Source organism: Isoptericola jiangsuensis (assembly GCF_048320105.1).
GTDB lineage: Bacteria > Actinomycetota > Actinomycetes > Actinomycetales > Cellulomonadaceae > Isoptericola > Isoptericola jiangsuensis_A.
In genome coordinates this window covers 1,475,585-1,533,255 of the sequence record NZ_CP182942.1, presented here as the reverse complement: position 1 = coordinate 1,533,255, position 57,671 = coordinate 1,475,585, and the positions used below count along the sequence as shown (strand labels likewise).

43 protein-coding genes, 1 pseudogene and 1 riboswitch (2 of these 45 running past the window's edge) are annotated in these 57,671 nt (G+C 71.8%); of the genes and pseudogenes, 34 read left to right on the top strand and 10 right to left on the bottom strand.

What is annotated here, in order from left to right; translation table 11 throughout:
• The 6 genes from pulA to ACNHYB_RS07150 all read left to right on the top strand — a co-directional run.
• Nucleotides 1-4,694, top strand: the 3' portion of a protein-coding gene (pulA, locus tag ACNHYB_RS07175) for a pullulanase-type alpha-1,6-glucosidase (protein WP_418277742.1). 1,156 nt of this gene lie to the left of the window's left edge; only the last 4,694 of its 5,850 coding nucleotides appear in the window; the start codon falls outside the window, past its left edge; the stop codon is at nucleotides 4,692-4,694.
• A 254-nt stretch (nucleotides 4,695-4,948) separates the two neighbouring features.
• Nucleotides 4,949-6,112 (top strand): multiple monosaccharide ABC transporter substrate-binding protein, encoded by a 1,164-nt coding sequence (chvE, locus tag ACNHYB_RS07170; protein WP_418277741.1) that lies wholly within the window; start codon nucleotides 4,949-4,951, stop codon nucleotides 6,110-6,112.
• Between the two features lie 124 nt (nucleotides 6,113-6,236).
• Nucleotides 6,237-7,799, top strand: a complete 1,563-nt coding sequence (gene mmsA / locus ACNHYB_RS07165) for a multiple monosaccharide ABC transporter ATP-binding protein (RefSeq protein ID WP_418277740.1) — start codon at nucleotides 6,237-6,239, stop codon at nucleotides 7,797-7,799.
• A complete protein-coding gene (mmsB, locus tag ACNHYB_RS07160) occupies nucleotides 7,796-8,974 on the top strand; it encodes a multiple monosaccharide ABC transporter permease (RefSeq protein ID WP_418277739.1) in 1,179 nt (392 codons plus the stop codon). Before mmsA ends, mmsB begins: the two co-directional genes overlap by 4 nt.
• An 85-nt stretch (nucleotides 8,975-9,059) precedes the next feature.
• Nucleotides 9,060-10,244: an ROK family transcriptional regulator gene (locus tag ACNHYB_RS07155; protein WP_418278010.1), complete on the top strand. Its 1,185-nt coding sequence runs from the start codon at nucleotides 9,060-9,062 to the stop codon at nucleotides 10,242-10,244.
• The gene (locus tag ACNHYB_RS07150; protein WP_418277738.1) at nucleotides 10,241-10,996 is read left to right on the top strand and encodes an ATP-binding cassette domain-containing protein; all 756 of its coding nucleotides are present in this window, start codon (nucleotides 10,241-10,243) and stop codon (nucleotides 10,994-10,996) included. Before ACNHYB_RS07155 ends, ACNHYB_RS07150 begins: the two co-directional genes overlap by 4 nt.
• A 49-nt stretch (nucleotides 10,997-11,045) precedes the next feature.
• On the opposite strand, the gene purU is transcribed toward ACNHYB_RS07150, so the two are convergent.
• A complete protein-coding gene (purU, locus tag ACNHYB_RS07145) occupies nucleotides 11,046-11,945 on the bottom strand; it encodes a formyltetrahydrofolate deformylase (protein ID WP_418277737.1) in 900 nt (299 codons plus the stop codon).
• 29 nt (nucleotides 11,946-11,974) lie between these two features.
• Between purU and ACNHYB_RS07140 the strand changes: the two genes are divergently transcribed.
• From ACNHYB_RS07140 to ACNHYB_RS07085, 12 genes are all read left to right on the top strand, one after another.
• A complete protein-coding gene (locus ACNHYB_RS07140) occupies nucleotides 11,975-12,547 on the top strand; it encodes a GNAT family N-acetyltransferase (RefSeq protein WP_418277736.1) in 573 nt (190 codons plus the stop codon).
• 41 nt (nucleotides 12,548-12,588) lie between these two features.
• Entirely contained in the window at nucleotides 12,589-13,632 is a 1,044-nt protein-coding gene (locus ACNHYB_RS07135) for a LacI family DNA-binding transcriptional regulator (protein ID WP_418277735.1), read from the top strand.
• A gap of 81 nt (nucleotides 13,633-13,713) precedes the next feature.
• Nucleotides 13,714-15,333, top strand: a complete 1,620-nt coding sequence (locus ACNHYB_RS07130) for an FGGY-family carbohydrate kinase (protein ID WP_418277734.1) — start codon at nucleotides 13,714-13,716, stop codon at nucleotides 15,331-15,333.
• A gap of 25 nt (nucleotides 15,334-15,358) precedes the next feature.
• Nucleotides 15,359-16,060, top strand: a complete 702-nt coding sequence (locus ACNHYB_RS07125; RefSeq protein ID WP_418277733.1) for an L-ribulose-5-phosphate 4-epimerase — start codon at nucleotides 15,359-15,361, stop codon at nucleotides 16,058-16,060.
• Nucleotides 16,061-16,100: 40 nt separating this feature from the next.
• Nucleotides 16,101-17,612 (top strand): L-arabinose isomerase, encoded by a 1,512-nt coding sequence (araA, locus tag ACNHYB_RS07120; protein WP_418277732.1) that lies wholly within the window; start codon nucleotides 16,101-16,103, stop codon nucleotides 17,610-17,612.
• 99 nt (nucleotides 17,613-17,711) lie between these two features.
• Nucleotides 17,712-18,731, top strand: a complete 1,020-nt coding sequence (locus tag ACNHYB_RS07115) for a LacI family DNA-binding transcriptional regulator (RefSeq protein WP_418277731.1) — start codon at nucleotides 17,712-17,714, stop codon at nucleotides 18,729-18,731.
• A complete protein-coding gene (locus ACNHYB_RS07110; RefSeq protein ID WP_418277730.1) occupies nucleotides 18,731-20,293 on the top strand; it encodes a sugar ABC transporter ATP-binding protein in 1,563 nt (520 codons plus the stop codon). Before ACNHYB_RS07115 ends, ACNHYB_RS07110 begins: the two co-directional genes overlap by 1 nt.
• Nucleotides 20,294-20,489: 196 nt before the next feature.
• Nucleotides 20,490-21,512, top strand: coding sequence for an ABC transporter substrate-binding protein (locus tag ACNHYB_RS07105; RefSeq protein WP_418277729.1), 1,023 nt, complete (start codon nucleotides 20,490-20,492; stop codon nucleotides 21,510-21,512).
• A 98-nt stretch (nucleotides 21,513-21,610) separates the two neighbouring features.
• Nucleotides 21,611-23,149, top strand: a complete 1,539-nt coding sequence (locus tag ACNHYB_RS07100) for a sugar ABC transporter ATP-binding protein (RefSeq protein ID WP_418277728.1) — start codon at nucleotides 21,611-21,613, stop codon at nucleotides 23,147-23,149.
• Nucleotides 23,149-24,213, top strand: a complete 1,065-nt coding sequence (locus ACNHYB_RS07095; RefSeq protein ID WP_418277726.1) for an ABC transporter permease — start codon at nucleotides 23,149-23,151, stop codon at nucleotides 24,211-24,213. The genes ACNHYB_RS07100 and ACNHYB_RS07095 overlap by 1 nt, the downstream gene beginning before the upstream one ends.
• 71 nt (nucleotides 24,214-24,284) lie before the next feature.
• Nucleotides 24,285-25,259, top strand: a complete 975-nt coding sequence (gene yjfF, locus ACNHYB_RS07090) for a galactofuranose ABC transporter, permease protein YjfF (RefSeq protein ID WP_418278009.1) — start codon at nucleotides 24,285-24,287, stop codon at nucleotides 25,257-25,259.
• 134 nt (nucleotides 25,260-25,393) lie between these two features.
• Nucleotides 25,394-30,790 (top strand): alpha-L-arabinofuranosidase C-terminal domain-containing protein, encoded by a 5,397-nt coding sequence (locus ACNHYB_RS07085; protein WP_418277725.1) that lies wholly within the window; start codon nucleotides 25,394-25,396, stop codon nucleotides 30,788-30,790.
• A 74-nt stretch (nucleotides 30,791-30,864) separates the two neighbouring features.
• On the opposite strand, the gene ACNHYB_RS07080 is transcribed toward ACNHYB_RS07085, so the two are convergent.
• Together ACNHYB_RS07080 and ACNHYB_RS07075 are read right to left on the bottom strand one after the other, a co-directional pair.
• Nucleotides 30,865-31,119, bottom strand: a complete 255-nt coding sequence (locus tag ACNHYB_RS07080; RefSeq protein WP_418277724.1) for a hypothetical protein — start codon at nucleotides 31,117-31,119, stop codon at nucleotides 30,865-30,867.
• The gene (locus tag ACNHYB_RS07075; protein ID WP_418277723.1) at nucleotides 31,116-32,243 is read right to left on the bottom strand and encodes a carboxylesterase family protein; all 1,128 of its coding nucleotides are present in this window, start codon (nucleotides 32,241-32,243) and stop codon (nucleotides 31,116-31,118) included. The genes ACNHYB_RS07080 and ACNHYB_RS07075 overlap by 4 nt, the downstream gene beginning before the upstream one ends.
• Nucleotides 32,244-32,478: 235 nt before the next feature.
• Here ACNHYB_RS07075 and ACNHYB_RS07070 point away from each other — a divergent pair, with 235 nt between their 5' ends.
• Nucleotides 32,479-33,915 (top strand): hypothetical protein, encoded by a 1,437-nt coding sequence (locus ACNHYB_RS07070; protein ID WP_418277722.1) that lies wholly within the window; start codon nucleotides 32,479-32,481, stop codon nucleotides 33,913-33,915.
• Nucleotides 33,916-33,997: 82 nt separating this feature from the next.
• On the opposite strand, the gene ACNHYB_RS07065 is transcribed toward ACNHYB_RS07070, so the two are convergent.
• Nucleotides 33,998-35,527, bottom strand: a complete 1,530-nt coding sequence (locus ACNHYB_RS07065; RefSeq protein ID WP_418277721.1) for an alpha-N-arabinofuranosidase — start codon at nucleotides 35,525-35,527, stop codon at nucleotides 33,998-34,000.
• Nucleotides 35,528-35,667: 140 nt separating this feature from the next.
• Between ACNHYB_RS07065 and ACNHYB_RS07060 the strand changes: the two genes are divergently transcribed.
• Together ACNHYB_RS07060 and ACNHYB_RS07055 are read left to right on the top strand one after the other, a co-directional pair.
• A complete protein-coding gene (locus ACNHYB_RS07060; protein WP_418277720.1) occupies nucleotides 35,668-36,762 on the top strand; it encodes a LacI family DNA-binding transcriptional regulator in 1,095 nt (364 codons plus the stop codon).
• Between the two features lie 370 nt (nucleotides 36,763-37,132).
• Entirely contained in the window at nucleotides 37,133-39,322 is a 2,190-nt protein-coding gene (locus ACNHYB_RS07055; RefSeq protein WP_418277719.1) for a carbohydrate-binding module family 20 domain-containing protein, read from the top strand.
• Nucleotides 39,323-39,364: 42 nt separating this feature from the next.
• Here the strand turns inward: ACNHYB_RS07055 and ACNHYB_RS07050 are convergent, their stop codons facing one another.
• From ACNHYB_RS07050 to ACNHYB_RS07030, 5 genes are all read right to left on the bottom strand, one after another.
• Nucleotides 39,365-40,039, bottom strand: a complete 675-nt coding sequence (locus tag ACNHYB_RS07050) for a DUF624 domain-containing protein (protein ID WP_418277718.1) — start codon at nucleotides 40,037-40,039, stop codon at nucleotides 39,365-39,367.
• Nucleotides 40,036-41,610, bottom strand: a complete 1,575-nt coding sequence (locus ACNHYB_RS07045; RefSeq protein WP_418277717.1) for an arabinan endo-1,5-alpha-L-arabinosidase — start codon at nucleotides 41,608-41,610, stop codon at nucleotides 40,036-40,038. Before ACNHYB_RS07045 ends, ACNHYB_RS07050 begins: the two co-directional genes overlap by 4 nt.
• A 1-nt stretch (nucleotide 41,611) precedes the next feature.
• Entirely contained in the window at nucleotides 41,612-42,481 is an 870-nt protein-coding gene (locus tag ACNHYB_RS07040; RefSeq protein WP_418277716.1) for a carbohydrate ABC transporter permease, read from the bottom strand.
• Nucleotides 42,482-42,496: 15 nt separating this feature from the next.
• Nucleotides 42,497-43,471, bottom strand: coding sequence for a carbohydrate ABC transporter permease (locus ACNHYB_RS07035; protein WP_418277715.1), 975 nt, complete (start codon nucleotides 43,469-43,471; stop codon nucleotides 42,497-42,499).
• A gap of 84 nt (nucleotides 43,472-43,555) precedes the next feature.
• The gene (locus ACNHYB_RS07030) at nucleotides 43,556-44,902 is read right to left on the bottom strand and encodes an ABC transporter substrate-binding protein (RefSeq protein WP_418277714.1); all 1,347 of its coding nucleotides are present in this window, start codon (nucleotides 44,900-44,902) and stop codon (nucleotides 43,556-43,558) included.
• Between the two features lie 316 nt (nucleotides 44,903-45,218).
• Between ACNHYB_RS07030 and ACNHYB_RS07025 the strand changes: the two genes are divergently transcribed.
• The 12 genes and pseudogenes from ACNHYB_RS07025 to ACNHYB_RS06970 form a co-directional block, all read left to right on the top strand.
• On the top strand, nucleotides 45,219-46,556 hold the full coding sequence (locus ACNHYB_RS07025; protein ID WP_418277713.1) for a glycoside hydrolase family 27 protein: 1,338 nt from the start codon (nucleotides 45,219-45,221) through the stop codon (nucleotides 46,554-46,556).
• Nucleotides 46,553-47,719: an arabinan endo-1,5-alpha-L-arabinosidase gene (locus tag ACNHYB_RS07020; protein WP_418277711.1), complete on the top strand. Its 1,167-nt coding sequence runs from the start codon at nucleotides 46,553-46,555 to the stop codon at nucleotides 47,717-47,719. Before ACNHYB_RS07025 ends, ACNHYB_RS07020 begins: the two co-directional genes overlap by 4 nt.
• Before the next feature lie 29 nt (nucleotides 47,720-47,748).
• On the top strand, nucleotides 47,749-48,318 hold the full coding sequence (locus tag ACNHYB_RS07015) for a GNAT family N-acetyltransferase (RefSeq protein WP_418277710.1): 570 nt from the start codon (nucleotides 47,749-47,751) through the stop codon (nucleotides 48,316-48,318).
• Between the two features lie 39 nt (nucleotides 48,319-48,357).
• Nucleotides 48,358-48,443: riboswitch (ZMP/ZTP riboswitch) on the top strand.
• A gap of 80 nt (nucleotides 48,444-48,523) precedes the next feature.
• Nucleotides 48,524-49,807, top strand: coding sequence for a serine hydroxymethyltransferase (glyA, locus tag ACNHYB_RS07010; protein ID WP_418277709.1), 1,284 nt, complete (start codon nucleotides 48,524-48,526; stop codon nucleotides 49,805-49,807).
• 137 nt (nucleotides 49,808-49,944) lie between these two features.
• Nucleotides 49,945-50,829, top strand: a complete 885-nt coding sequence (locus tag ACNHYB_RS07005) for a bifunctional methylenetetrahydrofolate dehydrogenase/methenyltetrahydrofolate cyclohydrolase (protein ID WP_418277708.1) — start codon at nucleotides 49,945-49,947, stop codon at nucleotides 50,827-50,829.
• A gap of 74 nt (nucleotides 50,830-50,903) precedes the next feature.
• Nucleotides 50,904-51,767, top strand: coding sequence for a PPK2 family polyphosphate kinase (locus ACNHYB_RS07000; RefSeq protein WP_418277706.1), 864 nt, complete (start codon nucleotides 50,904-50,906; stop codon nucleotides 51,765-51,767).
• Nucleotides 51,768-51,850: 83 nt separating this feature from the next.
• The gene (locus ACNHYB_RS06995) at nucleotides 51,851-52,333 is read left to right on the top strand and encodes a VOC family protein (RefSeq protein WP_418277705.1); all 483 of its coding nucleotides are present in this window, start codon (nucleotides 51,851-51,853) and stop codon (nucleotides 52,331-52,333) included.
• A gap of 128 nt (nucleotides 52,334-52,461) precedes the next feature.
• Nucleotides 52,462-53,277 (top strand): exodeoxyribonuclease III, encoded by an 816-nt coding sequence (locus tag ACNHYB_RS06990; RefSeq protein WP_418277704.1) that lies wholly within the window; start codon nucleotides 52,462-52,464, stop codon nucleotides 53,275-53,277.
• 157 nt (nucleotides 53,278-53,434) lie between these two features.
• Nucleotides 53,435-54,664 carry a Na/Pi symporter gene (locus ACNHYB_RS06985; RefSeq protein ID WP_418277703.1) on the top strand — a complete coding sequence of 410 codons (1,230 nt, stop codon included), beginning with the start codon at nucleotides 53,435-53,437 and terminating at the stop codon, nucleotides 54,662-54,664.
• Nucleotides 54,661-54,978, top strand: coding sequence for a hypothetical protein (locus ACNHYB_RS06980; protein ID WP_418277702.1), 318 nt, complete (start codon nucleotides 54,661-54,663; stop codon nucleotides 54,976-54,978). The genes ACNHYB_RS06985 and ACNHYB_RS06980 overlap by 4 nt, the downstream gene beginning before the upstream one ends.
• Nucleotides 54,979-55,047: 69 nt before the next feature.
• Nucleotides 55,048-56,112 (top strand): secretion protein HlyD, encoded by a 1,065-nt coding sequence (locus ACNHYB_RS06975; protein ID WP_418277701.1) that lies wholly within the window; start codon nucleotides 55,048-55,050, stop codon nucleotides 56,110-56,112.
• A pseudogene (locus ACNHYB_RS06970) lies at nucleotides 56,109-56,789 on the top strand (ABC transporter ATP-binding protein); the annotation flags it as partial. The gene ACNHYB_RS06975 and the pseudogene ACNHYB_RS06970, both read left to right, overlap by 4 nt.
• On the opposite strand, the gene ACNHYB_RS06965 reads toward ACNHYB_RS06970, so the two are convergent.
• Complete coding sequence (locus ACNHYB_RS06965; protein ID WP_418278008.1) at nucleotides 56,719-57,045, bottom strand: hypothetical protein; 327 nt, start codon at nucleotides 57,043-57,045, stop codon at nucleotides 56,719-56,721. The pseudogene ACNHYB_RS06970 and the gene ACNHYB_RS06965 sit on opposite strands and share 71 nt — an antisense overlap.
• On the opposite strand from ACNHYB_RS06965, the gene ACNHYB_RS06960 reads away from it, so the two are divergent.
• On the top strand, nucleotides 56,927-57,671 hold the 5' portion of the coding sequence (locus ACNHYB_RS06960; protein ID WP_418277700.1) for an ABC transporter permease. It continues 455 nt past the right edge of the window; only the first 745 of its 1,200 coding nucleotides appear in the window; the start codon lies at nucleotides 56,927-56,929; its stop codon lies beyond the right edge, outside the window. The genes ACNHYB_RS06965 and ACNHYB_RS06960 overlap by 119 nt on opposite strands.

Sequence of the window (57,671 nt, the reverse complement as noted above, 5' to 3'; positions counted from 1 at the left end):
ACGGCCTGGACGACCTCATGACCGAGGACCCGCGGGTCGTCGACGGGTTCGTCGACGTCTACTCCGACTGGATCGACCTGGGCATCGACGGGTTCCGCATCGACACGGTCAAGCACGTCAACCCGGAGTTCTGGGAGACCTGGACGGCCGAGGTCATGGACCACGCCCACGCCCAGGGCAAGGACGACTTCTTCATGTTCGGCGAGGTGTACGACGCGGACGCCGCCAAGACCTCCCCGTACGTGCGCGACACGGACATGAGCTCGGTGCTGGACTTCTCCTTCCAGGCCGCCGCGGCGAGCTTCGCGAGCGGCAACAGCGCCCGCGGCCTGGCCACGCTGTACGCGAGCGACGACCGCTACACCACCCCGACGACGTCCGCGGCGGCCCTGCCGACGTTCCTCGGCAACCACGACATGGGCCGCATCGGCTACATGCTGGCCGGCACCGACGACCCGCTGGCCCGCGACGAGCTGGCCCACGAGCTGATGTACCTCACCCGCGGCCAGCCGGTCGTCTACTACGGCGACGAGCAGGGTTTCGCGGGCACCGGCGGCGACAAGGACGCCCGCCAGACGCTGTTCGCCACCCAGGTGGACTCCTACGCCGACCAGCCGCTGGTGACAGGCGAGCCGGCCGGCAGCGTCGACCGGTACGACACGGACGCGCCGCTCTACGACCACGTCGCGGCCCTCGCCGCGCTGCGCGAGGAGCACCCCGCGCTGGCCACCGGCGCGCAGATCGAGCGGTTCGTCGGTGAGGACTCCCACGGCGGGCGCGGCTACTACGCGTTCAGCCGGGTGGACCGCGCCGAGAAGATCGAGCACCTGGTCGCGGTGAACAACGCCGCGCAGGCGGCCGAGGCCACCTTCACCACCCTCACGCCCGGCGCCACCTACGAGGTGCTGCATGGGGACGCCGAGCCGGTGACGGCCGACGCCGACGGCACCGTCACCCTCGCCGTCCCGGCGACCTCCGCCGTCGTGCTGCGCGCCGACCGCACGGTGGGCGCGGACTCCGCCGGCACGATCACGCTCGACGTACCCGCCCCCGGCGCGGCCGTCGACGCCACCACGCCCGTGCGCGCCGACGTCGACGACGACGCCTGGGCCGAGACGTCCTTCGCCTGGCGCGAGGTCGGCGCCACCGAGTGGCACGCGCTCGGCACCGCGGAGGACACCACACCGCGCGTCTTCCACGACGCCGGCGACCTGCCCGAGGGCACCCTCGTGGAGTACCGCGCCGTCACGGTGGACGCCGACGGCGACGCCGCGGCCGCCTCGACGTTCGCCTCGGTGGGCGTGGACGTGTCCGGCGTCGTCGGGGACACCGGGCCCGAGACCGGGATCGACCTGGTCACCGTGCCCGGCAGCCACAACAGCGAGATGGGCTGCGCCGGCGACTGGACCCCCGACTGCGACGCCGCGAGCCTCACCGAGCGCCCCGACGGCGTCTTCGAGGGCACGTTCGACCTGCCCGCCGGGGAGTACGAGTACAAGGTCGCCGTCAACGGGTCGTGGGCGCTGAACTACGGCGTCGGCGGTGCCCCGGACGGTGCCAACGCGACGTACACCCACGAGGGCGGGGAGGTGACGTTCTACTGGGACCCGGTGAGCAAGGACTTCTCCTCCACCGCGCAGGGCCCCGTCGTCACCCTGGCAGGATCGTTCCAGGACCAGGTCGGCTGCCCTGCGTCGTGGGCCCCCGACTGCCTGGCCAGCTGGGCCAAGGACCCCGACGGCGACGGCACCTACACCTGGTCCACCGACGCCCTCGCGGAGGGCGCCTACGAGGTCAAGGTGGCCCACGGCATGAGCTGGGCCGAGAACTACGGCGTCGGCGGAGCCCCCGACGGCGCGAACTACTCCTTCTCCACGAGCGAGGGTGAGACGGTGACCTTCTCCTACGACCTCGCCACCCACGAGCTGACCATCGGCACCGAGCACCCCTCCCTCGCCGGCGCCGGCCAGCAGGCGGCCCACTGGGTGCGCGAAGGGCTGCTCCTCGCCCCGGACGACCTCGGCGCCGGCGACTGGACCCTCTGGACCGCGCCCGCCGGCGGGCTCGAGATCTCCGCGGACGCCGACGGCGTCCGGTCCGTCACCGGACCGGACGGCGGCGACCTGCCCGCGGACGCCGCGTCCTGGTCGCTGGAACCGGGCGGTGACGTCCCCGACGACGTCGCGGCCGACTTCCCGGCGCTCGCGGACCGCACGACGCTGGTGCCGACGTCGGACGGCGAGCCGCTGGAGCGCGCCGCCGTCGAGGAGCTGCTCACCGGGCAGCTGCTGGTCACCCGTGCCGACGGCGCGGTGCTGACGGCGGCGACCGGAGTGCAGCTGCCGGGCGTCCTCGACGACCTGTACGGCAAGGACGCTGCGAAACGTACGCTCGGTGTCACGGTGGGGACCGGCCGGGCCAAGGGCACGTCGTTCGCACTGTGGGCGCCCACGGCGAAGGACGTCGACCTGCTGGTCTGGCCCGCGAAGACGTCGCTGGACGACGAACCTCGCCGGGTCGACGCCGTCCGCGCCGCCGACGGCACCTGGACGGTCGACGGGGCGAAGGCCGCGAAGAAGATCGACCTGGACGGTGCCCGCTACCGCTACGAGGTGACCGTCTACGTGCCGTCGACCGGTGAGGTCGAGACGAACGTCGTCACGGACCCGTACTCGGTGGGCCTGACGACCGACTCGACCCATTCGGTCGTCGTCGACCTCGACGACCGCCGCTGGCAGCCGCTGCTGTGGCGTCTGGCTCCCCAGCCGCGGGTGCGGCCCGTGGACCAGACCATCTACGAGCTGCACGTCCGGGACTTCTCGGTGGCGGACGAGACCGTCCCGTCGAGGTTGCGGGGCACCTACGGGGCGTTCGGCGCGTTCTGGTCGGACGGCATGAAGCACCTGCGCTCGCTGCAGCGCGCCGGCATGACGACGGTGCACCTGCTGCCGACGTTCGACATCGCCACGATCCCCGAGGACCCCGCCGACCAGGCCACCACCGGTGACCTGACCGGGTTCGCGCCGGACTCCACCGAGCAGCAGGCCGCGGTGGCCGAGGTCCAGGCCGACGACGCCTTCAACTGGGGCTACGACCCGCTGCACTTCTCGACCCCGGAGGGCTCGTACGCCGTGCACCGGGACGGTGCGCCCCGCACGGCGGAGTTCCGCTCGATGGTGGGCTGGTTGCACGCGTCCGGCCTGCAGGTGGTGCTCGACGAGGTGTTCAACCACACCGCGGCGAGCGGCCAGGACGCCAGGAGCGTGCTCGACCGCGTGGTGCCGGGCTACTACCACCGCCTGAACCCGACCACGGGCGCGGTGGAGACGAGCACGTGCTGCCAGAACGTCGCGACCGAGCACGCGATGGCCGAGAAGCTCATGGTGGACTCGGTCGTCACGTGGGCGCGCGACTACAAGGTCGACGGCTTCCGGTTCGACCTCATGGGTCACCACTCGCGGGACACGATGCTCGCGGTGCGCGAGGCCCTGGACGCCCTGACGCCCCGCACGGACGGTGTCGACGGGTCGGCCGTCTACCTCTACGGGGAGGGCTGGAACTTCGGCGAGGTCGCCGACGACGCCCTGTTCACGCAGGCCACGCAGGGTCAGCTCGGCGGGACGGGGATCGGCACGTTCTCGGACCGGCTGCGCGACGCCGTGCACGGCGGGTCGCCGGTGGACGGTTCGTCGACGTTCACCCAGGGGTTCGGCACCGGGTTGTTCACGGACCCGAACGGGCGCGAGGCCTCGGCGGGGGACGCCGGGTCGGTGAACGACGGCGGTGCGGACGAGGCCGCTGACCTCGGCCACCAGACCGACCTGGTGCGGCTCGGGCTGGCCGGCAACCTGCGCGACTTCGCGTTCACGACGTCCGACGGCGAGCTCACCCGCGGCGAGGACCTCGACTACCGCGGGTCGCCCGCGGGGTACGCGGACTCCCCGGAGGAGGTCGTCACCTACGTGGACGCGCACGACAACGAGACCCTGTTCGACCTGCTGACGCTGAAGCTGCCGCAGGCGACGTCCATGGACGACCGGGTGCGGATGAACACTGTCTCGCTGGCCACGACGGCGCTCGCCCAGACGCCGTCGTTCTGGCACGCGGGCACCGACCTGCTGCGTTCGAAGTCGCTGGACCGCAACTCCTACGACTCCGGCGACTGGTTCAACGGGATCGACTGGTCGGGTCAGGACAACGGGTTCGGCCGTGGTCTGCCGATGGCGGCGGACAACTCCGAGAAGTGGCCGCACCTGGCGCCGCTTCTCGCCGACCCCGCCCTCAAGCCGTCGCCCGACGACGTCGCGACGGCCTCCGACCGGGCGGCCGAGCTGCTGGAGCTGCGTTCGTCGACCCGGCTGTTCCGGCTCGGCTCCGCGCAGGCGATCAACGCCAAGGTGTCGTTCCCGGGGTCGGGTCCGGACGCGATCCCGGGCGTGATCGTCATGGCGGTCGACGACCGTGTCGGCAAGGACGCGGACCGCCGGCTCGACGGCCTGGTCACCGTGTTCAACGCGTCGCCCGAGGCGGTCACCGTCGAGGTGCCGGGCTGGGCGGGTCGTGACCTGCGGCTGTCCGAGGTCCAGGCCCGAGGCGGTGACGCCGTCGTGCGGCAGACGCGGTGGCAGGTGCGTTCCGGCACGGTGACAGTCCCCGCGCGCACCGTCGCGGTGCTGGAGGAGTCGCAGCGCTGACCTCGAGGAAGACGGGCATGAACCCCCGGTTGAGTTCGTTCCGCGAACACAACCGGGGGTTTCTTGCGCTCCTGAGGCAACTTTCCGGCGAACGTATCGTGACCAGATCGTGACCGCGAGCCTTTGACTTCGAGACTCGAACGCAGCACAGTGGATCCCGGCCACCTTGGTGGTTCGGTCCAGGCCCGCGAGCGGGCGCCGGTGGGTGAAGGTCGCCGCCCGGAGGACCCTCGACGATGAGAAGGAGCGCGAGGATGCGACTCAGCAAGAAGACGGGCATGGTCGCCGCTGGAGCGGCGGCACTGGCGCTCACCCTGACCGCCTGTGGCGGCGAGGGCGCGGGCTCCGGCGGCAGCGACGGCGCCGCCGGCGACGGCGACGAGAACGTGCAGGTCGGTGTCGCGATGCCGACGCAGACCTACGAGCGCTGGATCCAGGACGGCAACAACGTCAAGGCCGGGCTCGAGGACCTCGGGTACACCGTGGACCTGCAGTTCGCCAACGACGACATCCCGACCCAGACCCAGCAGATCGACTCGATGATCACCGAGGGCGTCGACGTCCTCATCATCGCGTCCATCGACGGCACGGCCCTCACGAGCCAGCTCGAGGCCGCGGCCGCCGCGAACATCCCGGTCATCGCCTACGACCGCCTCATCCGCGACAGCGAGAACGTCGACTTCTACACGACGTTCGACAACTTCGCGGTCGGCGTCGCCCAGGCCAACGCGCTGCTGCGCGGCCTCGGCTACCTCGACGAGAACGGCGAGGCCACCGGCGAGGAGGGCCCGTACAACATCGAGCTCTTCGCCGGCTCCCCGGACGACAACAACGCCAGCTTCTTCTTCGACGGCGCCATGTCGATCCTCCAGCCGCTGCTCGACGACGGCACCCTCGTCGTCCCGTCCGGCCAGACGGACTTCGACACCGTCTCCACGCAGCGCTGGGAGCTCGAGACCGCCCAGAGCCGCATGGAGGACCTCCTGACGTCCACCTACACCGGTGGCGACGAGGAGCTCAACGGCGTGCTGGCACCGGCCGACGTGCTCTCGCGCGGCATCCTCAACGCCCTCACGGGTGCCGGCATGGGCCCGACCCTCGAGGACGGCCTGCCCGTCGTCACCGGTCAGGACGCCGAGATCGCGAACATCAAGCTGATCAACGACGGCGTCCAGTCGTCCACGATCTTCAAGGACACCCGCCTCCTCGCCGAGCAGGCCGTCACCGCCACGGAGTCCTTCGTCGACGGCGAGGAGCCCGAGGCCAACGACACCGAGACGTACGACAACGGCGTCAAGGTCGTGCCGTCCTACCTCCTCGAGGTCGAGACCGTCTTCGCCGAGGACATCCAGCCCGTGCTGATCGACTCGGAGTACTACACCACCGAAGAGGTCGAGTCGGGCCAGGCCGCCGACTGATCGGACCTACCAGGGGCGGGTCGGCCCGTCGTCAGCGATCCTGCGACGACGGGCCGGCCCTCCCGTGGCCGACGGGCCCTCAGGGGCGTCGGCGCATCCCATCGAAGGAGGGACGAGGGCGCAGATGAGCACCATTCTGGAGATGCGCTCCATCACCAAGGAGTTCCCCGGCGTCAAGGCGCTGTCGGACGTCACCCTCACCGTCGCCCAGGGCGAGATCCACGCGATCTGCGGTGAGAACGGCGCCGGAAAGTCCACGCTGATGAAGGTCCTGTCGGGTGTGTACCCGCACGGCACCTACGACGGCGAGATCGTGTTCGACGGGGCCGCGGCCGAGTTCGGGTCGATCAACGACTCCGAGGACCGCGGCATCGTCATCATCCACCAGGAGCTGGCCCTCGTGCCGTACCTGTCGGTGGCCGAGAACATCTTCCTCGGCAACGAGAGCCGTGGACGCTTCGGCCTGATCGACTGGAACGACGCCAACCGCCGGGCCGCGGAGCTGCTGGAGCGCGTGGGGCTGCACGAGAACCCCACCACGCCCATCGGCCAGCTCGGCGTCGGCAAGCAGCAGCTCATCGAGATCGCCAAGGCGCTCTCGAAGGAGGTCAAGCTGCTCATCCTCGACGAGCCGACCGCCGCGCTCAACGACTCCGACTCCGCGCACCTGCTCGGCCTGCTGCGCTCCCTCAAGGAGCACGGCATCACCTCGATCATCATCTCGCACAAGCTCAACGAGATCGAGGACATCGCCGACCGGACGACGATCATCCGTGACGGGCGCACCATCGAGACCATCGACATGGAGGCCGAGACCGGCTCCGTCCAGGACCGCATCATCCGCGGCATGGTCGGCCGGGACCTCGAGCACCGGTACCCGGAACGCACCCCCGTCGTCGGCGACGAGGTGCTGCGCATCGAGAACTGGCACGTCGACCACCCGACCCAGGCCGGTCGGCAGGTCATCACCGACGCCTCGTTCAAGGTCCACGCCGGTGAGGTCATCGGCATCGCCGGCCTCATGGGCGCCGGACGCACGGAGCTCGCCATGAGCATCTTCGGACGCTCGTACGGACGCAACATCACCGGCGAGATCTACAAGGACGGGAAGCAGGTCCAGGTCCGCAACGTCTCCGAGGCGATCGGGCACAACATCGCCTACGCGACCGAGGACCGCAAGCACTACGGCCTCAACCTCATCGACGACATCCGGCACAACATCTCGCTCGCCGGGCTGGACAAGCTCGCACCGCGCGGCTGGGTCAACGGCAACGAGGAGCTCCGCATCGCCGAGGAGTACCGCAGGTCGCTCAACATCAAGACGCCGACCGTCGTCGCCGAGGTCGGCAAGCTCTCGGGCGGCAACCAGCAGAAGGTCGTGCTGTCCCAGTGGCTCTACACCGACCCCGACGTGCTGATCCTCGACGAGCCGACACGCGGCATCGACGTCGGTGCCAAGTATGAGATCTACACGATCATCAACAAGATGGTCGCAGCGGGGAAGGCCGTCGTCGTCATCTCCTCCGAGCTGCCCGAGCTGCTCGGCATCTGCGACCGCGTGTACACCCTCGCCTTCGGCCGCATGACCGGTGAGCTCCCCGTCGCCGAGGCGACCCAGGAGCGACTCATGGAGCTCATGACCCTCGAACGCGACCAGCCCCTGCCCACGAAGGAATCCGCCTCATGAATGCCATCGACTCGGTCCGGGACGTCCTGGCCCGGAACATGCGCCAGAGCGGCATCGTCATCGCGTTCGTCGTCATCGTCGCGATCTTCGCCGCACTGCACCCCGCGTTCCTGTCCCCGACGAACCTCACCAACATCGTCCTGCAGTACTCCTACATCCTGATCCTCGCCATCGGCATGGTGATGATCATCGTCGCCGGGCAGATCGACCTGTCGGTCGGATCGGTGGTGGCGCTGACGGGAGCCGTGTCGGCGGTCGTCGTCGTCCGCAACGGGATGCCCTGGTGGGTCGGAGTGCTCGCGGCGCTGTTCGTGGGCCTCCTGGTCGGGATGTGGCAGGGCTTCTGGGTCGCGTACGTCGGCATCCCCGGCTTCATCGTGACCCTGGCGGGCATGCTCATCTTCCGCGGCCTCACCTTCCTCGTGCTCGGCAACCAGTCGCTGTCGCCGTTCGGCACCCCGTACTACGACATCGCCAACGGGTTCCTCAACGGACTGCTCGGCGGGTACGGGTTCGACGTGTTCACGCTGGTGATCTTCGGGATCGCCGTGGTCGGCTACGCGGTGAGCCAGTGGCGCAGCCGCCAGGGCAAGATCGCCTACCAGCAGCAGGTCGAGTCGTTGCCGCTGTTCATCGTCAAGCTCGTGGTGATCGCCGCGGTCGTGATGTGGTTCGGCTACCAGCTCTCGATCTCCCGCGGTCTGCCGATCGTGCTGATCATCCTGGCCGTCCTGATCATCATCTACGCGCTGGTGACGCAGCGGTCCGTGTTCGGCCGGCACGTGTACGCCGTCGGCGGCAACCGCCACGCGGCCGAGCTGTCCGGCGTGAAGGTCAAGCGGGTCAACTTCTGGATCTTCGTCAACATGGGCGTGCTCGCCTCCGTGGCCGGCGTCGTGTTCTCCTCGCGCATGAACGGTGCCCAGCCGGGCGCCGGCAACATGTTCGAGCTCGACGCGATCGCCGCCTGCTTCATCGGCGGCGCGTCCACCACCGGTGGTGTCGGCCGCGTGGGCGGTGCCGTCATCGGTGGTCTGATCATGGCGGTCATGTCCAACGGCATGCAGCTCATGGGTGTCCCGCAGTCGACGCAGCAGGTGGTCAAGGGCCTCGTGCTCCTGCTCGCCGTGGCGTTCGACATCTGGAACAAGCGCCGCGCCTCGGTCGCGCGCTGACCCTCACCGTGAGGCGGTCGGGTGGGCACGTCCCCACCCGACCGCCCCATGCGTCTACACTCCCGGCGTGAGAGGACCTCGGACGATGGCTGGTTCGCAGTCGTCGCTGCGCGAGGCCAACCGCGCCCGGGTGGTCGACGCGGTGAAGAAGCACGGCGGGCTGACGCAGGTCGAGCTCACCGGTGCGACGGGGCTGTCGCCCGCCACCGTCTCGGTCATCGTCAAGGAGCTCGTCGCCGCCGAGGTCGTCGAGGTCCGCAACACCGTGCGGTCCGGACGCCGGGCCCAGCTCGTCACCCTGGCGCACCGCGTCGGCATGGTGGCGGGCATCGTCGTCGGCTACCGGCACCTGCGGGTGGCGCTCGCCGACGTCGCGCACGAGGTCCTCGCGGAACAGGTCTTCCCGCTGCCGGCCGACCACCGGTCCGACACCAGCCTGGACCGTGCCGCGCTGCTCATCGTCGACCTGCTGGAACGGGTGGGCTCCGAGCTGGACGAGCTGCTCGGCATCGGGCTGGCCGTCCCGGCGCCCATCGACCCGGGCACCGGGATGATCAGCGTGCGGGGCGTGCTGCGCAACTGGGACGCGGTGCAGATCGGCCAGGTGCTGGAGAAGCGGCTCGCCCGCCCGGTGTTCGTGGACAACGACGCGAACCTCGGGGCGTTCGCCGAGTCGACGCTCGGAGCCGGCCGCGAGTGGCGCGACATGATCTACGTCAACGTCACGCACGGCGTCGGTGCCGGGATCGTGGTCGGCGGGCGCCTGCACCGGGGCGCGGACGGCACGGCCGGGGAGATCGGCCACGTCCAGGTGGACCCGGCGGGACGCATCTGCGGCTGCGGGAGCCGTGGGTGCCTGGACACCGTCGTCGGGCTGCCGGCCCTGCTGGAACCGCTGCGCCAGAGCCACGGCAACCTGACGCTGCGCGACCTGGTGCGGCTCGCGGCGGACGACGACCCCGGCTGCCGCGAGATCGTCGCCGACGCCGGGGCGCGGGTGGGGACCGTCGTGGCGGCGCTCGCCACGGGCCTGGCCCCGCAGATCGTGGTGGTGGGCGGCGACCTGGCCGAGACGGGGGAGACTTTCCTCGGTCCGGTGCGCGACGCGCTGCGTCGTCGTACCGTGCTGAACCAGACCGGTGGGCCCGAGGTCGTGCCCGCGGCGCTGGGGATGCGTGCCGAGATCATGGGAGCAGTGGCGCTCGCCCTGGAGAACACCGACGTGTTCGACCGGTCCGACGCCACCGACGACGGAAGGCCTGGACGATGAAGGCGTTGCCGCAGGGGGCGCGCAAGGACACGCCCCTGCTCGCCCTGCGCGAGGTGAGCAAGTACTTCGGGGCGGTGGAGGCGATGGTCGGCGTGGACCTCGAGGTCCACGCGCACGAGGTGGTCGCGCTCGTCGGCGACAACGGTGCGGGCAAGTCGACGCTCGCGAAGGTCGTGGCGGGCGTGCTCGCGCCGGACGCCGGTCAGGTGGAGATCGAGGGGCGTGGGGTCTCGATCGGCTCGCCGTCGGCGGCCAACGACCTGGGCATCGCGAGCGTGTTCCAGGACCTGGCGGTGGCGGAGAACCTGGACGTCACGGCCAACGTCTACCTGGGTCGCGAGCTGCGCAACCGGGCGGGCCTCATGGACGACGGGCGGATGGAGGTCGAGACCAAGCGCCTGCTGGAGCACCTGACGGTGCGGATCCCGTCGGTGCGCACGCCGCTGCGCAACCTGTCGGCGGGTCAGCGTCAGGCGGTCGCGATCGCGCGCACCCTCATCGGGAACCCGCGCATCGTGGTGCTGGACGAGCCGACGGCGGCGTTGTCCGTGGCGCAGACCGGCGAGGTGCTCACGCACATCCAGCGGCTGCGCGACCTGGGTCTCGGGGTGATCCTCATCAGCCACAACCTCAACGACGTGCGTGCCGTGTCGGACCGGATCGAGGTGCTGCGGCACGGGCGCAACAACGGCTCGTTCCCGGCGACGGCGAGCCACGAGTCGATCCTCGCGGCGATCACCGGCGCCTCCTGACGAACCCGCCCTGCGCCGCCGGTGCCGCGTCCCCGCCGTCGAGGACGGGTCAGTGGAACACGACGGTGCGGTGGCCGTTGAGGAGCACCCGGTGCTCGGCGTGCCAGCGCACCGCGCGCGCCAGGGTGCGTCGTTCCACGTCCTCGCCGAGGGAGACGAGGTCGTCCACCTCGCGCGAGTGGTCCACGCGCTCGACGTCCTGCTCGATGATCGGTCCCTCGTCGAGGTCGCCGGTGACGTAGTGCGACGTCGCGCCGATGAGCTTCACGCCGCGGTCGTGCGCCTGCGCGTAGGGTCGCGCGCCCTTGAACGACGGCAGGAACGAGTGGTGGATGTTGATGACCCGCCCCGACAGGTCCCGGCAGAGCTCGTCCGAGAGGATCTGCATGTAGCGGGCCAGCACCACCAGCTCGACGTCGAGCTCGTCGACGAGCTCGCGCAGCCGGTCCTCCGCCGCTCCCTTGGTCGCGGCGGTCACGGGCACGTGGTGGAACGGCTTGCCGTAGAACTCCGCGTGGTCGGCCAGGTCCGTGTGGTTGCCGACGACGCCGACGACCTCGATCGGCATCTGCTGGTAGCGCTCGCGGTACAGCAGGTCGACCAGGCAGTGCGCCGCCTTCGACACCATGAGCAGGGTCCGCACGGGGCGTCCGACGACGTCGAGCGACCAGGTCATCGCGAACCGCTGCGCGACGTCGGTCATCGCCGCCGTCAGCTCGGCGCGGGACGCGTGGGAGGCGACCTGCACGCGCAGGAAGAACAGTCCCGAGACGGGGTCGCCGAACTGCTGGGACTCGGTGATGTTGCCGTCGTGGGCGGCGAGCATCCCGGTCACGGAGTGCACGATCCCGGGACGGTCCGGGCAGGAGATCGTGAGCACCCACTCGGGGGCGGGGGCCGGGCGTCCGGGCTGCGGGGGGAGGTGCGGCTGCGTGGTCACGCACGCCATTGTCGCCCACCGTCTGCCACGATGGGGCCATGAGTGACAGCACCGCCACCACTGCCGGGTCCTCCGCCGACGGCGACGCCGGCCAGGCCACCACGATCGCCCTCGTCGACGACGCCAACGCGGGCGAGCTGCTCACCCTGCGCCGCGCGGCCTTCGTCTCCGAGGCCCAGCTCTACGACGACCCGCACATCCCGCCGCTGACCCAGACGATGGCGGAGCTGCGCGAGGACATGGCGCGCGACGACGTCGTGACGATCGGTGCGTGGGAGGGTCATCGACTCGTCGGCTCGATCCGGGTGGAGATCGACGGCGGCCGCGCCACGCTGGGGCGCCTCGCCGTGGCTCCCGACCAGCAGGGGCGTGGTCTCGGCACCACGCTGCTGTTCGCGATCCTGGAGCACCTGCCCGAGGACGTCACGGAGATCTGGGCGTTCACCGGCAAGGACTCGCGCCACAACCTGGCCATGTACACCAAGCACGGCTACGAGGCGCAGTACGACGAGGCCGCGGGCGAGCTCACCTACACCTACCTGCGTCGCGTGCTGCACGCCGTCGACGCCCAGGCCGCGGCCCCGGCCGCTCCGCCGGCCGACCGCCCGTGAGTCGGACGGCCGCCGGCAGGACGGTCCCGCGCCGTCCGTCGATGGCCGACGTCGCCGCGATCGCGGGCGTCTCGCACCAGACGGTCTCGCGGGTGCTCAACGAGCACCCGAGCGTGCGGGACGAGACCCGCGACCGGGTGCTGGCCGCGATCGACGAGCTGGGCTACCGCCGCAACAGCGCCGCGCGCGCCCTGGTGACGTCCCGGTCCGTGACGTGGGGCGTGGTCACCACGGGCTCGGCGCTGTTCGGCCCGACGAGCACCCTCATCGCGGTGGAGGAGGCGGCCCGCGACCAGGGCTACTACGTGTCGGTGGCGACGCTGCGCTCCTACGACACCGCCTCGATGCACCAGGTCCTGGAGCACTTCATGGACCAGGGCGTGGACGGCGTGGTGGTGATCGCCCCGCACGACGAGGTCGCCGCGGCGGTCGAGTCGTTCCGCGCACCGGTGCCCGTGGTGGTGGTGGCGGCCCTGGACGAGGTGCCCGGCAGCTCGCCCGGCGACGGCTCCGGCGGTTCCGCGTCCTCGATCATGTCGTTGGCGGTCGACCAGCGGGCCGGGGCGCGGCTCGCGACGGAGCACCTGCTCGCGCTGGGGCACCACGACGTGCTGCACGTCGCGGGCCCGCAGGACTGGTTGGACGCGCGCGAGCGCGCGGCCGGGTGGCGGGAGGCGCTGGCCGCCCGCGGGCTGGAGCCCGCGGTGCCGCGGGTGCGCTCGTGGTCGGCGGCGGACGGGTACGCGGCGGGCCGTGACCTGGCCGAGGCGGTCGTGGCGGGGGAGGGGCCGACGGCGGTGTTCGCCGGCAACGACCAGCTCGCGCTGGGTCTGCTGCGTGCACTGTGGGAGCGGGGCGTGCGGGTGCCGGACGACGTCTCGGTGGTCGGTTTCGACGACGTCGACGGCGCGGCCTACTTCGTGCCGCCGCTGACGACGGTGCGCCAGCCGTTCGCCGACCTGGGGGCACGCGCCGTGGCGATGCTGCTGTCGGCGCTGCGCGGGGAGGCGGTGCCGCGGCAGCGGATCGAGCCCGAGCTCGTGGTGCGGTCCTCGACGGCGCCGCCGGCGTCGCCCGCTGCCTGAGCCCGGACCGCCCGGGTTGGGCAGCGCCCGGTGTGAGCGCTAACATCTACCCAGGACCACCGACAAGGAGTGACCACGGCGATGACGCTGCCAGACCAGGCGACCGCGGTGCGGGACGCCATCACCACCGGGCGGGCGACGCTCGGCATCGAGCTCGGCTCGACCAACATCAAGGCCTGCCTCGTCGGCCCCGACCACGCCCCGATCGCCGGCGGATCGTCCGCCTGGGAGAACGAGCTCGTCGACGGCCGGTGGACGTACTCCCTGGACGCCGTCCGCTCCGGGGTCCGGGCCGCCTACGCCGCGCTGGTCGCCGACGTCGAGGACCGCTACGGCGTGCGCCCCACCACCTACGCCGGGCTCGGCGTGTCCGCGATGATGCACGGCTACCTCGCCTTCGACGCCGACGGCGAGCTCCTCGTGCCGTTCCGCACCTGGCGCAACACCAGCACCGGGGTCGCCGCGGCCGAGCTGTCCGCGCTGTTCGGCCACAACATCCCGCTGCGCTGGTCGATCGCGCACCTCTACCAGGCGATCCTCGACGACGAGCCGCACGTGCCGCAGATCGCCGGCCTCACCACGCTGGCCGGACACGTGCACCGCGAGCTCACCGGCCGGCACGTCCTCGGTGTCGGCGACGCCTCGGGCATGTTCCCCGTCGACCCCGCCACGCGCGACTACGACCAGCGCATGCTCGAGCAGTTCGGTCACCTCGCCGCCGCGAAGCACCCCGGGTTCCGGGTCGCCGGGCTGCTGCCCGAGGTGCTGCCCGCCGGCGCCGAGGCCGGCCGCCTCACCGGGTCCGGTGCCGCCTGGCTCGACCCGACCGGCGAGCTCGAGCCCGGGGTGCTGGTCTGCCCGCCCGAGGGCGACGCCGGCACCGGCATGGTCGCCACCCACTCGGTGGCGCCCCGCACCGCGAACATCAGTGCCGGCACCTCGATCTTCGCGATGGTCGTCCTGGAGAAGCCGCTGAGGAGCACCCACCACGAGCTCGACCTCGTCACCACCCCGGCCGGCGACCTCGTGGCCATGGTGCACTGCAACAACGGGGCCAGCGAGCTCGACGCCTGGGCGGGGATGTTCGGCGAGCTCGCCGCCGCCGTCGGCGGCTCCGCGTCGCCCGACGACGTGTTCGGCGCCCTGTTCGCCGCGGCGCTCGACGGCGCCCCCGACGGCGGTGGCCTGCTCGCCTACAACTACCTCGCCGGGGAGCCCATCACCGGGCTCGACGCCGGTCGGCCGCTGTTCGTGCGCACCCCCGACAGCCGGCTCACCCTGGCCAACTTCATGCGCACCCAGATCTACGGCGCGTTCGGCACGCTCGCCCTGGGCATGCGGGTGCTCCACGGCGAGGGCGTCGGCGTGGACTCGATGTTCGCCCACGGGGGCATGTTCCGCACCGCGGGCGTGGCCCAGCGTCTCCTCGCCGCCGCCGTCGACGCGCCCGTCGCCGTCGGCCGGACCGCGGGGGAGGGCGGCGCCTGGGGCATCGCGGTGCTCGCCGCCTACGCCGGTGCGGTCGCAGGAGCCGACGGCGCCGGCGTCACGCTCGCGGACTACCTCACCGAGCAGGTGTTCGCGGACGCCGAGCTCGTCGTCGCCGAGCCCGACGCCGACGACGTCGCCGGGTTCGCCGCCTACCTCGAGCGCTACGCGGCGGGCCTCGCCGTCGAGCGCGCCGCCGTCACCTCGCTCTGACCAGCCCACGAACGGAGACCCACCCATGCCTCTGACCGAGGTCCCGGCGCACCTGCGCGCCGCCGTCGACGCCGCCAAGCAGAAGGTCGCCGACCTGCACGCCGAGCTGCCCCGCTGGGAGCTCGTCGTGTGGACCGCCGGCAACGTGTCCGAGCGGGTGCGGGACGACCGGGGTGCCGAGGGCGACCTGCTCGTCATCAAGCCGTCCGGGCTGTCCTACGACGAGATCACCGCCGAGGCGATGGTCGTGTGCGACCTGCAGGGCAACCTCGTCGAGGGTGACCGGTCGCCCTCGTCGGACACCGCCGCGCACGCCTACGTGTACGCCCACATGCCCGAGGTGGGCGGCGTCGTGCACACCCACTCCACGTACGCCACCGCCTGGGCGGCGCGTGGCGAGGAGATCCCGTGCGTGCTGACCATGATGGCGGACGAGTTCGGCGGTCCCGTCCCCGTGGGGCCGTTCGCGATCATCGGCGACGACTCCATCGGGCGCGGCATCGTGGAGACGCTGAGCGGCTCGCGCAGCCCGGCCGTGCTGATGCAGAACCACGGGCCCTTCACCATCGGCAAGGACGCGAAGGCCGCCGTCAAGGCCGCCGTGCTCTGCGAGGAGGTCGCCCGCGCGGTGCACGTCTCGCGCCAGCTCGGTGAGCCGCTGCCCATCGCCCAGCAGCACGTCGACTCCCTGTACGCCCGCTACCAGAACGTCTACGGCCAGCGCTGACGCCGCCGTCACGCCGTCCGACCATCGAAAGGAACTTCCCATGAGCAAGCCCTACGGTGACCGCGAGATCTGGTTCCTCACCGGCAGCCAGGACCTGTACGGACCCGAGACGCTGGAGCAGGTCGCGCAGCAGTCCCAGGAGGTCGCCCGCGTCCTCGACGCGTCCGGCGACGTCCCGGCCAGGATCGTCTGGAAGCCCGTCCTGAAGGACTCCGGCTCGATCCGCCGCGCGATGCTGGACGCGAACGGCGACGACGACGTGCTGGGCGTGATCACCTGGATGCACACCTTCAGCCCGGCCAAGATGTGGATCGCCGGACTGGACGCGCTGCGCAAGCCGCTGCTGCACCTGCACACGCAGGCCGACGTCGAGCTCCCGTGGGCCGACATCGACATGGACTTCATGAACCTCAACCAGGCCGCTCACGGCGACCGGGAGTACGGGTACATGCTGTCGCGCCTCGGGGTGTCGCGGACCACCGTCGTGGGCCACGTGACCAACCCGGCCGTGCAGCACCGTGTCGGCACCTGGGTGCGGGGTGCGGCGGGCTGGGCCGCCACCCACGAGCTCACGCTCGTCCGGTTCGGCGACAACATGCGCAACGTCGGTGTCACCGAGGGGGACAAGACGGAGGCCGAGCTGCAGTTCGGCGTCTCGGTGAACACCTGGGGCGTGAACGAGCTCGTCGCGGCGGTCGACGCCGTCGAGGAGTCGGCGATCGACACGCTCGTCGCGCAGTACGAGGAGCTCTACGACGTCGCGGACGAGCTGCGGGCCGGTGCCGAGCGCCACGACTCGCTGCGCTACGCCGCCCGCCAGGAGATCGCCATGGAGGCGTTCCTCGTCGACCGCGGCGCGAAGGCGTTCACCACCAACTTCGAGGACCTGGGCGACCTGCGCCAGCTCCCCGGGCTGGCCGTGCAGCGGCTCATGGCCAAGGGCTACGGGTTCGGCGCCGAGGGTGACTGGAAGACGGCGGTCCTGGTGCGGGCCGCGAAGGTCATGGGCGAGGGCCTGCCCGGCGGCGCGTCCCTCATGGAGGACTACACCTACGACCTCACGCCGGGCTCCGAGCTGATCCTCGGCGCCCACATGCTGGAGATCTGCCCGTCGCTGACGACGTCGACGCCGCGCATCGAGATCCACCCGCTGGGCATCGGCGGCAAGGAGGACCCGGTGCGCATGGTGTTCGACGCCGACGCGACCCAGGGCGCGGTCGTGGTGTCGCTGGCGGACATGCGCGACCGGTTCCGCCTCACGGCGAACGTGGTCGACGTCGTGCCGCCGACGCACGAGCTGCCCAACCTGCCCGTCGCGCGGGCCGTGTGGAAGCCGCGCCCGGACTTCCCGACGTCGGCCGAGGCCTGGCTGACCGCCGGGGGCGCGCACCACACGGTGATGTCCACCGCGGCGGGCGTCGAGGCGTTCGAGGTGTTCGCCGAGATCGCCGGGACCGAGCTGCTGGTCATCGACGAGGCGACGACGCGACGCGGCTTCGCCGACCAGGTGCGCTGGAACCAGGTCTACTACCGCCTCGCCCGGGGTCTCTGAGGCGCGGTGGACGGACGTCGGGCCGGCCGGCGGCGGTAGTCTGGCCCTCGCCGCGCCGCGCCGCTCCAGGCCGCCCCGGCGACGTCCGATGGAGGGTTGATGGCGGGTCCCGGTGCCGAGAAGCCGAACATCCGGCAGGTCGCACAGCTCGCCGGCGTGTCCCACATGACGGTCTCCCGGGTGCTCAACGACCACCCGAACATCCGGGAGTCCACCCGCCAGCGCGTCCAGGACGCCATCTCCGAGCTCGGCTACCGCCCGAGCATGACGGCTCGGGCCCTGGCCACCCAGCGCAGCCACCGCATCGGGGTGCTGGTGGAGAGCGCGGCGTCGTTCGGGCCGACGAGCACCCTGCACGCCGTGGAGTCGGCGGCCCGCGCCGCAGGGTACGAGGTCAGCTCGGTGTTCCTGCGGGCCGGGGAGAAGATCAGCCCGCAGGAGGGCGTCGACCACCTGATGGCGCTGGGCGTCGACGCTCTGTGCGTGGTCGCCCCCCGGTCGTCGTCGATCGCGGACCTGCGCCGCATCGCCGTCGGTGTCCCCGTGCTGGTCGTCAAGCCGGACAAGGACCCGACGTTCCTCACCGTGACCGTCGACCAGAGGGCGGGCACGGTGCTCGCCGTCGACCACCTCGTGTCCCTCGGCCACCGCGACATCCTGCACCTGGCCGGTCCGCTGGACTGGCTCGAGGCCCGCACGCGGGAGCGGGCCTTCCACGCGCGGGCGAAGTCCTGGGGGATCCGCGAGCGCCCCATCGTGGTCGGTGACTGGACGGCGGACTTCGCGTACGAGTTCGCGCGCGGGATCCGTGAGCTGCCGGACTACACGGCGGTGTTCGTGGCCAACGACGACATGGCGGTGGGGTTCGTCCACGGTCTGCACGAGCGCGGCTTCTCGGTGCCGGACGACATCAGCGTCGTCGGGTTCGACGACATCCCGCTGGCGCGCCACGTCATCCCGCCGCTGACGACCGTGCGGCAGAACTTCGACGCCCTGGGCCGCTCGGTCGTCGACGTGCTGCGGGCCGCGATCGAGGAACGGGAGATCCCGGACCAGACGCGGATCCCCGCCGAGATCGTCGTGCGCGCGTCGAGCGCCGCGCCCCGGAAGGCCTCCTGATGGGTGCGACGTCGCGCGTGCCGGGGACCCCGGTGGTCGAGATGCGCGGGATCACGGTGGAGTACTCGGGCGTGCGGGTCCTCGACGACGCCGACCTGACCCTGCGCGCGGGCGAGGTGCACGCGCTCATGGGGGAGAACGGCGCGGGCAAGTCGACGCTCATCGGGGCGTTGACGGGCACGGTGCCGATCCTGGCGGGCTCGGTCCTGGTGGACGGCGTCGAGCGGCCGCCCACGAGCGTCGCCCGGAGCCGGGCGGAGGGCATCGCGACCGTGTTCCAGGAGTCGCACCTGAGCCCGCACCTGTCCGTGGCCGAGAACATCATGATCGGTCACGAGGTCCGGGGCCGGCTGGGGATCCGGTGGGCGAAGAACCGCGAGCGCGCCTCGGCCGCGCTCGCGACGCTGGGGATCGACGACCTCGACCCGCGCACGCCGCTGGGGGAGCTGTCGCCCGCGACCAAGCAGCTCGTCGCCGTCGCCCGCGCCATCGTGCTGGACCCGCGGGTGCTCGTGCTCGACGAGCCGACGTCGAGCCTGGACGAGGCCGAGGCCGCCCAGCTCCTCGGGGTGGTCCGCCGGTTGCGGGACCAGGGCGTGGCGGTGCTGTTCGTGTCGCACTTCCTGGAGCAGGTGCTGGGGGTGAGCGACCGGATGACGATCCTGCGGGGCGGCCGGGTCGTGGCCGAGCACCGCACGGCGCAGGTGGATCGTGCCGAGCTGATCTCGAAGATGATCGGCGAGGACATCGACGCGTTGCAGGCGCTGCACTCCGAGCGCCTGGAGCACCACTACGCGGACCAGGGTCCGGTGACGTTGCGGGCGACGTCGCTGGGGCGTCGCGGGACGCTGGAGCCGACCGACATCGACCTGGCCCGCGGCGAGGTGGTCGGTCTGGCGGGTCTGCGCGGCTCGGGGCGTACCGAGCTGGCCCGGCTGATGAGCGGGGTGGAGCGGCCCGACCGGGGTGAGCTGTGGCTGGACGGCGTGCGGGTGCAGCTCCGGGGGCCGGCGTCCGCGCTGCGCCACCGCATCGCGGTGTCGAGCGAGAACCTGCGCAGCGAGGGCATCGTCGCCGAGCTCACGGTCCGCCAGAACATCGTCCTGGGTCTGCAGGCGCTGCGCGGCTGGACCAGGCCGCTGTCCCGGCCCGAGCAGGACGCCGTGGTCGACACCTGTCTCGATGCCCTGAACCTCGCGCACGAGGACCTGGACCGCCCGGCGGGCGAGCTGTCGGGCGGCACGCAGCAGAAGGTCATGCTGGCGCGGCTGCTGGCGACGCGCCCGCACGTGCTGATCCTGGACGAGCCGACCCGGGGGATCGACATCGCCGCCAAGCTCGACATCCAGCGTCGGGTGGCACAGCTGGCCGGGGAGGGTGTGGCGGTCGTGTTCATCTCCTCCCAGCTGGAGGAGGTGGTGCGTCTCAGCGACCGCATCGTGGTCCTCAAGGACCGGGAGAAGATCGGCGAGCTGAGCAACGGACCCGGGGTCACGGTGGACACCATCGTGGAGATGATCGCGGCGGAGCTCGACGGTCCCGCCCTCGACGACGAGGACTGACCGCCCCACCTGACGGTGCCGCCGCGGCCCCGCAGCCGTCGTTACGAGATCGTGACTTCCAATCTGGCGCGAGTGATTGTGACCGGTCACATCGGAGGCTATGTTAGCGGTCACAACGCAAGCGTTGCCGGAGGGTCAGAGCTGACCCGCAAGGCCGGACGAACCGGCCCCCGGAGTCTCGAGGAGGAGAGCGGACATGGCACGGAAGATGATGATGCGCGGGACGATCGCCGCGCTCTCGGCGGCGGCGATGCTGACACTCGGCGCGTGCTCCAGCGAGCCGGCCGGCAGCGGCACGGACGACGGGGGCAGCACGGAGGCCGCCGAGGGCGGTGAGGGCGGCGACGACGTCATCGCCATCGGGTTCTCTCAGGTCGGTGCCGAGTCGGGCTGGCGCGCCGCCAACACCAAGTCCATCCAGGACACGCTGACCGAGGAGAACGGCTTCGAGCTCAGCTTCTCCGACGCGCAGCAGAAGCAGGAGAACCAGATCCAGGCGATCCGGTCCTACATCACCCAGGGCGTCGACGTCATCGCGTTCTCGCCCGTCGTCGAGACCGGCTGGGACCCGGTGCTGCAGGAGGCCAAGTCGGCCGGCATCCCCGTCATCCTCACCGACCGTGCGGTCGACTCGCAGGACGACACCCTCTACGAGTCCTTCATCGGCTCGGACTTCGTCCTGGAGGGCGAGACCGCCGGCGAGTGGGCCGTCGAGCAGTACGACGGCGAGGGCTACAAGGTCGTCGAGCTGCAGGGCACCACCGGATCGGCCCCGATGATCGACCGCCAGCAGGGCTTCGCCGACGCGATCGCCGGGTCCGACCTGGAGATCATCGACTCCCAGACCGGCAACTTCACCCGCACCGAGGGCAAGCAGGTCATGGAGGGCTTCCTGCAGAAGCACGACGACATCGACGTGGTGTTCGCCCACAACGACGACATGGGCCTGGGCGCCATCGAGGCCATCGAGGCCGCCGGGATGGTGCCGGGCGAGGACATCAAGATCATCACGATCGACGCCGTCAAGGACGGCATGCAGGCGCTCGCCGACGGCAAGATCAACTACATCGTCGAGTGCAACCCGCTGCTCGGACCGGACCTGGCCGACATCGCCCAGAAGGTCGTCGCCGGTGAAGAGGTCGAGAAGCGCATCGTCGTCAAGGACGAGGCGTTCGACCAGGAGGCTGCGGTCGCGGCCCTGCCCGACCGCCAGTACTGACCGGCCGGCGCCGGTGAGGGTCCACCTCGCCGGCGCCGACCCTCGAGCCCGCGGCGGGGTGCGGACCGCACCCCGCCGCGATCCACGGAAGGTCAACGATGACGAGCTCGAACCCCGCGGGGCGGCCGGTCGTCGAGATGACGGGGATCTCCATCGAGTTCCCCGGCGTCAAGGCGCTGGACCAGGTCGACCTCCGCCTGTTCCCCGGTGAGGTGCACGCCCTCATGGGCGAGAACGGCGCCGGGAAGTCCACCCTCATCAAGGCGCTGACGGGCGTCTACGAGATCGACGCCGGCGAGATCTTCGTCGACGGCGAGACGCACCGCTTCACCGGGCCGGGCGAGTCCCAGGCCGCGGGGATCGCGACCGTGTACCAAGAGGTCAACCTCTGCGAGAACCTCACCGTCGCCGAGAACATCATGCTCGGCCACGAGCCACGCCGGCTCGGGGGCATCGACTGGCGGGCCACCCGCCGGGCGGCCGCCGAGCACCTCGCCACCATGGGTCTGGACATCGACCCGGCGTCGTCCCTGGGGGCGCACTCGATCGCGGTGCAGCAGCTCGTGGCGATCAGCCGTGCGATGGTCGTCGACGCCAAGGTGCTCATCCTCGACGAGCCGACGTCGAGCCTCGACGCCGGCGAGGTCGCCCAGCTCTTCGCCGTGGTGCGACGGCTGCGCGACCAGGGCGTGGCGATCCTCTTCGTCTCGCACTTCCTGGAGCAGGTCTACGAGATCTCCGACCGCATGACGGTGCTGCGCAACGGCGCCCGTGTGGGCGAGTACCTCACCGCCGAGATCGACCGGCTCGAGCTGGTCTCGACGATGATCGGCCGCTCGATGGAGGTCCTCGAGGACCTCCAGGTCAGCACCTCCCACACGGTGCAGGTCGAGCACGACGCCGTGCCGTTCGTCCGTGCCGTCGGGCTCGGCCGCCACGGCAGCGTCCAGCCGTTCGACCTCGACGTGTACTCCGGCGAGGTCGTCGGGCTGGCGGGGCTGCTGGGGTCCGGACGGACCGAGGTCGCCCGGCTCCTGGCGGGCGCCGACCACGCCGACGGCGGGACGACGGAGGTGCGCGGCGAGGCCGTGCGGCTGCGCAACCCGCGGGCCGCCATCACCCGCGGCATCGCGTTCTCCTCGGAGAACCGCAAGGCCGAGGGCGTGGTCGGGGACCTGACCGTGCGCGAGAACATCGTCCTGGGCCTGCAGGCCGACCGCGGATGGATGCGTCGCCTGCCCGGCAAGCAGGTCGAGGAGACCGTCGCGAAGTACATCGAGGCGCTCAACATCCGCCCGGCGAACCCGGACGCGCTCCTGCGCAACCTCTCGGGCGGCAACCAGCAGAAGGTGCTGCTCGCCCGGTGGCTCGCCACCGCGCCCGAGCTGCTCATCCTCGACGAGCCGACCCGGGGCATCGACGTCGGGGCGAAGGCCGAGATCCAGAAGCTCGTCGCCGAGCTCGCCGGGCAGGGCATGGCGGTGGTCTTCATCTCCGCCGAGCTGGAGGAGGTCCTGCGCCTCAGCCACCGGATCGCGGTCATGCGCGACCGTGAGAAGGTCGCCGAGGTGGTCAACACCCACGAGGTCGGCGTCGACGACGTCGTCGAGCTCATCGCGAGCGGAGGGAAGCACTGATGGCGGTCACGTCCGCACGCACCGACACCTCGGGCCTGCGCCGGTTCACCCGGCACACCCTGTTCTGGCCCGTGGTGGCGCTCGTCGCCCTGCTTGGCGCCAACACCCTCTTCAGCCCCGACTTCCTCGCGGTGACCATCCACGACGGCCACCTGTTCGGCGCGCCGATCGACATCCTGCGCAACTCCGCGCCGCTGATGCTGGTGGCGCTGGGCATGACGCTCGTGATCGCGACCCGCGGCATCGACCTCTCGGTCGGGGCGGTGGTCGCCATCGCGGGCGCCCTGTCCCTCAGCTACATCGCGACCTCCCCGACGCCGGACTCCCCGGCGACGGTGCTGACCGCGATCGTGATGGCGCTCGGCGTGTGCCTGCTGCTCGGGATCTGGAACGGGTTCCTCGTCTCCGTGCTGGGGATCCAGCCGATCATCGCGACGCTCATCCTCATGACCGCCGGTCGCGGCATCGCCATGCTCATCACCGAGGGGCAGATCACCACCGTCAACAGCGCGCCGTTCAAGACGCTCGGCACGGGGTTCTTCGTGGGGCTGCCGGTGGCGATGCTCATCGCGTTCGGCGTGTTCGGGCTGGTCGCCCTGCTGACCCGCCGCACGGCCCTCGGCATGCTGGTGGAGGCCGTGGGCATCAACCCGTCGGCGAGCCGGTTGGCCGGGGTCAGGGCGCGCACGATCGTCTGGACGGTCTTCGCGCTCTCCGGGCTCTTCTCGGGCCTGGCCGGCCTGATCCTCGCGGCGAACGTGATGGCGGCCGACGCGAACAACGCCGGGCTCTTCATCGAGCTCGACGCGATCCTCGCCGTCGTCATCGGCGGGACGTCCCTGCAGGGCGGCAAGTTCTCCCTGTCGGGCACGTTCGTGGGCGTCCTGATCATCACCACGCTGACTCTCACGGTGACCATCGTCGGCATCTCCCCGCTGGTCACCCCGCTGTTCAAGGCGCTCGTGGTGATCGTGGTGACACTGCTGCAGTCGCCCCGCATCCGCGAGAGGTTCGCCGCGCGGGCACGCCGGCGCGCGACCCGTCCTGAGGAGGTGGCTGCCTGATGGCCACGGTCACCTCGTCCCAGCACGACGTCGGCACCCCGGCGTCCGGACCGTCCAAGGAAGGGCCGCGGATGTCCTCGATCGCCCGTCGTCTGCGCATCGACCGGCGCTACATGCCCGTGGTCGGCACCTTCGTGGTGCTGGCCCTGATCCTGCTGGTCGGCGGTCTGCGCTACGACAACTTCCTGTCGTTGTCGATGCTGTCGAACCTGTTCATCAACAACTCGTTCCTCATCGTGCTGGCCGTGGGCATGACGTTCGTCATCCTCACCGGCGGCATCGACCTGTCCGTGGGGGCGGTGCTGGCACTGTCGGCCGTGTCGGCGGCCTACCTGCTGGACGCGGGGGTCCCCGCCGCGGTCACGATGCCGCTGGTGGTCCTGATCGGGTCCCTCATCGGGTTCCTCATGGGCGTGATGATCCACGTGTTCGACGTGCAGCCGTTCATCGCGACGCTCGCCGGCATGTTCTTCGCCCGGGGCCTGTGCTTCGTCATCGCGCCCGAGTCGATCCCCATCTCCGACGAGACGTTCTCCGCGATCGCCGGCTGGACGACGTGGATCGGCGGCTACTGGCGGATGACCAGCGGGGTGGTGATCGCCCTGGTCGTCGTGGTCGTGGCGTTCCTGCTGCTGCACTACACGCAGTTCGGGCGCACGGTGTACGCCATCGGCGGGGGCGAGCAGTCGGCCCGGTTGATGGGCCTGCCGGTGGCGCGCACCAAGGTGCTCGTCTACGTCATCTCCGGCACCTGCGCCGGGCTCGGCGGCCTGCTGTTCGCGATGTACTCGCGCTCGGGCTACTCCTTGACCGGGGTGGCCATGGAGCTCGACGCCATCGCGGCCGTCGTCATCGGCGGCACCCTGCTCACCGGGGGGACCGGGTTCGTGCTCGGCTCCGTCCTCGGCGTGCTCGTCCTGGGTCTGATCCAGACCGTCATCACCTACGAGGGCACGCTCAGCTCGTGGTGGACGAAGATCTTCATCGGCGTGCTGCTGCTGATCTTCGTCGTCCTGCAGCGTGTCCTGACCGCGCGGCGCACCTAGCGCCCGTCGGGTCCGGGCCGTCCGCCCCGCGCGGCGGACGGCCCGGGCCTCATCGCCCGTCGTTTCGAGACACCCCGAGCCGTTCACGTGGATGTGAGCGCTCACACTGACCCGCTCAGCGAGGAGTAGTCACGATGTACAACGCTGTACGACGATCCGCCCCCGGGGCGTCAGCGGTCGCGCTGGCCCTGGCCGCCTCGATGCTCGCGGCCCCGGCGTCCGCCGCAGGCCCTGTGCCCACCACGGTCGACGTGCCCACCACGGTCGACGTGCCCACCACGGTCGACGTGGTCGACGCCGACCACGCCGCCTACGTCTTCCCCTACTTCGCCGGGGAGGGAGCCGACGGCGAGAAGATCTACCTCGCGGTCAGCGAGTCGGACGACCCGAGCACCTGGCACACCCTCCACGACGGTGAACCGATCCTGGAGTCCACCCTCGGCACCCAGGGCCTGCGGGACCCGTTCCTCACCCAGAACCCGCAGACCGGCGTCTACTACCTGCTGGCCACGGACCTGCAGATCCACGGGGGCGGCGACTTCGGCACCGCCCAGGAGACCGGCAGCCGCTCGATGATGGTCTGGTCCTCGCCGGACCTCGTCACCTGGTCCGAGCAGAGCGAGATCGAGCTAGCGCCCGAGGACGCCGGCAACCTCTGGGCGCCCGAGGCGCACTGGGACCCTGCAGGCGACGACGGTGCGGGGGAGTTCGTCGTCTACTGGGCCTCGGCCCTGTACCCCGACGACGTCGCGCACGAGGACCGCGACATCTCGACGTCGTACCAGCGGATGCTGTACTCCACGACGCCGGACTTCTCCGAGGGCAGCTTCTCCGAGCCGCAGCCCTGGATCGACATGGACCGCGGCGCGGGCCGCGGCATGATCGACTCCACGGTCGCCGAGGTCCCGGACGGCGCCGACGGCAGCATCTACTACCGCCTGACGAAGGACGAGGCGGACTACACGGTCCGCCAGGAGTCCTCGACGGACCTGCGTCGCACGCAGGGGGTGACCGACGGTGACGGCTGGGACCTGATCGCCGAGCACGTCGGCGTCGGCCAGCCCAACCCCTGGGGCGGCACCTTCACCGCCGGCGAGGGCCCGACGGTGTTCCCCTCGCTCACCGACGACACCTGGTACCTGATGATGGACCAGCCGTCCTACCACGGCGGCCAGGGCTACATGCTGTTCCAGACCGACGACCTCGCCTCCGGTGACTGGACCTCCCTGCCCGACGTCGACCTGCCGAGCAACCCGCGTCACGGCACCGTCCTGCCGATCACGGCGGAGCAGCAGACGGCGCTCCTGGAGGCGTACCAGCCCGACCTGCTGGCCGAGGGCGTCACGCTGGACCGCACCGACGTGCGCCTCGCCGTCGGCGGCACCGCCGCGCTGACCGCCACGGTCACGCCCGTCACCGCCGCCGACCGCTCGGTCACCTGGACCAGCGACGACGACGGCGTCGCGACCGTCGACGCCGCAGGCGTGGTCACGGCCGTGGCCGACGGCACCGCGACGATCACGGCGTCCTCGCCCCACGGCAGCGCGACGGCCACCGTCACCGTGGCCGCGCCGGCCACCGCGCCGCTGCCCGAGGGTGCCTGGGTCGACGACTTCGACGCCGCGGACCTCGACGGCCGGTGGAGCATCGACCACGAGGAGGAGTCCGCCTGGTCCCTGGGTGACGGCGTGCTCACGCTGCAGTCCCAGCCGGGCGACACCTACCAGGGCGACAACAGCTACGAGAACGTGTTCCTCGTCGACGTCCCGGCCGGGGACTTCGTGGCGCAGACCTCCCTCGCCGCGACGCCGCAGGCTGACTTCCAGGGCGCGGGCATCATCGCCTGGCAGAACGACGACAACTACGTGCGCGCCGGGCTGACCCACGCGTCCGTGTTCGGCGGCGAGCCCGTCGGCATCGAGACGGGCACGGAGACCGGCGCGGTCTACGGCGCCACGTTCACCGCCCGTCCGGGCTCCACGGGCGAGACGCTGCGGCTCACCCGGGCGGGCGACGAGCTCACCGTCCACGTGTGGGACGACGTCGAGTGGACCCAGGTGGCCACCACCACCCTGTCCGCCGGCATCACCCAGGTCGGCCTCTACGCGCTGGCCGCCGGGGCGGCCCCGAGCCACGAGGTCGCGTTCGACTACTTCGCGCTCGTCGAGCCCGAGGGCGCCGACGTCGTGCCCGACGGTGAGTTCACGCTCACCGGGGCCGACGGCGGACACCTCGTCGACGACGGCGGCCTCGCCCTGGTCCAGGACCGCCCTCTGGCGGCCACGACGTTCGTGGCGACCCCCGTCGGGGACGACCCCGGCCCGGTCACCCTGGCCGCCCCGTCCGGTGCGCCGCTGGTGCGCGACGGCGACCGCCTCACCGTGGGCGCGGCGGACGCCGAGCCCGTCGTGGTGCGGCTGTCCGACGTCGGCGGGGGCACCGTCGCGGTCCTGGTCGGTGACCAGGCGCTCGTGGCGGGCCCCGACGGTGCGCTCGTGCTGGGCGCCGTCGAGGAGGCCGCACGGCTCGTCGTCGTGCCGGTGTCCGTCACCGAGCACGAGCTGACGATCGACACCGACGCCGCACGCACCGACATGAGCGACGACCTGTACGGGGCGTTCTACGAGGACATCAACTACGCGGCCGACGGCGGCCTGTACGCCGAGCTCGTGCGCAACCGGTCCTTCGAGTTCAACACCTCGGACAACGCGTCGTTCACCGGCCTGACCGGATGGTCGAGGGTGGGCGGCGGCACCGTCGCCGTCGAGTCGGACCGCCGCGAATGGCTCAACGACTCCAACCGGTACTACCTGACGGTCACCTCCGACGGCACCACCGGCGTCTCCAACGCGTCGTACAACGAGGGCGTCGCCGTCACCGACGGGGACTCCTACGACGCGTCCGTCTGGGCGCGCAGCGCCGTCGCGCAGGACCTCACCGTGCGCGTCACCTCGCCCGACGGCGCCACCACCTACGCGAGGGGCACCCTCGCCGTCGACGGGTCCGACGAGTGGAAGCAGTACACGACCACCCTGAGGGTCTCCGGCACCACGAACGACGCCCGCTTCCAGGTCGTCTCCGGCGCCGCCGGCACGCTGCGCCTCGACATGGTGTCCCTGTTCCCGCAGGACACCTGGGTCGGTCCGGTCAACGGCCCGAGCCCGCTGCGCAAGGACCTCGCCGAGATGGTCGCGGAGCTCGACCCGAAGTTCCTGCGCTTCCCGGGCGGCTGCGTGACGAACGTCGGCACCTTCGACACCTACCTCGGCTCCGACGGGCAGGACCGCCGCCGGACCTACCAGTGGAAGGAGACCATCGGTCCGGTCGAGGAGCGGCCCACCAACTGGAACTTCTGGGGCTACAACCAGTCCTACGGGATCGGCTACCTGGAGTACATGGAGTGGGCCGAGGACCTCGGCGCGACCCCGCTGCCCGTCGTCTCCGTGGGGGCCAACGGCTGCGGCTCGACCATCCCCGAGATGACCGAGGGCGACGAGAACTTCGACCGCTGGGTCGCCGACACCGTCGACCTGATCGAGTTCGCCAGGGGCGACGTCGACACCGAGTGGGGCGCCGTGCGCGCCGAGCTCGGCCACCCCGCACCGTTCGACCTGCGCTACGTCGGTCTCGGCAACGAGGAGAACACCGCCACGTTCCAGGCGAACTTTCCGGCCTTCCGGGACGCCGTCGCCGAGGCCTGGCCCGACGTCACGATCATCTCGAACTCGGGACCGGACGACACCGGTGCCCGGTTCGACGAGCTGTGGGAGTTCAACCGTGAGCAGGGCGTCGACATGGTCGACGAGCACTACTACAACGACCCGTCGTGGTTCCTGCAGAACACCGGACGGTACGACTCCTACGACCGCGAGGGGCCGCACGTGTTCCTCGGGGAGTACGCCTCGCGGGGCAACACGTGGGCCAACGCCCTGTCCGAGGCCGCCTACATGACGGGTCTGGAGCGCAACTCCGACCTCGTCGAGCTGGCCTCCTACGCACCGATGTTCGCCAACGAGGACTACGTCCAGTGGTCCCCGGACATGATGTGGTTCGACAACGACGAGTCCTGGGGCTCGGTCAACTACTGGAACCAGCACCTGTTCATGAACAACGTCGGTGACGAGGTCGTGCCGAGCACGCACTCCGGACCGGCGCCGGACGGCGACGGGGACCTGGACGGCGGGGTCTTCCTGTCGACCTGGGCCACCCGGGCGGCGTACGACGACGTCACGGTGACCGACAACGGCACGGGTGACGAGCTGTTCTCCGACTCGTTCGACGACGCGTCCGGCTGGTCGCCGGTCGCGGGGTCCTGGGCCGTCACGGGCGGGGAGTACGTGCAGTCCTCGGCCACGGTGACCGACGCCCGGGCGGTGCCCACGGGCGCCTACGACGTCGACTGGTCGAACTACACCCTCGAGCTCGACGCCCGGAAGGTCTCGGGCAGCGAAGGGTTCCTCGTCGGCTTCGCCGCCGGCGGCCCGAACGACTACTACTGGTGGAACCTCGGCGGGTGGAACAACACCCGGTCCGTGCTGCAGCGGGCCGACGGCGGGTCCGCCGCCGAGGTCGCCGCCCTCGAGGGCAGCGGGGTGGCGACCGGTCAGGACTACCACCTGAAGATCGTCGTCGAGGGACGGACCGTCGAGCTCTACCTCGACGGCGAGCTGCAGCTCACCTACACCGAGCCCGCCGAGAAGTCGCTCTACCAGGTCGTCACCCACGACGACGCCACGGGCGGGCTCATCGTCAAGGTCGTCAACCCGGGGGCGTCCGTGGCGCGCACCGACGTGGCGGTCTCCGGTGGCTTCGACGTCGCCTCCGACGTCGCGGTGACCGAGCTCGTCGCCGACCCGACGGCGACGAACACCAAGGCCGACCCGGAGAACGTCGTGCCGGTGACGCGCACCTGGGACGGGGGAGCCGACCGGTTCGCCTACGACTTCCCCGCCTACTCGGTGACGTTCCTGCGGCTCGCCGAGGCGCAGGCGGACCCGGTCGAGGTGACGCCGGTGGCCCCGACGTGGACGGACGAGTGCGGTCCGGCCAACGTCACGGGAGCACCGCTGCCGGAGGTCGAGGGCGTCGACTACGTCGAGACCCGCACGAGGAACGGCGGGGTGAAGGTCGTGGCCACCCCGCAGCCGGGGTACGTGCTCACCGACAAGCCCTCCGGGACGAAGAACCCGGAGAGCTGGACGTGGACGAAGGGCGACTCCGGCGAGGAGTGCCCGCCGGTGCAGCCGGCCTGGGACGCGTCCGCCGTGTACACGGCGGGCGACCTGGTGACCTTCGACGGGTCGGTGTGGCAGGCCACCTGGTGGACGCGGGGCCAGGAGCCGGGCGACCCGTACGGACCGTGGCAGGAGATCGTCGTCGACGACGCCGGACGGACCGTGTGGACGTCGTCGCGGATCTTCGTCGCCGGTGACGTCGTCGTCCACCGGGGCGTGACGTACACGGCCTCGTGGTGGACGCGGAACCAGCTTCCCGGCTCGTCGCCGTGGGGGCCGTGGAAGGCTGCCGCGTGACAGGCTGACCGCAGAGCGACCAGCGCGCGACGTCCCTGCTCCTTCGGCATCCGAGGGGCAGGGACGTCCGTGCGTCAGGGGCGGGCGACGACGCGCAGCCCGCCCGTCCACCCGGTGCCGGCCCCGACCGCCACGTCCCGCGGGACACGGCCCGTGCGTGCGAACCCGGCCCACGCCGACCGCAGGTCGCGTCCGGCCGTGGTGAGGTCGGTCGCGCCCTGCGGACCGATGATCGGGGCGGCCGCCCAGCGCTCGTCGTGGGGGAACAGCAGGCCGAGCTCGACCGCGTGGGCGGCCCCCAGCGGGTTGCCCGCGACCCGGGCGGTCACCTCGGCCGCGACGACCGAGCCGCCCGCCGCCGCCGTCCCGCGGGCGAAGCGGCGCGCCCCCGCCGGAACAGGGTGTCGGTGACCCGGCGCGCGACGAGGGCGAACAGCAGGCGGCCCACGACGGGCCTGGCCCGCAGCGCACGACCCTTCGGGTCGAGCTGGACGAAGGCGCTCCCGTCGTGCGCGGTCCACGTCACCAGGAGGTCCAGCTGCGCCGCCCGGCGCCGCCACCGACCGAGGAACTCGTCCTCCGGGGGCAGGGGAGCGCGGCCGTACTCGGGGGCGTAGGGCATGCCCGAGCGGTCGTCGAGCCCCTTGACGGCGTCGGCCGCGCGGAGCTGGGCGTCGAGCACCTCCTCGACGGGGCCGTCGGCGGGCAGGTCACCGGCGGTGTCGACCAGTCGGGCCAGGATCTCCTCGCGCCCGCCTCGCACCCCGAACGGTGCGCTCTGCAGGATCGCCCGGTGGAACAGGCCGTCGGTGCCGTCCGCCCCGATGACGTGGGCGAGCAGGTCGGCGCCGGCGGACTGCCCGAAGACCGTGACCTGGTCGGGGTCGCCGCCGAACGCCGCGACGTGCTCGCGGACCCACTCCAGCGCCGCGACGACGTCGAGCAGGCCGAGGTTCGCGGGCCGCGCCGCGTCGCCGAGGAACCCGAGCGCGCCGAGCCGGAACGTGACCGCGACGACGAGCACCTGGTGCTCGCGCACGAGCGCCGCCGGGTCGTACCCGGCGAGGTCGCCGGCGCCGGACACGTAGGCGCCGCCGTGCACCCAGACCATGACGGGGAGGGCGTCGTGGGCGGTCGTGCCGCTGGGACGGGTCACGCTCAGGCGCAGGCAGTCCTCGGTGAACCGTGCCCCGTCCAGCTGCGCCCCGTAGATCTCGTCGGCGAGGGACGGCGGCTGCGGGCAGGCGACGACGACGTCCTGGAGGGTGGCGCTCTCGTCCGGGTCCGGCGCGACGCGCCCCGGCGGGGCGAAGCGTGCCGCGCGGGCGTAGCGGATGTTGCGCAGGCGTTCGACGCCGTCGTCGAACCGGGCCGGGAAGTCGCCGAGGGCGGTGCCCGCTCGAGGCCGTCCGGCGGGGGTGCTCTCGGTGGGCACGGCGGTGCGTTCGCTCATGGGTCGTCCTCCTCGACGGCGTGCACCGCAGGATAGCAAACCGACCAGGCGGTTTGCGGGTGGTCCGCGGACGGTTCCGTCGCCCCGGCCGACCGCGGACGGGCCGGGGTGGCGGGTCAGGCTGCCGAGGACGTCGTCCCTGGTCACGATCGGCTTGCGATCCCGCTCGCACCGTTGACGGGCACGCCACGAAATGTTGATATATGACCGCTCATACGACATTTCGGAGGACGACGTGACCCAGCAGGACCGAGACCCCGCCGAGGCAGCGCCGAGGCCGCGATACCGCGGACGGCACCTGCCGATGGTGGCCGTCGTCGTCGCGGCGACGATCGCGACCGCGCTGGCCTACAGCGGCATGGTCCTCTTCGGCCTCGAGGTGGCGCACATGTCGCCGCTGGAGGCGTACGGGCTCGCCGGCTTCCTCGAGGTCAGCCTCGTGGCCGTCGCCCTCATGGCGCGCAACGCGGCCCTGGAGGGCAGGCCGTACGGCATCCTGCTGACGCTCACCTGGGTCCTGTCGGGCACCTCGGGCATGTTCGCGGCGCTGCACGAGATCGCGGTGCCCACGGACAGCACGCCGTACATGGTGGTCTTCCGGTTCGTCCCGCCGCTGGTCGCCGCGCTCATGTGGCACCTCGCGCTGGTGGGGGAGCGGCACATGGTCACCGGCCACACGCTCGACGAGCGACGCCGCGAGCACCGCGTCCACGGGTACGTCTCCGCGCTCGAGCAGTGGCGCGACGCCCGTGTCGACTCGACCGGTTCGCGCCGGGACCTGCGCAAGGTCCGCACGGCGCACCAGAAGCAGCGGGCGGCCCGCGACGGCGCCCTGAAGCTGCTCACCGTGGAGGACTTCGAGCAGCGCATGCAGGTGTGGGTCGAGCGGCTGGAGGCCGCCGAGCGGCACGGCAACCGGCTCGACCAGATCGGGGCCAGCTCGGTCAAGCGCGGGACGGCGCGCGGCCCGGCCGACGGCGGGTCGCTCGAGCTGCGCGAGGTGCCCGCGCCGGCACCCGAGGCGCGTGGGCTCGAACGGCTCGCGCACGAGTCGTCGCGTGACGCGGCGCGTCCCGCCGCCCGGGAGCCGCAGCGCGGGTCGACGACGTCGGTCCCGGCAGCGGATCCGGGGGCCGTCGCGGCGGCGCCGGACGCACCGGAGCCCGCGGCTCGGCCCGAGTCGGGCCCCGAGGGGGACGCGCAGCCGTACGTGCCCTCCATCGCGTTCGAGGAGCTCCCCGAGTTCGAGGCCCGGGTGAAGGAGGTCTTCGGCGGACGCGACGCCCTGCCGTGGGACCGTCCGGCGCCGGAGGGCGAGGCCTCGGGCGACGCGCCCGTCGTCGAGCCGCCGGCGGTGACGGGGCACACCCGCCGCGTCGAGGTGTTCGACCTGCTCCAGCGGCGGGCCATGCCCGAGCAGGAGGCCGCCGCCGCGCCGACCGCGCGGCCTGCGACCTCGGTCGAGGAGCAGCCCGCGCAGGACGACCCCGACGAGAAGGACCCCACCGCCGAGCGGGACCGCCGCATCGTCGAGCTCGCCCGCGAGGGGTACAACCAGCGGGAGATCGCCGAGGAGCTCTCGGTGAGCAAGGGCGTCGTCGGCCGGGTCGTGCGCCGCTGGAAGGACCAGGCGCCGGGTCGCGACGAGGACCGCGAGCTCGTCGACGCGTGAGGGTCTCCCGCGAGCGTCTCTGAGCGTCTCCTTCCCGTGGGCGGGAAGGAGACGCTCAGAGACGCTCGTGCGGCGGGAAGGGTCAGGCGCGGGCGAACGTCCCGGAGAACGCCGTCCACGACTCGGGTGCGAGACGCACCGACGTCGAACCGCCGGCGGAGCCGATGACGACACCCGCCACGTCGACGCCCGACCAGCAGGTGTCGGCCACCTTGGCGGCGTGCTCCGGCCCGTGCACGGCGGCCTCGTGGTCGGCGACCATCTGCCACCCCTCGACGAGTCCCAGGTCCGCACCGACGTGCGCCAGGTCGACCACGACCTCGCGGTCGGTCCGGTTGGTGAGGAACAGCCCGAGCCGGCCGTCGTCGTCCACCGTGGCCGCTGCGGTCACCGTCGGTGCCGACCCGTGGCGCGCGGTGTCGTACGACGGCGCGTCCACGCGGACGTCGAGCGCGGTGCCCCGGGCGAGGCGGGACGTCGTGGCGAACGGGTGGAAGGTGGGCTGGCGCCAGGCCTCCCCGCCGGGCTCGGTCATGATCGGCGCGATGACGTTGACGAGCTGGGCGAGCGCGGCGACGGGGACGCGGTCGGCGTGGTTGAGGAGCGTCACGAGCAGGTCGCCGACGACGACGGCGTCGAGCCCGGAGTAGACGTCCTCGATGATCCGCGGGGCGTCGCGCTGGATCGGCAAGTTCGACTCGCCGGGGAAGCGGGTCTCGAGGTACCAGACGTTCCACTCGTCGAAGCTGATGGTGATCCTCTTGTCCGAGCGGCGCTCGGCGCCCACGGCGTCGGCGGACGCGACGACGCGGTCGATGAACCGGTCCATGGCGGTGGCCGACGCGAGGAACGAGCCGCGGTCGCCCCCGTGCTCCTCGTAGTAGGCGTGCATGGAGATGTGGTCGACCAGGTCGTAGGTGTACGACAGGACGGTGCGCTCCCACTCGCCGAAGGTGGGCATCTGCATGGACGAGGAGCCGCACACCACCAGGGAGATCGACGGGTCGACGAGCTTCATGGCCTTGCCGGCCTCGGCGGCGAGCTTGCCGTACTCGTGGGCGTCCTTGTGCCCGATCTGCCAGGGGCCGTCCATCTCGTTGCCCAGGCACCACAGGTTGACGCCGTAGGGCTCGGTGCGGCCGTTCGCGATGCGCAGGTCGGCCCAGCGGGTGCCGGCCTCGCCGTTGCAGTACTCGACGAGCGCGGCGGCGGCGGCGACGCCGCGGGTGCCGAGGTTGACGGCCATCATCGGCTCGATGCCCTCGCGCTCGGCCCACTGCAGGAACTCGTCGGTGCCCACCAGGTTGGGCTCGACGGTCCGCCACGCGAGGTCGAGGAACGGCTTGCGGTCCTCGACGGGGCCGACGGCGTCCTCCCACACGTAGTTGGAGACGAAGTTGCCGCCGGGGTAGCGCACGGTCGACACCCCCAGCTCGCGGGTGAGGTCGGCGACGTCGCGGCGGAAGCCGTGCTCGTCCGCGGTCTCGTGGCCGGGTTCGAAGACGCCGGTGTAGACGGCGCGGCCGAGGTGCTCGACGAACGAGCCGAAGAGCCGGCGGTCGACGGTGCCGCGGCGGAAGTCGGGGTGGAGGGTGATGCGGGCGTCAGCCATGGGTCTCGGTGTTCCTCTACGAACGTGCGGGGGTGCCGCCAACGGTTACAACGATGTAGAGTCAATCACGAAGAGCGGGCAGATCTCCACCCGGGCGTCGCTGCCCTAGGCTGTGGGGGTCCGAAGAGGGGGAACGTCACGTGGCAGTGACCATGCACGACGTCGCGCAGCGCGCAGGCGTCTCGATCAAGACCGTGTCGAACGTGGTGAACGGGTATCCGCACATCCGCCCGGCGACCCGCGACCGTGTCCAGGCGGCGATCGACGCCCTCGGGTACCGGCTCAACACCACGGCACGCAACCTGCGCACCCGCCGCACGGACATGATCACCCTGGCGGTGCCGGAGCTGTCGCTGCCGTACTTCGCCGAGCTCGCCGACCGCGTCATCCGGGCCGCCGAGGAGCAGGGCCTCACCGTGCTCATCGAGCAGACCTCCGGGTCGCGCGAGCGCGAGGTCGACGTCCTCACCGGGCACCGGCGCCACCTCACCGACGGCATGATCTTCTCCCCGCTCGAGCTCTCCCAGGACGACGTCGCGATGTTCGAGGTCGACTACCCGCTGGTCGTCCTCGGCGAACGCGTCTTCGACGCCCCCGCGGACCACGTCACCATGAACAACGTGGCGGCCGCCAAGGCGGCCACCCTGCACCTCGCCTCGCTGGGGCGTCGCCGGATCGCCGTCGTCGGCGCGCACGAGGGCGAGCAGCAGGGCTCCGCGGCGCTGCGCACCGAGGGCTACCGCCAGGGTCTGGCCGAGGCGGGCCTGCCGTACGACCCGGCGCTGGTGGGCGAGGCGGGGCTCTGGCACCGCTCGACCGGATCCGAGACGATGGGTGCCATGCTCGACGCCGGCATCGAGGTGGACGCCGTCTTCGCGCTCAACGACGCGATGGCCCTCGGTGCCCTGCACGCCCTGCACGCCCGCGGCCTGGAGGTCCCGGACGACATCGCCCTCATCGGGTTCGACGACGTCGACGACGTGCGCTACTCGGTCCCGACGATCACGTCGGTCGACCCGGGCAGCGCGCAGATCGCGCGCACCGCGGTGGACCTGCTGGTCGAGCGCATCGCGGGCGGCTCGGAGCGCACGTTCCGGCGCGTGGTCACCACGTCGCGGATCGTGGGGCGCGAGTCCACCGGGGACGTGCGCGAGGGTGCGCCCCAGCAGGTCGTCGCGGAGCAGCCGGGTGGTGTCGAGGAGGTCGTGGCCGTGCAGGCCGCCCGCACCGCCTGACCCGTCCCGGATCCCCGTCCCAGGAGCCCGCGCACCGCAACGGTGCGCGGGCTCCTGCGTGCGCGGGCCGGGTGAGCTCCGTCCTTCTCGATCTCCCACCGTCTCGACCACCCAACCTCCCGACCCCCCAACATCTCGAGCTCCTACCCTCTCGACCTCACCGGGCGCCGTCGGCTCCCGGTCGTGATGGCTCCCCGGCGTGACCGCTTCCTGCGCCGGCCTCTGTACGGTTCTGCAAACTTGCAGTAACGTTGCTGCAGCATCGACACGGATGCTCCGCAGGAGGCGGTCCACAGATCGCCGTACGGCCCGGCAGCGACGCCGGAGACGCCCCGGGTCCGACGACGGGCCCCGACGAAGGAGCAGAGCAGTGCAGCTCGCGCACCGATCCCGCAGCACCACGACCTCCCGCACCAGCACGTCCCGCCGAACGACCGCCCGCCCACCCGCGTCCCGCCCACGACGGCTCCTCGCCGTCCTGGCCGCCGTCGGCGTCACCGCCGCCGGGCTGCTGGCCGGCCCCGGCCCCGCGGCTGCCACCGCCCCCGTCCCGAGCCCTGTCGTGGACTCCCCGAACGGCCGCGGCAACGTCATCGCCAACCTCTTCCAGTGGACCTGGGACGCGGTGGCCGCCGAGTGCACGTCCAGCCTCGGGCCCGCCGGCTACGGCTACGTCCAGGTCTCCCCGCCGCAGGAGCACGTCCGCGGCACCGCCTGGTGGACCTCCTACCAGCCCGTCAGCTACCGGATCGAGTCCAAGCTCGGCACCCGCGCCGAGTTCGCGCGCATGGTCGACACCTGCCGCACCGCCGGTGTCGGCGTGATCGCCGACGCGGTGGTCAACCACACCACGGGCGCCGACCAGGGCTCGGGGACCGGCGTGGCCGGGAGCTCGTTCGGCGTCGACTCGTTCCCGGGGATCTACTCGGGCGCCGACTTCAACGACTGCCGCACCGACATCTCGAACTACTCCGACCGCTACCAGGTGCAGAACTGTCGCCTGCTGTCCCTGCAGGACCTGCGCACCGGGTCGGCGTACGTCCGTGACCGGATCGCCGGGTACATGAACGACCTCATCGACCTCGGGGTGGCCGGGTTCCGCATCGACGCGGCCAAGCACATCCCCGCCGCCGACCTGGAGGCGATCCGCGCCCGGCTCTCCGACCCGGACGTCTACTGGGTGCACGAGGTCATCGGCGCGGCCGGTGAGCCCGTCCGTCCCTCGGAGTACCTGGGCAGCGGCGACTCGCACGAGTTCGACTACGCCCGCGAGCTGCGTGCACGGTTCGACGGCAGCATCGCCGGGCTGCGCACCGTCGGCGACGGCAAGCTGCCGTCGGGCAGCGCGGGCGTGTTCGTCGACAACCACGACACCGAACGCAACGGCGAGACGATGAACTACCGGTGGGGCGCCAAGTACCTGCTGGCGAACACGTTCATGCTCTCGTGGCCCTACGGGTCGCCGTCGGTCTACTCGGGCTACACGTGGACGGACAAGGAGGCGGGAGCTCCCGGTGCGACGTCGACGTCGGTGCCCGACGCCGACTGCGGCTCGGCCGCGTGGACCTGCACCCACGACGCCACCGAGGTCCGGGGCATGGTCGGGTTCCACAACGCCGTCGAGGGCACCGGGGTGACGAGCTGGTGGGACGACGGCGGGAACCACATCGCCTACGGGCGTGGCGACGTCGGCTACGTGACGATCAACAACACCGCCTCCTCCGTGACGCGCACCTACACCACCTCGCTGCCCGCCGGGACGTACTGCGACGTCGTCGCGGCCGACGACTGCTCGACGACCTACGCGGTGTCGGCGTCGGGCACGTTCTCGGCGACCGTCCCGGCGTACGGCGCGCTCGCGCTGCTCGCCGCGGACGGCGACGGCGGTGGTGACGGGGGAGACGACGGCGATGGTGATGGTGACGGCGGTGGTGATGGTGACGGCGATGGTGATGGCGGCGGCGAGGCCGGCACCACCGTCTACTACGCCACGGACGCCGGATGGCCCGCCTACCGGGTGCACTACCGCGTCGGAACCGGCACGTGGACGACCCCGCCGGGGGAGTCGATGAGCGCGGCGTGCACGGGCTGGGTCTCGCGCGAGATCGAGACGGGCGGGGCCACCCTCACCGCGGTCTTCACCGACGGGGCGGGCACCTGGGACAACAACGGGTCGGCGGACTACACGCTGTCCGGCCCCCAGGTCGCGGTGCGCGCCGGCCAGGTCACCGCCGGTGACCCCTGCGCCACGCCGGACGACGGCGACGCGACGGGCGAGACCACGGTCTCCGTCCGGGCCACGACGACGTGGGGCCAGGACGTGCGACTCGTCGGGTCGTTGCCGGAGCTCGGCTCGTGGGCGCCGCAGCAGGGCGTGCGCCTGGGCGCCGACTCCTACCCGACGTGGACGGGGACCGTCGACCTGGCGCCGGGCACGACGTTCACCTACAAGTACGTCAAGGTCGGCGGCGCCGGGTCCGTCGTCTGGGAGAGCGGCGGCGACAGGACGGCCACCGTCGGCCCGGACGGCTCGCTCGACCTGGACGACACCTGGCGCTGACGCGTGCGACGTCGACGTCTCCTGGCCGGGGCACGCCCCCGGTCAGGAGACGTCGGCGTCGATCTTCTCCAGCCGCTCGCCCACGAGCCGCCCCGTCGCCCACAGGGCGAACGCCGCACCGACCAGCACGACCGCCAGCGGCAGGAACGTCCACGCGACCCACACCACCACCAGCACCAGCAGGACGGCGAGCGACACCGCCGGGCCGAGCAGCGGGCTGAGCAGCAGGAACCGCCACGTCTCGGTGAAGGGCCGCTCGTAGCGCAGCGTCACGCGGGGCCAGTAGCACAGCGCGACGGCGGTCCACGCCATCACGACGATCAGGCCGCCGAGGAGCACCGCCCGGGCCGGGCCCTCGAGCAGCGTCACGGCCACGCCGTCGAACCACAGCAGCACGGCGGCGACCCAGAAGGGCGCGAACAGCAGGTTCACGCGCCCGAGGTCCGTGCGCCACGTCCGCCAGAAGGTCCGCCACGGCGTCGGCTCGTCGGTCATGCGCGCCGCGACGGCGCTGCCCGCCCGCAGGGCCGGACCGAGCCCGCCCAGGACCCCGCCCGCCAGCGTGCCGAGCACGACCATGACGTTGATCTCGACCAGCAGGGTCGCCCAGCGCAGCGCCAGCATGACGCCGCCCGCCCAGCCGGGGACCTCCGCGTCGGCGACGCGCTCGCGGGTTGCACCGCGCGGGTCGTCCACGGGCTTGCGGTCCTGGTTCACGCGTCTCCTCGATCCACCTTCGTGCCGACGACGACGCGCCCCGCGTCGTCGAGCGCCGTGAGGACCAGGGCCGGCCGGTCGCGCACCGCGTCCCACCCAGGATGCACGACGGCGGACACCTGCGCGCCGTCCTGCGCGGTCCAGGAGAACCGTCCCGCCCCGTGCGAGCGCACCTGGTCGCGGGCACCGAGCCCGGCCGTGCGCCCGGCCTGGACGCGGCCGGGGTCCGCGCCGGGCTCCAGCAGCTCCCACGAGCCGTCCAGCACGTCGGTCCCGGTGGGCCAGGCGGCGGGGTCGTCCACCTCGCGGGCCGGACCCGCCCACGGTTGCGGGCTCACCAGCGGCCAGCCGTCGTGCGTCCAGAGCAGGCGTCGGATCTGGAGGCGGTGCTCGGTGGGGGCGTCGGCGTCGCGCACGTGGTGCACGAACGTCTGCCGCGGCACGGTGCGCCCGGCCGTTCGGCCTGCCGCGTGCTCGGCACCCTGCCCGACGTCGACCGTCTCGGTGAGCACCGACCCGTGCCCCGGCGCGAGGATCCCGGGGCCGTCGGTGAGCCGGTGCCCGGACAGCACCGGCACGCCGACCGACCAGGGCTCGGCGTCGAGGTCGGTCATGAGGTGGCCCGCACGGTCGCGGTAGGGGCCCGTGACGGCGTCGGCGACGGCGGCCCGCACGTGGTAGCCGGAGGCGAGGGAGTCGTAGGACACGAGCAGCGCCCATCCGCCGCCGGGCCGGGGGAGCACGAAGGCGCCCTCGACGGCGCCGTTGTCGACCCGGGGGGCGCGACGGGCGACGAGCCTGCCGGGGTGCGTCGTCAGGCCGCCCGGCTCGCCGGACTCCGCGGCGTCGTGGCGGACCAGTCCGGTGGCCGGGTCCAGGGGCAGCACGTGGATCCCGCCGAAGAACGAACCGTAGACGAGCCACTGCGCGTCGGCGTCGGTGACGACGTTCGCGTCGATGGCGTTGGGGTGGTTCGTGCCGGCGGGCGGCTCGTGGTGCTCGGAGGAGACGACGAGCCCGGCGTCCGTCCACGGGCCCGCGGGATGGGGCGCGGTGGCCAGGCCGATCGCCGATCGGCGGGACCCGAACGACGACGCCGAGTAGTACATGCGCCAGCCGTCGCCCCCGGGTGCGCGGACGACGTCGGGCGCCCACAGGCCCTCGGCGCCGGCCCAGGCGGTGGCCGCGGCGGGGACGCCGGGCAGGGCCCAGCCGGTCAGCTCCCAGGTCACCAGGTCGTCCGAGCGGCGGATCGGGACGCCGGCGCGCACGGGGCCGTCGTAGCGCGCGTCGGTGGAGAAGCACCAGTAGGTGCCCTCGTCGTCACGCACGACGGTGGGGTCGTGGACGTGGCGTCCACCCCACGACGCCGTGTCCGGCAGCTCGGGCCAGGGGGCCGGCACGCCGGCCTGCTGGACGACATCCTGCACGGCCTCCGCGACGGCGTCCTGGACAGTGTGCTGGACGGCCTCGGTGGCGGTATCGGGCACGGTCTCGGGTGCGGTCTCGGGCACAGCGGTGCCCGGCCCGCCGCCGGGGGTCCCGGCGGCGGACTGCTCGACGGTGCTCATGTCAGCCCTTGGAACCGGTCAGGGCGACGGACTCGATGATCTGGCGCTGGAAGATCAGGAACACCGCGAGGATGGGCAGCAGCGACACGAACGACGCCGCCATGATGAGCGGGTAGTCGCGCTGGGTCGCGTACTGCACGTTCATGTTCGCGATGACGACCTGCAGCGTCTGCTTCTCGGGGGTGTTCAGGTACAGGATCGGCGCGAGGTAGTCGTTCCACACGGCCATGAACCACAGGATGAACTGGGCGGCGACCGCGGGACGGATGATCGGCATGATCATGCGCCAGAAGATCTGCCAGTAGGAGGCGCCGTCGATCTTGGCCGCCTCGATGAGCGAGTTCGGCACCGACTCGAGGTACTGGCGCAGGAAGAAGATCATGATGATGTTGCCGAAGATCGCCGGGACGATCAGGGGCAGCAGGGTGTCGACCCAGCCGATCCGCGCGAACATCACGAACTGCGGGATCATGATCGTCGGGAACGGGATCATGATGCCGCTGAGCAGCGCGATGAAGATGACGTTGCGGAACGGCAGCCGCATCTTCGCCAGCGAGAACGCGGCCAGCGAGCACGTGAACGTGCCGATGATCGTCACGGAGAAGGCGACGATCGCCGAATTCCGGAAGCCGGACAGGACGTAGGAGTCCTGCCACATCCGCACGTAGGTGTCCCACTGGGGCACCTCGGGGATCCACACCGGGGGCAGGGCGAAGACCTCGAGCTGGGTCTTCAGGGAGGTGGACACCATCCACAGCAGCGGGGCGATCATGAAGATCGCTCCGGCCGCCAGGATGATCCAGACGATCGTGTCGGCGATGCGCGAGCGCGTCGTGCGGCTGAGGTCCATGCGTGTCGTCAAGGTGCTCATGTCTGCTCCTGGGCCTCAGTCGATGACGAAGCTGCTGCGCTTGTTGAGGCTGAACTGGATGAGCGTGATGATGAGGATCATGACCCCCAGCACGATCGCCATGGCGGTCGCGTAGCCCATCTGCTGGTACTTGAAGGCCTGCTGCCAGATGTGGAACACCGCGGACGCCGTCGAGTACTCGGGGCCGCCCGTCGGGGTCATGATCTGGATCTCGGTGAAGATCATGGCGCCGGCGATGATGTTGGTGACCACGAGGAAGAACGTCACCGGCTGCACCATCGGCAGGGTGATGGCGCGGAACCGCTGCCAGGCGCCGGCGCCGTCGAGCGACGCGGCCTCGTAGAGGGACCGGGGGACGGACTGGATGGCCGCCAGGTACAGCAGCATCGAGTACCCGAGGCCCTTCCACACCGCCATCAGGATGATGGCGGGCTTGGCCCAGGTGGCGTCGGCCAGCCAGTTCGGGCCCTCGATGCCGAAGAACGACAGGAACTGGTTCACCAGGCCGAAGTCACCGTTGTAGGCCCACTGCCACAGGATCGCGATGGCGGCGAGCGAGCTGATGACCGGGATGTAGTAGATCGTGCGGAACGCGGACCGGCCGATCAGCCGACGGTTCATCGCGAGGGCCAGGGCGAGGGAGAGCGCGAGGCCGATCGGGATGCCGATCATGTAGAAGAACGTGTTGAACAGCGCGAGGTGGAACCGCTCGTCGCTGAGCAGGGCGACGTAGTTGTCGAGCCCGATGAACTGCATCGGCCCGAGCCCGTTCCACCGGGTGAACGACGCGAACAGCGCGTAGCCCGTGGGGTAGAGGACGAAGAGCAGGTATCCCAGGACGGGGGCCGCGACGAAGAGCAGCGCCCACCGGCGTTCGAGGCGGTGCAGCTTGGTCGACCCCCCGTCGGTGGGCGCCTGCTTGCGACGGGACGCCTTCTTGCGGGCGGCCGTCCCGAGCCCGACCGCGGCCGGGGTGGTGGCGGAGGTCATCGAAGACTCCTTCGTCCAGGTGGTACGGGGCCGGGGTGCGGCGGCCTGAGGCCAAGGCCGCACCCCGGCCGGTCTCGGGTGGCGTCAGCCGTTGTTCTGCGCCGCGGCCGCCTCGGCCTGGGCGTTCGACTCGTCCAGGAGGGACTGCATGCGGGGCTGGACCTCGGCGAGGTACTCCGCGGCGGGCTGGTCGCCGTCGACGACGGGCTGGATGTTCACCCAGAGCTCGTCGTACCACTGGGCGCCGTAGGTGAACGCGGCGGGCATGGCGCGGCCGTAGTCCTCGACGATGTCGAGGTACTCCTGGCGGTTGGCCGGCTGGGCGTCCGGAGCGGAGGCCCACTCCTGCGCGGTGTCGACACGGTTGGGGATCTGGATGTTGGCGTCGACCAGCGTCTGCTGGGCCTCCTCGTCCGTGGACAGGTAGGTCACCAGCTTGACGGCCTCCTCGGGCATGTCCGTGGTGGTGGAGACGCCGATGCCGAGCGAACCGACCCACGTGGCCGTCTCACCGGTGGAGCCCACGGGCCAGGGGATGACGTCGTAGTCGAAGTCGAGCTCGTTGTAGACGCTCAGGTCCCAGGGCGCGACGGGGAAGAAGCCGATCTCCCCGGCCATGAAACGCTGGTAGGTGTCCATCGTCTGCGCCTGCTCGGGGTTCGGCGTGACCTCGTGCTCGGTGGTGAGGTCGGTGAAGAACTGCAGGGCCTCGGCGAACTCGGGGGTGTCGACGGTGACCTGGGTCTTGTCCTCGTTGGTCCAGTCGCCGCCGTTGCTCCACACGAACGACTGCAGGTTCCACTGGACGTTGAGCCCGGTGCCCCACTGGTCGATCTCGCCGTCGCCGTCGGTGTCGGTGGTGAGCTCCTTGAGGATCGGCAGCCACTCGTCCCAGGTGAGGGGCTCGTCGACGTCGGGGAGCTCGATGCCGGCCTCCTCGAGCATGGTCTTGTTGTAGCCGAACCCGAACGGGCCGACGTCCTTGGGCAGGCCGTACAGGCGCCCCTCGGAGGTGCCCTGGAGGGTGCCGTCGTACCGGTAGGAGTCGACGCCGAACTCCCAGATGTTCTCCAGGTCCACGCCCTGCTCGGCCACCTGGTCGGTGATGTCCATGAGGATGCCGTTGTTGACGTACGACTGGAGGTTGGCCTGCTCGATGTAGAACACGTCGGGCACGGTGTTGCCGGCGATGGCGGCCTGCAGCTTGGTGGCGTACTGGTCGGCGTCGGTCACGATGACCTCGACGTCGACGCCGGTCTCCTCGGTGAAGCGGTCGATGGCGGCCTGGTAGGCGGCCTTCTCGTCCTCGCCGCCGCGGAACATGAAGGTGAGGCCTTCGGCCGAGTCGCCCCCGCCGCCGGTGCTGCAGGCGGCGGTGCTGGCGACGACGAGCCCGGCGACGGCACCGGCGATCAGGCGTGACTTCTTCATCACGAGGGTCCTCTCGGATTGAGCTGGGGCGAGGCCGCGGCGGCTGCGCCCCGGTCGCTTTACATCGATAGAAATCTACCGACGAGAGCAAGATTTACATGCTCCCTCATGTTCGGTCAAGTGGCGACGGTCACGGATGTACAACGATGCAGACCGGAGTGCGGAACGTGGTCGGGGCGCGACGCCGGCGGCTCGTGCGTCGCCGGGTCCGGCCGATGCCGCCAGGACCTGCACCCGTGGCGTGCCGGTTGACCGCGAGAGCGTCCAGCGGGGATGATCCAGCGATCTACATCGATGTACTAGGAACGGACGAGCGATGCAGCACTCCCGCACCCCCACGCCCCCCGCGACCCCGCCGATGGGGTGGAACTCCTGGGACAGCTACGGCACCACCGTCACCGAGGACGAGGTCCTCGCCAACGCCCGCTTCATGGCCGAGCACATGGCCCACGTCGGGTGGGACACCGTCGTCGTGGACGCCCAGTGGTTCGAGCCCACCGCGCGCGCCCACGGCTACAACGACGACGCCCCCCTGCTCTTCGACCACCGCGGGTTCCTCCAGCCCGTCCCCGCCCGCTTCCCCTCGGCCGCGGACGGCACGGGGTTCACCGGTCTGGCCGCAGCGGTCCACGACCTCGGGCTGACGTTCGGCATCCACCTCATGCGCGGCATCGCCCGCCGCGCGGTCGCCGCCGCGCTGCCCGTCCCCGGCACCGCCTGGACCACCGCCGACGTCGCGGACACCACCAGCACCTGCACCTGGAACGGCGACAACGTCGGTCTCGACCACTCCCACCCCGGCGCCCAGGTATGGCTCGACGCGATGATCGACCACGTCGTCGGGTGGGGCGTCGACTTCCTCAAGGTCGACGACATGCTCGCGCCGTACCACGCCGACGCCATCGAGGCGCTGGCGCTGGCCGTACGCCGTGCCGAGGACAAGCACGGCCGGAACGTGACCGTCTCGTTGTCACCCGGCACCCACCTGTCCGTCGCCCACCTGGAGCACCTGCGTGCCCACGCCGACATGTGGCGGGTCTCCGACGATCTCTGGGACCGCTGGGACGACGTCGTCGACCAGCTCGACCGCGCCGCCCGCTGGGCGCCGCACGCCGGACCGCACGGCTGGCCCGACGCCGACATGCTGCCGCTCGGCCGCATCGGTCTGCGCGCCGAGCGCGGCGAGCCCCGCGACGCGCTCCTGGGCACGCAGGAGCGTCGCACGATGCTCACGCTCTGGTGCCTCGCCCGATCACCCCTCATGGTCGGTGGCGACCTGCCGACCTCGGACCCGGGCACCATCGCCGACCTGACCCACCCCGGCGTGATCGACGTGCTGCGGCGCTCCGCCGGCGGAGCCGAGCTCGTCCGCGAGGGCGACACCGTCGTGTGGGGTGCGGCGACCGCCGACGGCACGACCCGCTGGGCTGCGGTGTTCAACACCGCCGACGAGACCCGGCGCATCGAGGTCCCCGCGGGCTCGACGGGCGTCGTCGGCCGGCCGGGCACCCTCACCGACGTGTGGTCGGGCGACGTGGTCGCCACCCGTCCCGCCGTGTCGACCACCGGCCACGACGTCGTCCTCGACCTCGACGTCCCTGCCCACGGCGTCCGCCTGCTGCGGCACGGGTCCGCCGGCGAGGCCGGCGCATGACCGCGCCCGGCGACGCCTCCGCCACGGACCCGGCGTCGACGGCGACGCCCGACGCCGAGGGGCGGTCCGAGGCGGCCACGCCGGGCGATGACGGCATCCCCGGCCGGACCGGGCGCCCGCGTCGCCCGCGTCGGACGGTGCTGATCGCCCTCGCCGCCCTCGCCGCGCTGCTCGTCGCGGTCGCCGTCGTCCTCGCCGTGACGCGCCCGTGGGAGTCCCGGCCCGAACCCCTCGCGCTGACCGGAGACCTCGCCACCCACGACCCCGCACTCGTCGTCGGCGACGAGGGCGAGCCCTGGTTCGTGTACTCCACCGGCGACCCCGCCCGCGGGCTCGGCGCACCGATGGTCCACCGTTCCGACGACGGCGGCACCACCTGGGAGCGCGTCGGCCCCGCCTGGGAGGCCGGCGAGGACCCGCAGTGGGTGCGTGACTCCATCGACGGCGTCGAGCACTACTGGGCGCCCGAGCTCGTCGAGCACGACGGCACCTGGTACCTCTACTACTCCGCCTCGACGTTCGGCTCCAACACCTCGGCGATCGGCCTCGCCACCGGCAGCACGATCGACCCGGCCGACCCCGACTACGGCTGGACCCACCAGGGTCCCGTCTGGCGCTCGCAGGCGGCCGAGACGTTCTACAACGCGATCGACCCCGGCGTGGTCGACGACACCGACGGCGACCCGTGGCTGTTCTTCGGGTCGTTCTGGGGCGGGATCCAGGTGGTCCCGCTGCAGTGGCCCACCGGCATGCCAGTCGACGACGCCGAGCCTGTCATGGTCGCCACCCGTGCCGGCGTGCCCGAGAACCAGATCGAGGCGCCGTACGTCACCGAGCACGACGGCTGGCACTACCTGTTCGTGTCGTGGGGCAGGTGCTGCTCCGGGGTGGACTCGACCTACGAGATCCGGGTCGGGCGGTCGCAGTCCGTGACCGGCCCGTACCTCGACGCGGACGGCAAGGACATGGCGCTCGGCGGCGGCACCCAGGTGCTCGCCACCGAGGGGTCGATGATCGGCCCGGGCGGGCAGTCCGTGTCGCGCGGTCACCTGGCGAACCACTTCTACGACGGCGACGACGGCGGGATGTTCCGCCTCGCGGTCCAGCGGCTCGGCTGGCAGGACGGCTGGCCGGTGGCCACCACCGAGGTGCCCGTGCCGTAGCGCCCCTCCGGTGTGGGATCGTGGGCGTCGTGCCGCCGACGACCCGCCCCGTCCTCGACGTCCGGACCCTGGGCGCGTCGCCGCAGCCCGTCCTGGACGTCCCGTCGGTCGCGGCGCGGCTGCGCCCCTGGACCACGGCGGACGCCCCCGCCGTCCGGGCCGTCTACGCCGACCCCGCGGTCGTGCGGTGGCACGCACGGACCCTGGGCTCCGACCTGGAGGCGAAGGCGCTCGTGGCGGGGTGGGTCGACGGGTGGACCTGGGGGTACGCCGAGTGGGCGGTGGTCGCCGCGGCCGACGACGCGCTGCTGGCCCGGGTGGCCGTCAAGGCGACCGACCCCGACGGCGTCGGCGACGTCGCCTACTGGGCGGCGCCGGCGGCCCGCGGTCGTGGCGTGGTCCCGGCCGCCGTCGGCGTGGCGTCCGCCTGGGCGTTCGACGTCGGGTACCACCGGCTGCAGCTGTCGCACTCGGTCGGGAACGCGCCGTCGTGCCGGGCCGCCGAGAAGTCCGGGTTCGTGCTGGAGGGCACCCGGCGGGAGTCCGAGCTGCACGCGGACGGCTGGCACGACATGCACCAGCACGTCCGGTTCGCCTGAGCCGGCAGGGCTGCGTCCGGCCGACCGCATCGGCTAGGATCGCCGTGTCGCGACTGGCGTACAGGTGGATCACCACCGGGGAGCGACACGCTGTGGACGAAGGGTCGGTCGCCTGGGCCCTCTCGCTCGATCAAGCACTGCCCAGAACGTCGCTCCCTCCAGGGCGACAACGATCGACCGCCGCCGACACAGCAGGAGACGCCCGATGAGCACTCCCGACCCCACCTTCAACGCGCCGCTGTCCGAGATCGACCCGGAGATCGCCGCGGTCCTCGACGGTGAGCTGGCCCGCCAGCGCGACACCCTCGAGATGATCGCGTCCGAGAACTTCGTGCCCCGCGCCGTCCTCCAGGCCCAGGGCTCGGTCCTCACCAACAAGTACGCCGAGGGCTACCCCGGCCGCCGCTACTACGGCGGCTGCGAGCAGGTCGACGTCGCGGAGAACCTCGCGATCGCCCGTGCCCGCGAGCTGTTCGGCGCCGAGTACGCCAACGTGCAGCCGCACTCCGGCGCCCAGGCGAACGCCGCCGTCCTGCACGCCCTGATCAACGCGGGCGACAAGATCCTCGGCCTCGAGCTGGCGCACGGCGGCCACCTCACGCACGGCATGAAGATCAACTTCTCCGGCAAGCTGTACGACGTCGGCGCCTACGGCGTGGACCCCGCCTCGCACCGCGTCGAGATGGACGAGGTCCGCAAGAAGGCGCTCGAGCACCGCCCCGACGTCATCATCGCCGGCTGGTCCGCATACCCGCGCCACCTCGACTTCGCCGCCTTCCGCGAGGTCGCCGACGAGGTCGGCGCCAAGCTGTGGGTCGACATGGCGCACTTCGCCGGTCTCGTGGCCGCGGGCCTGCACCCCTCCCCGGTGCCGCACGCCGACGTCGTCTCCTCCACGGTGCACAAGACCATCGGCGGCCCCCGCTCCGGGTTCATCCTGGCCAAGGACGAGTACGCCAAGAAGCTGAACTCCGCCGTCTTCCCGGGGCAGCAGGGCGGCCCGCTGATGCACGTCATCGCCGGCAAGGCGGTCGCGTTCAAGATCGCCGGCAGCGAGGCGTTCACGGAGCGCCAGGAGCGCACGCTGCGCGGCGCGCAGATCATCGCCGAGCGCCTGACCCACGCCGACGTCGCCGACACCGGCGTGTCCGTGCTCACCGGCGGCACCGACGTCCACCTCGTGCTCGTCGACCTGCGGAACTCCGCGATGGACGGCCAGCAGGCCGAGGACCTCCTGCACTCCGTGGGGATCACGGTCAACCGCAACGCGGTGCCGTTCGACCCGCGCCCGCCGCGCGTCACCTCCGGCCTGCGCATCGGCACGCCGGCGCTGGCCACGCGCGGCTTCGGGGACGCCGAGTTCACCGAGGTCGCGGACATCATCGCGGTCGCCCTGCGTGACGGCGCCGCGGCCGACGCCGACGCTCTGTCGGCGCGCGTGGCGAAGCTCACCGCGGACTTCCCGCTCTACCCGGGCCTGTCCCAGTAGCCCACCCGGCACACCCACCCGGCACACCCACCACCTCTGACGCCGAACATGCCGTGGCGGCCCGTCCCGCCCACGGGACGGGCCGCCACGGCATGTTCGGCCGTCACCACGGCATGTTCGACGCACAGGGAGTACTGATGACCGCACAGATCCTGGACGGCAAGGCCACGGCCGCGACGATCAAGGCCGAGCTGCGTGAGCGGGTGTCGGCGCTGCGCGAGCGCGGCGTCGTGCCCGGACTCGGCACCCTGCTCGTGGGGGCGGACCCGGGCTCGCAGTGGTACGTCGCGGGCAAGCACCGCGACTGCGCCGAGGTCGGCATCGAGTCCATCCGCGAGGACCTGCCCGCCGAGGCGACGCAGGACGACGTCGAGGCCGCCGTGCGGCGACTGAACGAGGACCCGGCCTGCACCGGGTTCATCGTCCAGCTCCCGCTGCCGAAGGGCATCGACACCAACCGGGTGCTCGAGCTCGTCGACCCCGCCAAGGACGCCGACGGCCTGCACCCCACGAACCTCGGCCGCCTCGTGCTGCGGGTCAACGAGCCGATCGACTCCCCGCTGCCGTGCACGCCCCGGGGGATCATCGACCTCATGCTGCGCCACGACGTCGACCTGCAGGGCAAGGAGGTCGTCGTGCTGGGCCGCGGCGTCACCGTGGGCCGTCCCATCGGCCTGCTGCTGACGCGCCGGGCGGTGAACGCCACCGTGACGCTCACGCACACCGGGACGCGCGACCTGCCGGACCTCGTGCGCCGCGCCGACGTCGTCGTCGCCGGTGCCGGGGTGAAGAACCTCGTGACCGCCGACATGGTCAAGCCCGGCGCCGTCCTCATCGACGTCGGAGTCTCGCGCGAGACCGACCCGGAGACCGGGAAGTCCCGCGTCGTCGGCGACATCGACCCCGCCGCGCGCGAGGTCGCGTCCTGGTACTCGCCCAACCCCGGCGGCGTCGGGCCCATGACGCGGGCGATGCTGCTCGCCAACGTGGTGGAGACCGCCGAGCGCGCGGTCACCGTCTGACCTCGTCCGTCCCGCCGGGGCCCGGGCCGTCGCCGTGGGTGCGACGGACCCGGGCTCTCCGCCATCATGGGCCCATGAACGCCAAGAGCCAGCGTGGGTGGACGAAGGATCCGAGCGAGCTGCTGCGGGTGGGGGAGGGGTTCCGGCTCGCGGACGTCGACCCGGACTCGAAACCGGGCTACGACGGCAGGAAGAAGGACGGCAGAGCCGACCGGCACGCCGGGGAGGAACAGCTCGACGAGCTCCAGGAGCGCCTGTACGCCCAGAGCCGCGAGGACCCGTCCGCGCCCGCCGTGCTGCTCGTGCTGCAGGCCATGGACTCGGCGGGCAAGGGCGGCATCGTGCGCCACGTCATCGGTTCCACCGACCCGCAGGGGATCCACCTCGCGGCGTTCAAGAAGCCGACGCCGGAAGAGCTCGAGCACGACTTCCTGTGGCGGATCGCCCGGGAGGTCCCCGAGGCCGGGTTCATCGGGGTCTTCGACCGGTCGCACTACGAGGACGTCCTCATCTCCAAGGTGCGCGAGCTGGCTCCGCCGGAGGAGATCGAGCGCCGGTACGACGCCATCAACGCGTTCGAGGCCGGGCTGGTCGCGCGGGGCGTACGCATCGTCAAGGTGATGCTGCACATCTCGCCCGAGGAGCAGAAGGCGCGGCTCGGCGAGCGGCTCGAGCGCCCCGACAAGCACTGGAAGTACAACCCGGGCGATGTCGACGAGCGGATGCTGTGGCCGCGGTACATGGAGGCGTTCCAGACGGTCTTCGACCGGACGTCGACCGCCGACGCGCCCTGGTACGTGGTGCCCGCGAACGCCAAGTGGTACGCGCGGCTGGCGGTGCAGGCGCTGCTGCTGGACGCCCTTGAGGAGATCGACCCGCGGTGGCCGGCCGCCACCTTCGACGTCGAGCAGGAGAAGGCGCGGCTCGCGGCGTCCTGACGGCGATGAGTTCGGGCGTCCGCCGTCGTCCTCACTGGTACGAGCCCGCCTCCGGCGCGGGCACCGTACCCGAGGAGGATGCGATGGTCACCGTCCGACCGCACCTGTGGTTCGCCGACGACAACGCCCACGAGGCGGCGCAGTTCTACGCCGAGCACGTTCCCGGCTCCCGCGTCGGGAACGTGCTCATCGCGCCCGACGGCGTGCCCGGCGCCACGGCGGGCACGCCGTTCATCGTGGAGTTCACCGTGTGCGGCACGGAGGTGGTCGGGCTCAACGCGGGAGACGCCCTGCGGCTCGACGAGGCGTTCAGCTTCTACCTGCTGGTCGACGGCCAGGACGAGGTCGACCACTACTGGGACCTGTTCACCGCCGACGGCGGCCGACCCGGGCCCTGCGGCTGGTGCAAGGACCGGTTCGGCGTGAGCTGGCAGGTGGTGCCGAAGCAGCTCGAGGAGCTGTGCGGTGACTACTCCACGCCGGCCAACCAGCGCACCATGCAGGCCATGCTGCAGATGGGCAGGATCGACGTCGCCGCGCTGGAGGCCGCGCACCGCGGCGACTGAGGTCGACGGGCCCCTCCCGAGGGCGGGGACGGAGGCCTGCGCCGATCGTGACCCGGGCCGATCGTGACCCGGGCCGATCGTGACCTGCGCCGCTGACGCTGTCGGCGGCGTGTGGTGGGATGTTCCGCGTGCTGACCGTCGCCACCGCCAACGTCAACGGGATCCGTGCCGCCGTCCGCCGCGGCATGGACGCCTGGATCGCCCACCGCACGCCCGACGTCCTGCTCCTGCAGGAGGTCCGCGCGCCCGACGCCCTGCTGCGCGAGCACTTCACGGGCTGGCACGTGGCGCACGCCGAGTGCGCCACGAAGGGACGCTCCGGCGTCGCCGTGGTGTCCCGGCTGCCGATCGTGGCGGAGCGCACGGGGCTGGCTGCCTTCGGGCCGGACGGCGAGGACGAGCCGGCCGTCGACACCGGACGGTGGCTCGAGGCGGACCTCGCGCTGCCCGACGGCGGGACGCTGACGGTGGTGTCCGCCTACCTGCACTCCGGGTCGGCGAACCCGGGCCAGGAACACACGATGACCGCGAAGTACGCCCATCTCGACCGTGTCTCGGCGCGTCTCGCCCAGCTCGTCGAGGGTGGACCGGCCCTGGTCGCCGGGGACGTCAACATCGCCCACCGCGAGGTCGACATCGCCAACTGGAAGGGCAACCTGAAGAGCGCCGGCTTCCTGCCCGCCGAGCGGGCCTACCTCGACCGGTGGTTCGACGCCGGCTGGACGGACCTGGGTCGTGCCCACGGCGGCGAGGGGCCGGGGCCGTACACGTGGTGGACCTGGCGCGGGCAGGCGTTCGACAACGACAAGGGCTGGCGCATCGACTACCAGCTCGCGAACCCGGGGCTCGCCGAGCGGGCCGTCAAGGTCGAGGTCGACCGGGCGCCGTCGTACGCGCAGCGGTGGAGCGACCACGCTCCGTTGGTGGCGTCGTACGACGTCTGAGCAGGCTCAGGTGAACGTGTGATGCACGCGACCGGTCGTGTTCATCTCCCGTTCATCTTCGGTCTGCAGGGGCGTCATCCGGCCCTGGTTGTGTCAGGGGTGCCATGACGTGCTGCGACCACCGCCGGTGGTCGCCCCACCCCTGACTGGAGCCCTCATGACCGACGTCCTGCCCCAGACGTCCGTCGCCTCGCCCGAGGCGCCGAGCACCACCCGCCGCCTCGTCAGCCCCTTCGAACGTCTGGGACTGACCGGCCGGGCGCTGAGCACGGCCAACTGGCTGGGCGTCGTCGGGGGCGTGTACGTCCTGATCACGGCCGTGGAGCTCATCGGCTCCGGCTTCAAGGCGGCCACGGGGGACTCCGCGGAGTCGCTGTTCGCCTTCGCGTCGAACCCGTTCGTGGCGCTCATGGTCGGTGTGCTCTTCACCGCGCTGGTGCAGTCCAGCTCGACGACGACGTCGGTGACGGTGGGGCTCGTCGCCGGCGGACTGCCGATCGAGATCGCGATCCCCATGCTCATGGGCGCGAACATCGGCACCACCCTGACCAACACGCTGGTGAGCCTGGGTGCCGTCCGCGACAGGGAGTCGTTCCGGCGGGCGTTCTCCGCCGCGACGGTCCACGACTTCTTCAACCTGGTCGCGGTGGCGATCTTCCTGCCCCTCGAGATGATGTTCGGCCTGCTGGAGAAGGCTTCCGGCTGGCTCGCCGGCTTCGCCTCCGGGTCGGACGGCGGGATCGTCGCCGCAGGGTTCGGCGCCCTCGGCTCGGTGGTCGACGCGGTCACGGAGCCGCTGGCCGACCTGCTCGACTCGGCGACCTCGTTCCTGCCGGGTGCCTGGCACGGCGTGGCCATGATCGTCCTGGGCATCGGTCTGATCCTGCTCGTCATCACCTGGCTGGGCATGCTGCTCAAGGTCCTGCTGGTGGGGCGCGCGGCGGACGTCCTGCACCGGTCGGTGGGTCGCGGCCCGGTGAGCGGCATGGCCAGCGGCGCCCTGGTGACGATGATGGTGCAGTCCAGCTCGACGACGACGAGCCTGATGATCCCGCTCGCCAGCTCGGGCACGTTCTCGCTGCGACAGGTCTACCCGTTCACCGTCGGTGCCAACATCGGCACCACGGTCACCGCGCTGATCGCGGCGTTCGCCTTCACGGGCGCGGAGGCGACGGTCGCGCTGCAGGCCGCCTTCGTCCACCTGCTGTTCAACATGTTCGCCGCCCTGGTGGTCTTCGGTCTGCCCGCGCTGCGCGAGGTCCCGCTGCGAGGAGCCGCCTGGCTCGGTCGCCTCGCCACCACCAACAAGATGTGGGCGGCCGCGTGGGTGCTCGGGGTGTTCATCGGCATCCCGCTCGTGCTCATCGGGATCACCGCGGCGCTGTGAGCCGCCGCCCCGCCCACGACGAGGGGCGTACGAGCGCAGGCAGACCGGAGGACGCGGCCGCCGTCGAGCGCGAGCTCGAGCGGATCGTCGCCGAGGCGGAGGTCAAGCTCGCCGAGGTGCGTCGCGAGCTCGCCGAGCGCCGGATGCACGAGGCGCAGCACGCCGAGATCGACCGTCTCGAGGAGCACCTCGCGAACGCGACGGTGCGGTGGAGCGAGGTGCGCGCCTTCTTCGACGAGGTGCTCGACCAGCTCCGTCACGGCACCACCGGACCTGGTGACGACGTCGTCCACGGGCCGTCCGACCTGCGGTAGGACCCGCCACAGGGGGTTCGCAGCACGCTAGGCTCCGGCGTCGAGCACCGCACCGACGCGAGGAGTCCCGTGGGTATCACCCGGTCGTACGTCTTTCCTGCCCTGCGCATCGTCATCTGGGCGGTGATCGCCGCGGCGCTGGTCAAGATCGCCTTCACGGGCACCGAGCTCGACCCGCCGGACGGCCTGCAGGCCACCGGTGAGGTCACCGAGTCGGTCGTCGAGGTCGGGAAGGGATCCGTGACAAACTCGGTCACGGTGCCGGCTGCGATCGTGGCGGACCCCGCCGTCGAGCTGCGGTCGACGGCCCTCGGACAGGTCTCCGAGATCATGATCGACGGCGGCGAGGTCGACAAGGGCGACGACATCCTCACGGTGCGCCTCGAGGAGCCCCGCGACCCGATCGTCACCGTCGACGACGAGACCGGCATCGAGACGGTCACGGAGCAGAGCCCGCGCGTGACGGTCACGACCGTGGAGGCCACGCGCGGCGGCACGCTCGACCTGACCGTCCTGGAGGACCAGGAGGTCTCGGTCGGCGAGGCCATCGGCACGATCGCGCCGGGCACCCTCTCCGCGCAGGGCACCCTGACGCCGGAACAGCAGTACCGGCTCATCGGGGCCTCGGACACCGCCGAGGTCACGCTCAAGGGCGGGCCGGCCCCCTTCACCTGCAAGAAGCTGAACGTCGGGGCCACGAGCGGTGGCGCGGTGACGGCGGACGAAGGCGGCGAGCCGGGCGGCACCGGCACGGTCTCGTGCCGCATCCCCCAGAAGGTGACGGCCTTCGCCGGGCAGGGCGCCGAGATCGTCATCGTCAACGGCGACGCCACCGACGTCGTCGTGGTGCCCACCACGGCCGTGCTGGGCACCACGCAGACCGGCACGGTGTGGGTCACGGCCCAGGACGGCGTCCCCGAGGAACGTGACATCGAGCTCGGTCTCACCGACGGGGCCCAGATCGAGGTGCTGTCGGGGCTCGCTGCCGGCGAGCAGATCCTCGAGTTCACCCCGGTCGAGGACGGCACCGAGGGCGGGAACGTCGACTGCGACGACCTGGGCGCCTACGACGAGGCGGCGATGTCGGGCGACATGGACGCGACGACGGCGTTCGAGGAGGCGTGCTTCGGATGACGGACGCGCTCGTCGAGCTCCAGGGGGTCACCCGCGACGTCCGCCTCCCGGACGGACGGACCCTGAACATCCTGCGCGGCGTCGACCTGACCGTCGCGCGCGGCGAGCACGTCGCGATCGTCGGTCGGTCCGGGACGGGCAAGTCCACCCTGCTCAACATCCTCGGCCTCCTGGACTCGCCCACGACCGGTGCCTACCTGCTGGCCGGGGCCCCGGTCGGGTCCCTGGGCGGGCGGGCGCGCGCCCGCCTGCGGGGCGACGAGTTCGGCTTCGTGTTCCAGCAGTTCAACCTGCTCGCCGGGCGGACGACGCTGGCGAACGTCGCCGCCCCGCTGCTGTACGCGCGGGGCAAGGAGTTCTGGACCCGCGCACGGCTCGCGGCACGCATGCTCGAAAGGGTGGGGCTCGGGGATCGGCTCGAGACCATGCCGGACAAGCTGTCGGGAGGCGAGCAGCAGCGCGTCGCGATCGCCCGGGCGCTGGTGCGGTCCCCGCAGGTCATCCTGGCCGACGAGCCGACCGGGGCGCTCGACGTCGAGACGGGGCGCGTCGTCATGGACCTGCTGGAGGAGGCGGCGACGTCGAGCGGTGCCGCACTGGTCACCATCACGCACGACCTCGCCGTCGCCGCCCGCGCGGACCGGCAGTTCCGGCTGGAGGGCGGTGTGCTGGCGCCGATCTCCCTCGGCGGGCTCGTGGGTGAGCACGCCGGGCTGGCGCTGCCCGTGCCCGCTGTCGAACCGCCGTCGGGCGCGCCGACGTCGGCCGGTCCCGCCGTCCGCGACCGTGGCCCGGATCCTGTGGAGGCGGTCGCATGACCGGGATCGTGGGAGCCGTCGTCGAGGCGTGGGACGAGCTGCGGATCCACAAGGTGCGGGTGCTGCTGGCGCTGATCGGCGTGGCCGCGGCGGTCACCGCGATCACGGGGATCACGGCGGCCGTGACGATGCTGAACCAGGCGATGACGGAGGACCGGGACCGGTACAACGGTCGGGACGCCACCCTGACGGCGTTCAGCATGGGCGCGGGCACCCCCGAGGGTGTGTCGGACGCCGCAGCCGTCGACGCCGTCGTCGACGACGTGGCCGCGCGGTACGGCATCACCTACTACAGCCCGGAGATCTGGGCGCAGCTCCGGGTGGACAGCGGCCCGGACGGGTCGGGCGGCACGGGCCTGGAGACCGTCGTCGTCGACCCGGCCCTCGGGGCCATCCAACGCATCGACATGGTCGAGGGACGGTGGTTCACCGAGCAGGACCCCGAGAGCCTCGCCCCTGTGCTGGTGGTCAACCAGGTGTTCCTGGACCAGTTCGCCGGCGGCGCCTCCGTCACGTCACGGCCGACGGTGACCCTGGAGGGCGCCACGCCCGTGACGGCGTCGGTCGTCGGCGTCGTCCCGCCGCAGTGGGAGAAGGAGGGGCCGCGCGCTTACCTGCTCTTCGACCACGCCGCCCGCTGGTTCCCGGACGGGCTGTCCGCGGACAGCTACAAGTTCTGGGTGCCGCCCCGGGCCGCCGACGAGCTCGCCGTGGTGCTGAGCCGCGACCTGGCCGCCGCGG

What these genes read in the sequence shown, in the direction of transcription:
- chvE (WP_418277741.1), top strand. Translation starts at nt 4,949, where the DNA reads ATGCGACTCAGCAAGAAGACGGGCATGGTCGCCGCTGGAGCGGCGGCA.
- mmsA (WP_418277740.1), top strand. Translation starts at nt 6,237, where the DNA reads ATGAGCACCATTCTGGAGATGCGCTCCATCACCAAGGAGTTCCCCGGC.
- mmsB (WP_418277739.1), top strand. Translation starts at nt 7,796, where the DNA reads ATGAATGCCATCGACTCGGTCCGGGACGTCCTGGCCCGGAACATGCGC.
- ACNHYB_RS07155 (WP_418278010.1), top strand. Translation starts at nt 9,060, where the DNA reads ATGGCTGGTTCGCAGTCGTCGCTGCGCGAGGCCAACCGCGCCCGGGTG.
- ACNHYB_RS07150 (WP_418277738.1), top strand. Translation starts at nt 10,241, where the DNA reads ATGAAGGCGTTGCCGCAGGGGGCGCGCAAGGACACGCCCCTGCTCGCC.
- purU (WP_418277737.1), bottom strand. Translation starts at nt 11,945, where the DNA reads ATGGCGTGCGTGACCACGCAGCCGCACCTCCCCCCGCAGCCCGGACGC.
- ACNHYB_RS07140 (WP_418277736.1), top strand. Translation starts at nt 11,975, where the DNA reads ATGAGTGACAGCACCGCCACCACTGCCGGGTCCTCCGCCGACGGCGAC.
- ACNHYB_RS07135 (WP_418277735.1), top strand. Translation starts at nt 12,589, where the DNA reads ATGGCCGACGTCGCCGCGATCGCGGGCGTCTCGCACCAGACGGTCTCG.
- ACNHYB_RS07130 (WP_418277734.1), top strand. Translation starts at nt 13,714, where the DNA reads ATGACGCTGCCAGACCAGGCGACCGCGGTGCGGGACGCCATCACCACC.
- ACNHYB_RS07125 (WP_418277733.1), top strand. Translation starts at nt 15,359, where the DNA reads ATGCCTCTGACCGAGGTCCCGGCGCACCTGCGCGCCGCCGTCGACGCC.
- araA (WP_418277732.1), top strand. Translation starts at nt 16,101, where the DNA reads ATGAGCAAGCCCTACGGTGACCGCGAGATCTGGTTCCTCACCGGCAGC.
- ACNHYB_RS07115 (WP_418277731.1), top strand. Translation starts at nt 17,712, where the DNA reads ATGGCGGGTCCCGGTGCCGAGAAGCCGAACATCCGGCAGGTCGCACAG.
- ACNHYB_RS07110 (WP_418277730.1), top strand. Translation starts at nt 18,731, where the DNA reads ATGGGTGCGACGTCGCGCGTGCCGGGGACCCCGGTGGTCGAGATGCGC.
- ACNHYB_RS07105 (WP_418277729.1), top strand. Translation starts at nt 20,490, where the DNA reads ATGGCACGGAAGATGATGATGCGCGGGACGATCGCCGCGCTCTCGGCG.
- ACNHYB_RS07100 (WP_418277728.1), top strand. Translation starts at nt 21,611, where the DNA reads ATGACGAGCTCGAACCCCGCGGGGCGGCCGGTCGTCGAGATGACGGGG.
- ACNHYB_RS07095 (WP_418277726.1), top strand. Translation starts at nt 23,149, where the DNA reads ATGGCGGTCACGTCCGCACGCACCGACACCTCGGGCCTGCGCCGGTTC.
- yjfF (WP_418278009.1), top strand. Translation starts at nt 24,285, where the DNA reads ATGTCCTCGATCGCCCGTCGTCTGCGCATCGACCGGCGCTACATGCCC.
- ACNHYB_RS07085 (WP_418277725.1), top strand. Translation starts at nt 25,394, where the DNA reads ATGTACAACGCTGTACGACGATCCGCCCCCGGGGCGTCAGCGGTCGCG.
- ACNHYB_RS07075 (WP_418277723.1), bottom strand. Translation starts at nt 32,243, where the DNA reads ATGAGCGAACGCACCGCCGTGCCCACCGAGAGCACCCCCGCCGGACGG.
- ACNHYB_RS07065 (WP_418277721.1), bottom strand. Translation starts at nt 35,527, where the DNA reads ATGGCTGACGCCCGCATCACCCTCCACCCCGACTTCCGCCGCGGCACC.
- ACNHYB_RS07045 (WP_418277717.1), bottom strand. Translation starts at nt 41,610, where the DNA reads ATGAGCACCGTCGAGCAGTCCGCCGCCGGGACCCCCGGCGGCGGGCCG.
- ACNHYB_RS07040 (WP_418277716.1), bottom strand. Translation starts at nt 42,481, where the DNA reads ATGAGCACCTTGACGACACGCATGGACCTCAGCCGCACGACGCGCTCG.
- ACNHYB_RS07035 (WP_418277715.1), bottom strand. Translation starts at nt 43,471, where the DNA reads ATGACCTCCGCCACCACCCCGGCCGCGGTCGGGCTCGGGACGGCCGCC.
- ACNHYB_RS07030 (WP_418277714.1), bottom strand. Translation starts at nt 44,902, where the DNA reads ATGAAGAAGTCACGCCTGATCGCCGGTGCCGTCGCCGGGCTCGTCGTC.
- ACNHYB_RS07025 (WP_418277713.1), top strand. Translation starts at nt 45,219, where the DNA reads ATGCAGCACTCCCGCACCCCCACGCCCCCCGCGACCCCGCCGATGGGG.
- ACNHYB_RS07020 (WP_418277711.1), top strand. Translation starts at nt 46,553, where the DNA reads ATGACCGCGCCCGGCGACGCCTCCGCCACGGACCCGGCGTCGACGGCG.
- glyA (WP_418277709.1), top strand. Translation starts at nt 48,524, where the DNA reads ATGAGCACTCCCGACCCCACCTTCAACGCGCCGCTGTCCGAGATCGAC.
- ACNHYB_RS07005 (WP_418277708.1), top strand. Translation starts at nt 49,945, where the DNA reads ATGACCGCACAGATCCTGGACGGCAAGGCCACGGCCGCGACGATCAAG.
- ACNHYB_RS07000 (WP_418277706.1), top strand. Translation starts at nt 50,904, where the DNA reads ATGAACGCCAAGAGCCAGCGTGGGTGGACGAAGGATCCGAGCGAGCTG.
- ACNHYB_RS06995 (WP_418277705.1), top strand. Translation starts at nt 51,851, where the DNA reads ATGGTCACCGTCCGACCGCACCTGTGGTTCGCCGACGACAACGCCCAC.
- ACNHYB_RS06985 (WP_418277703.1), top strand. Translation starts at nt 53,435, where the DNA reads ATGACCGACGTCCTGCCCCAGACGTCCGTCGCCTCGCCCGAGGCGCCG.